Source organism: Flavobacterium sp. FG68 (assembly GCF_057808895.1).
The window spans coordinates 1-57,671 of the sequence record NZ_JBMDIY010000008.1 but is presented as its reverse complement, the minus strand read 5'-3'; the positions used below and the strand labels follow the sequence as shown (position 1 = coordinate 57,671).

At 34.6% G+C, this 57,671-nt stretch carries 45 protein-coding genes, 1 pseudogene and 1 riboswitch; of the genes and pseudogenes, 35 read left to right on the top strand and 11 right to left on the bottom strand.

Annotation, left to right across the window (positions count from 1 at the left end; translation table 11 throughout):
- Window positions 1-258: 258 nt before the first annotated feature.
- The 3 genes from ACODSB_RS07105 to ACODSB_RS07095 all read right to left on the bottom strand — a co-directional run bounded on the left by ACODSB_RS07105 (window position 259) and on the right by ACODSB_RS07095 (window position 2,458).
- The gene (locus tag ACODSB_RS07105) at window positions 259-642 is read right to left on the bottom strand and encodes a DUF5367 family protein (protein ID WP_488936523.1); all 384 of its coding nucleotides are present in this window, start codon (window positions 640-642) and stop codon (window positions 259-261) included.
- A 4-nt stretch (window positions 643-646) separates the two neighbouring features.
- Window positions 647-1,477, bottom strand: coding sequence for a Rossmann-fold NAD(P)-binding domain-containing protein (locus tag ACODSB_RS07100; protein ID WP_488936522.1), 831 nt, complete (start codon window positions 1,475-1,477; stop codon window positions 647-649).
- 72 nt (window positions 1,478-1,549) lie between these two features.
- A complete protein-coding gene (locus tag ACODSB_RS07095; protein ID WP_488936521.1) occupies window positions 1,550-2,458 on the bottom strand; it encodes a helix-turn-helix domain-containing protein in 909 nt (302 codons plus the stop codon).
- Window positions 2,459-2,553: 95 nt separating this feature from the next.
- Here ACODSB_RS07095 and ACODSB_RS07090 point away from each other — a divergent pair, with 95 nt between their 5' ends.
- The 5 genes from ACODSB_RS07090 (at window position 2,554) to ACODSB_RS07070 (ending at window position 7,943) form a co-directional block, all read left to right on the top strand.
- Window positions 2,554-2,979 (top strand): NUDIX domain-containing protein, encoded by a 426-nt coding sequence (locus tag ACODSB_RS07090; protein WP_488936520.1) that lies wholly within the window; start codon window positions 2,554-2,556, stop codon window positions 2,977-2,979.
- Between the two features lie 144 nt (window positions 2,980-3,123).
- Entirely contained in the window at window positions 3,124-3,705 is a 582-nt protein-coding gene (locus ACODSB_RS07085) for a TetR/AcrR family transcriptional regulator (protein WP_053473956.1), read from the top strand.
- Between the two features lie 65 nt (window positions 3,706-3,770).
- The gene (locus tag ACODSB_RS07080) at window positions 3,771-4,961 is read left to right on the top strand and encodes an MFS transporter (protein ID WP_488936519.1); all 1,191 of its coding nucleotides are present in this window, start codon (window positions 3,771-3,773) and stop codon (window positions 4,959-4,961) included.
- Between the two features lie 408 nt (window positions 4,962-5,369).
- Entirely contained in the window at window positions 5,370-7,235 is a 1,866-nt protein-coding gene (locus ACODSB_RS07075) for a T9SS type A sorting domain-containing protein (protein WP_488936518.1), read from the top strand.
- A gap of 72 nt (window positions 7,236-7,307) precedes the next feature.
- Complete coding sequence (locus ACODSB_RS07070) at window positions 7,308-7,943, top strand: carbohydrate-binding family 9-like protein (protein WP_488936517.1); 636 nt, start codon at window positions 7,308-7,310, stop codon at window positions 7,941-7,943.
- A 411-nt stretch (window positions 7,944-8,354) separates the two neighbouring features.
- Here ACODSB_RS07070 and ACODSB_RS07065 read toward each other — a convergent pair whose 3' ends face one another.
- The gene (locus ACODSB_RS07065) at window positions 8,355-9,395 is read right to left on the bottom strand and encodes a LacI family DNA-binding transcriptional regulator (RefSeq protein WP_488936516.1); all 1,041 of its coding nucleotides are present in this window, start codon (window positions 9,393-9,395) and stop codon (window positions 8,355-8,357) included.
- A 320-nt stretch (window positions 9,396-9,715) separates the two neighbouring features.
- Here ACODSB_RS07065 and ACODSB_RS07060 point away from each other — a divergent pair, with 320 nt between their 5' ends.
- The 19 genes from ACODSB_RS07060 to ACODSB_RS06970 all read left to right on the top strand — a co-directional run bounded on the left by ACODSB_RS07060 (window position 9,716) and on the right by ACODSB_RS06970 (window position 35,835).
- Window positions 9,716-10,624, top strand: coding sequence for a sugar phosphate nucleotidyltransferase (locus ACODSB_RS07060; protein ID WP_053473962.1), 909 nt, complete (start codon window positions 9,716-9,718; stop codon window positions 10,622-10,624).
- 1 nt (window position 10,625) lies between these two features.
- On the top strand, window positions 10,626-11,729 hold the full coding sequence (locus ACODSB_RS07055; protein WP_488936515.1) for a phosphotransferase enzyme family protein: 1,104 nt from the start codon (window positions 10,626-10,628) through the stop codon (window positions 11,727-11,729).
- 5 nt (window positions 11,730-11,734) lie between these two features.
- Window positions 11,735-12,661 (top strand): NAD-dependent epimerase/dehydratase family protein, encoded by a 927-nt coding sequence (locus tag ACODSB_RS07050; RefSeq protein WP_488936514.1) that lies wholly within the window; start codon window positions 11,735-11,737, stop codon window positions 12,659-12,661.
- 216 nt (window positions 12,662-12,877) lie between these two features.
- Entirely contained in the window at window positions 12,878-14,251 is a 1,374-nt protein-coding gene (locus ACODSB_RS07045; protein WP_488936513.1) for a sugar MFS transporter, read from the top strand.
- Window positions 14,252-14,606: 355 nt separating this feature from the next.
- Window positions 14,607-16,535, top strand: coding sequence for a glucosamine-6-phosphate deaminase (gene nagB / locus ACODSB_RS07040; protein WP_488936512.1), 1,929 nt, complete (start codon window positions 14,607-14,609; stop codon window positions 16,533-16,535).
- Window positions 16,536-16,761: 226 nt separating this feature from the next.
- Window positions 16,762-18,144 (top strand): phosphoglucosamine mutase, encoded by a 1,383-nt coding sequence (gene glmM, locus ACODSB_RS07035; protein ID WP_488936511.1) that lies wholly within the window; start codon window positions 16,762-16,764, stop codon window positions 18,142-18,144.
- Window positions 18,145-18,767: 623 nt separating this feature from the next.
- On the top strand, window positions 18,768-22,016 hold the full coding sequence (locus tag ACODSB_RS07030) for a SusC/RagA family TonB-linked outer membrane protein (RefSeq protein WP_488936510.1): 3,249 nt from the start codon (window positions 18,768-18,770) through the stop codon (window positions 22,014-22,016).
- Between the two features lie 10 nt (window positions 22,017-22,026).
- Window positions 22,027-23,499 carry a RagB/SusD family nutrient uptake outer membrane protein gene (locus ACODSB_RS07025; protein WP_180858135.1) on the top strand — a complete coding sequence of 491 codons (1,473 nt, stop codon included), beginning with the start codon at window positions 22,027-22,029 and terminating at the stop codon, window positions 23,497-23,499.
- A 65-nt stretch (window positions 23,500-23,564) separates the two neighbouring features.
- Window positions 23,565-24,935: a DUF4832 domain-containing protein gene (locus ACODSB_RS07020; protein WP_488936509.1), complete on the top strand. Its 1,371-nt coding sequence runs from the start codon at window positions 23,565-23,567 to the stop codon at window positions 24,933-24,935.
- A 26-nt stretch (window positions 24,936-24,961) separates the two neighbouring features.
- Window positions 24,962-25,837, top strand: coding sequence for a PKD domain-containing protein (locus ACODSB_RS07015; RefSeq protein ID WP_488936508.1), 876 nt, complete (start codon window positions 24,962-24,964; stop codon window positions 25,835-25,837).
- Between the two features lie 282 nt (window positions 25,838-26,119).
- On the top strand, window positions 26,120-27,217 hold the full coding sequence (locus ACODSB_RS07010) for an acyltransferase family protein (protein WP_488936507.1): 1,098 nt from the start codon (window positions 26,120-26,122) through the stop codon (window positions 27,215-27,217).
- Between the two features lie 56 nt (window positions 27,218-27,273).
- The gene (locus ACODSB_RS07005; protein ID WP_488936506.1) at window positions 27,274-28,644 is read left to right on the top strand and encodes a Gfo/Idh/MocA family protein; all 1,371 of its coding nucleotides are present in this window, start codon (window positions 27,274-27,276) and stop codon (window positions 28,642-28,644) included.
- A 206-nt stretch (window positions 28,645-28,850) separates the two neighbouring features.
- Entirely contained in the window at window positions 28,851-29,453 is a 603-nt protein-coding gene (locus tag ACODSB_RS07000) for a TetR/AcrR family transcriptional regulator (protein ID WP_488936505.1), read from the top strand.
- 64 nt (window positions 29,454-29,517) lie between these two features.
- Window positions 29,518-30,783, top strand: coding sequence for a TolC family protein (locus ACODSB_RS06995; RefSeq protein ID WP_488936504.1), 1,266 nt, complete (start codon window positions 29,518-29,520; stop codon window positions 30,781-30,783).
- Between the two features lie 7 nt (window positions 30,784-30,790).
- Window positions 30,791-31,690 (top strand): HlyD family secretion protein, encoded by a 900-nt coding sequence (locus ACODSB_RS06990; protein ID WP_488936503.1) that lies wholly within the window; start codon window positions 30,791-30,793, stop codon window positions 31,688-31,690.
- A complete protein-coding gene (locus ACODSB_RS06985) occupies window positions 31,690-32,598 on the top strand; it encodes an ABC transporter ATP-binding protein (RefSeq protein WP_488936502.1) in 909 nt (302 codons plus the stop codon). The genes ACODSB_RS06990 and ACODSB_RS06985 overlap by 1 nt, the downstream gene beginning before the upstream one ends.
- A gap of 77 nt (window positions 32,599-32,675) precedes the next feature.
- Complete coding sequence (locus ACODSB_RS06980; RefSeq protein ID WP_180858153.1) at window positions 32,676-33,416, top strand: ABC transporter ATP-binding protein; 741 nt, start codon at window positions 32,676-32,678, stop codon at window positions 33,414-33,416.
- A gap of 197 nt (window positions 33,417-33,613) precedes the next feature.
- Window positions 33,614-34,720, top strand: a complete 1,107-nt coding sequence (locus tag ACODSB_RS06975) for an ABC transporter permease (RefSeq protein ID WP_488936501.1) — start codon at window positions 33,614-33,616, stop codon at window positions 34,718-34,720.
- A complete protein-coding gene (locus ACODSB_RS06970) occupies window positions 34,717-35,835 on the top strand; it encodes an ABC transporter permease (protein WP_488936500.1) in 1,119 nt (372 codons plus the stop codon). The genes ACODSB_RS06975 and ACODSB_RS06970 overlap by 4 nt, the downstream gene beginning before the upstream one ends.
- 56 nt (window positions 35,836-35,891) lie before the next feature.
- Here the strand turns inward: ACODSB_RS06970 and ACODSB_RS06965 are convergent, their stop codons facing one another.
- The 5 genes from ACODSB_RS06965 to ACODSB_RS06945 form a co-directional block, all read right to left on the bottom strand.
- Complete coding sequence (locus tag ACODSB_RS06965; protein WP_488936499.1) at window positions 35,892-36,683, bottom strand: SDR family NAD(P)-dependent oxidoreductase; 792 nt, start codon at window positions 36,681-36,683, stop codon at window positions 35,892-35,894.
- A 48-nt stretch (window positions 36,684-36,731) separates the two neighbouring features.
- Window positions 36,732-37,313: a TetR/AcrR family transcriptional regulator gene (locus tag ACODSB_RS06960; RefSeq protein WP_488936498.1), complete on the bottom strand. Its 582-nt coding sequence runs from the start codon at window positions 37,311-37,313 to the stop codon at window positions 36,732-36,734.
- An 80-nt stretch (window positions 37,314-37,393) separates the two neighbouring features.
- The gene (locus ACODSB_RS06955; protein ID WP_488936497.1) at window positions 37,394-38,308 is read right to left on the bottom strand and encodes a helix-turn-helix domain-containing protein; all 915 of its coding nucleotides are present in this window, start codon (window positions 38,306-38,308) and stop codon (window positions 37,394-37,396) included.
- Window positions 38,309-38,325: 17 nt separating this feature from the next.
- Complete coding sequence (locus ACODSB_RS06950; RefSeq protein ID WP_488936496.1) at window positions 38,326-39,159, bottom strand: SDR family NAD(P)-dependent oxidoreductase; 834 nt, start codon at window positions 39,157-39,159, stop codon at window positions 38,326-38,328.
- Window positions 39,160-39,222: 63 nt separating this feature from the next.
- On the bottom strand, window positions 39,223-40,719 hold the full coding sequence (locus ACODSB_RS06945) for an aminotransferase-like domain-containing protein (RefSeq protein ID WP_488936495.1): 1,497 nt from the start codon (window positions 40,717-40,719) through the stop codon (window positions 39,223-39,225).
- 67 nt (window positions 40,720-40,786) lie between these two features.
- Here ACODSB_RS06945 and ACODSB_RS06940 point away from each other — a divergent pair, with 67 nt between their 5' ends.
- The 11 genes and pseudogenes from ACODSB_RS06940 (at window position 40,787) to ACODSB_RS06890 (ending at window position 55,251) form a co-directional block, all read left to right on the top strand.
- Window positions 40,787-42,652: a TonB-dependent receptor plug domain-containing protein gene (locus tag ACODSB_RS06940; protein WP_488936494.1), complete on the top strand. Its 1,866-nt coding sequence runs from the start codon at window positions 40,787-40,789 to the stop codon at window positions 42,650-42,652.
- 197 nt (window positions 42,653-42,849) lie between these two features.
- Window positions 42,850-43,227 (top strand): hypothetical protein, encoded by a 378-nt coding sequence (locus tag ACODSB_RS06935; RefSeq protein WP_488936493.1) that lies wholly within the window; start codon window positions 42,850-42,852, stop codon window positions 43,225-43,227.
- 122 nt (window positions 43,228-43,349) lie between these two features.
- A pseudogene (locus ACODSB_RS06930) lies at window positions 43,350-43,796 on the top strand (transposase); the annotation flags it as partial.
- 123 nt (window positions 43,797-43,919) lie between these two features.
- Window positions 43,920-44,438: a DUF2490 domain-containing protein gene (locus ACODSB_RS06925; RefSeq protein WP_488936492.1), complete on the top strand. Its 519-nt coding sequence runs from the start codon at window positions 43,920-43,922 to the stop codon at window positions 44,436-44,438.
- A 29-nt stretch (window positions 44,439-44,467) separates the two neighbouring features.
- Window positions 44,468-44,710 (top strand): hypothetical protein, encoded by a 243-nt coding sequence (locus tag ACODSB_RS06920; RefSeq protein ID WP_488936491.1) that lies wholly within the window; start codon window positions 44,468-44,470, stop codon window positions 44,708-44,710.
- Between the two features lie 86 nt (window positions 44,711-44,796).
- Window positions 44,797-44,998: riboswitch (cobalamin riboswitch) on the top strand.
- A gap of 105 nt (window positions 44,999-45,103) precedes the next feature.
- Window positions 45,104-47,152: a TonB-dependent receptor gene (locus tag ACODSB_RS06915; RefSeq protein WP_488936490.1), complete on the top strand. Its 2,049-nt coding sequence runs from the start codon at window positions 45,104-45,106 to the stop codon at window positions 47,150-47,152.
- On the top strand, window positions 47,149-48,294 hold the full coding sequence (locus tag ACODSB_RS06910) for a YncE family protein (RefSeq protein ID WP_488936489.1): 1,146 nt from the start codon (window positions 47,149-47,151) through the stop codon (window positions 48,292-48,294). The genes ACODSB_RS06915 and ACODSB_RS06910 overlap by 4 nt, the downstream gene beginning before the upstream one ends.
- A gap of 52 nt (window positions 48,295-48,346) precedes the next feature.
- Window positions 48,347-49,564 carry a cell surface protein gene (locus ACODSB_RS06905; RefSeq protein ID WP_488936488.1) on the top strand — a complete coding sequence of 406 codons (1,218 nt, stop codon included), beginning with the start codon at window positions 48,347-48,349 and terminating at the stop codon, window positions 49,562-49,564.
- Window positions 49,565-49,588: 24 nt separating this feature from the next.
- Window positions 49,589-51,874 carry a T9SS type A sorting domain-containing protein gene (locus tag ACODSB_RS06900; RefSeq protein ID WP_488936487.1) on the top strand — a complete coding sequence of 762 codons (2,286 nt, stop codon included), beginning with the start codon at window positions 49,589-49,591 and terminating at the stop codon, window positions 51,872-51,874.
- 221 nt (window positions 51,875-52,095) lie between these two features.
- Window positions 52,096-54,786, top strand: coding sequence for a PAS domain-containing sensor histidine kinase (locus ACODSB_RS06895; protein ID WP_488936486.1), 2,691 nt, complete (start codon window positions 52,096-52,098; stop codon window positions 54,784-54,786).
- Window positions 54,787-54,789: 3 nt separating this feature from the next.
- Window positions 54,790-55,251, top strand: a complete 462-nt coding sequence (locus ACODSB_RS06890; protein WP_053474238.1) for a response regulator — start codon at window positions 54,790-54,792, stop codon at window positions 55,249-55,251.
- Between the two features lie 8 nt (window positions 55,252-55,259).
- Here ACODSB_RS06890 and ACODSB_RS06885 read toward each other — a convergent pair whose 3' ends face one another.
- Both ACODSB_RS06885 and ACODSB_RS06880 read right to left on the bottom strand, forming a co-directional pair.
- A complete protein-coding gene (locus ACODSB_RS06885) occupies window positions 55,260-56,171 on the bottom strand; it encodes a helix-turn-helix domain-containing protein (RefSeq protein ID WP_180858190.1) in 912 nt (303 codons plus the stop codon).
- Window positions 56,172-56,263: 92 nt separating this feature from the next.
- Window positions 56,264-57,079 carry an SDR family oxidoreductase gene (locus ACODSB_RS06880; protein ID WP_488936485.1) on the bottom strand — a complete coding sequence of 272 codons (816 nt, stop codon included), beginning with the start codon at window positions 57,077-57,079 and terminating at the stop codon, window positions 56,264-56,266.
- Between the last annotated feature and the right edge of the window lie 592 nt (window positions 57,080-57,671).

Here is a 57,671-nt window from a genome sequence, read left to right as displayed (position 1 = left end):
TTTTAGTGACTTAATTGGTCACTTTTTGATATTCGATTTATCATTCCATAGGAATGTTTCGTAGGTAGAAAAAAATAGTGACCAGCCGCATTTGCGTTCCGTAGGAACGTTTGATAATTCAGATTATAAAATGCTAATCAGACGTTCCTACGGAACGTAATCCATTATAACAATATAATTTTCTACCAATGAAATGTTCCTACAGAACAAGAAAAGATGTAAAATAATAAAGATGCTGTCTCAAAAGTCGAGGCAAAATTAAACCACATTTTTATTTTGCTTTCGCCAAAGAAAAACAGAAACCGCATTTACAAAAGCCAAAATCCATAAAACAGGACTTGTAAAAAAGCTCTGGTAACTTCGTCCGTTTGGAATTTCTACAAAAGGAACCGTAATAATCACATCGAGAAACAAAGCGGTAAGTGACATTATAATTCCGAGTTTTAAACCGCTCATTTTATAATTTTTCAAATAATAAAACTTCGCTGCGCCAATGGCGAAAAACACAATACAAATCGCCACAATAACCGACTGCCAAAAAAAGGAATCTTTTATAACGGGAATTTGTTCTAAAATATAAAAGGAAATACTAACGGCAAACCAAACCAAAATTCCCGAAAAAATGGCTCTTATATATTTCATCTTTTTAATTTTCAGGATTCCAAATTCCGGTTTTGGCTGTTTCTTCCGCGTAAGCGTTAAAGTCTTTCGCTTTTCTGCCCAAAACTTTTTCAATATCAAAAGTCACACTCGAATTTCTTCCGTCTAAAACCTGTTCAAAAAGATAATTTACCAGCCAAATGTGGTCGTCAGGAATTTTATATTCTTTAAGCATTTGCGTATATTCTTCTAAACTCAAACCTTGAAAAGAAATGTTTCTGCCGCTTGCATGGGCAATTTCGTTTACGGCATCTTTAAAAGTCAATAATCTTGGACCGGTTAATTCATACGTTTTTCCGTTGTGATTTTCGTCTAAAAGTGCAGCCGTCACAACATCGGCAATATCATCAGCATCTGTAAAAGGCTCAAGTGCTTCGGCTCTTGGTAAAGCAACAATTCCGTACAAAATTGGATCTAAAAAGAAGCTTTCGCTAAAGTTTTGATTGAACCAGCTGGCGCGGATAATCGTCCAGTTTTTGGCATTTTTCTTCACGATTTCTTCGCAAACCTGTGCTTCTTGTTCGCCTCTTCCAGAAAGTAAAACTATTTTCTGCACGCCAGATTTTGTGGCAAGATTAGTGAAATTTTCTATTGCATCTGCAGCAAAAGGAACGGCTAAATCCGGTTGAAAAGTGATGTAAACCGTGTCAATATCTTTTACAACATTTTCCCAGGTTTCCGGTTTTTCCCAATCAAATGGAATTTTCTCATTTCGTGAACCTAAACGAAGTTCAACTTCAGCATTGTTTTCTAATCTTGCAGCAACTCTGCTTCCTGTTTTTCCGGTAGAACCCAGAACTAAAATTTTGGTTTTCATATCAATATCTTTTTAAATGATTACTGATACAAAGTTGCTTCGATTAAAAAAGAATCATTTGTCGTAAAAGAATTATGATTTGTTTGAAAAGAATTGCTGTTTTACATCATTTGGGCGCATTCCGAATTTTTTATGAAAAGCATTCGAAAACGAACTCAGACTTTCATACCCAACTTCCCAAGCCGATTCCTGAACTGTTTTTTCGCTTTCGCGGAGTAATTCATAGGCTTTATTCAAACGTTCTTCCTGAACATATTTAAAAACCGGAATTCCGAAAAGCTCTTTAAAATTCTTCTTTAATTTATTACTGTTCAAACCCACCATTTGCGATAATTGAGTTATAGAAGGCGGTGTAGAATAATGCGTTGTCACAATTTCCTTAGCCTGAAAAAGTTTGTTTTTATCAATCTCTGATAATTCCGATTTTTTATCAGAAGCCAAAAGCGCATAAAAATGTGCCAAAAGTTCATTGATCTGACTTTTTAAAAACAGGAAACGTGTATTTCCGGTGTATGATGTATTAAAGATTTTCTGAACCGCCAATTGCATTTCGAGCGTCATATAAAAAGAAGGCCCTTTTACAAAATGCTCTTTCGGGTTTAATAACTGTGGCAGGTAATTTTCGAAAATCTCCCTTTCTGCCTGCGGAAGCGAATTCAGGTTTTTCAGTTTTGTAAAAATACTAATGGACTGCAAAGGTTTATCTGGTTCAATTTTATGCGAGAATTCAACTTTTTGATTTCCGAAGAAACAAATGGCCAAACCTGTTGTATTCATTAAATATTTAGTCTGATTATTATGCTTAATTTCAAGCTCAACATTGCCCGAACCATAAAAAGCAAAACCCACGGCATCTCCGTCAATTTCACATTTCTGAACTATAGTTTTTGTAGTATTAGATTGCTCTACTAAAACAATACAATCATGTAATTCTATAATATCGGTTGTCATAATGGAAGCTGAGGTTTGAATAAAAAGCATGAAAAGTTACTATTTATTTTTTAAATAGATATTATTCAACAGCAGGCGATCAATTGCTTATTTTTGTAAAACGACAAGTTGTTAATTAAAACTTTATGAGCGAATTAATTGGATTTAATGTCAGAGTCTATGCGTTTTGTGTAAATGATAACAAAGTTTTAGCGCTGCACGAAAGCTATGCCGGATCACATATTTGCAAACTGCCGGGCGGCGGACTTGAATTTGGTGAGGGAACAATTGATTGTCTGCACAGAGAATTTCAGGAAGAACTAAACTTAAAAATAGAAGTTGTAAAACATATTTACACACAAGAAAATTTTATAGTTTCCAGAATGAAAGATAACAGGCAGATTTTTACGATTTATTATCAGGTTAAGATTCTTAATATGCAAGAATTAGAGGTTCAAATTCCAACTATCGAAAAATTAGAATGGTTTGATATTAATTCAGAAGCTTGTCCGCTCGTTCTTCCTACCGATAAAATTGCTTTTGAAAAATTAAAACTGGATTATTTTCTTTAATAATTGCTTCGTTTTCTCTTTTAAAACAGAAATACAAACCCTTGATTTTACTTGACTTTTAATGATTTATGAAAAATAAATTAAAAAAAGCTTGCAAATTTAGACCGATCGGTCTAAATTTGCAGTGTCAAAATGAAAAAGATTATGAGTAAAGCAGAACGTACAAAACAGTTTATTATTGAAAAATCGGCTGCGATTATCAATAAAAAAGGAATGGCCGGAACTTCTTTAAGCGATATTATGGAAGCGACAAAACTGGCAAAAGGCGGTATTTACGGAAACTTTGAAAGCAAAGAAGAAATTTGTAAAGAATCGTTTTTGTATTTAAGATCGCAGTTAGCGGCCAAATTAGACAATGCAGTTTCGCAGGGAAAAACAGCAAAAGAAAAGCTTTATAAATTATTGGCAGTTTATGAAAATAAAGATAACATGACCGACGGCTGTCCAATTTTAAATTTTGGAATTGAAGCAGATGATACAAACCCGGCTATAAAAGAGCAGGTAAAAAGAGCTATTCTTTCAGCGCATAAAAGATATACGGATATAATTGAATTGGGAGTTGAAAACAAAGAACTTTTGGCAGAAATCAACCCCGAAAAATTTGCTATAATGGCATTTTCGATGATAGAAGGCGCTATTTTATGCCGAAAAGTTTTTGATAACAACAACCAAATGGAAGTTGTTTTAGAAATCTTAAAAAATGAATTTGAAAGATATGTTATCTAACATATTTTTTTTAAAATATTTTAGACCGATTGGTCTATTTTGTAATGAATAAATTAATAATTAGAATGAGAAATTTAAAAGAGGATCACAAAGGATTCAGTACCATATTGGCTTTAGCCTTAATTCCGTTATCAGGATTTGCAACAGATATTTATCTGCCTTCGCTTCCCGCAATGGCAAAAGATTTGAATGTTTCGGCATCGGCCATTCAGCTTACATTAGTATTTTTTATGTTCAGCCTCGGCATAAGCCAAATTTTTATTGGCAGTATATTAGACAGTTTTGGACGTTTTAAAATCAGCATTGCATCGCTTGCCGTGTTCTCAGCAGCCAGTTTTGTTATCGCACTCGTTCCGGATATTTATGTAATCTATGCCATGCGTATCATTCAGGGAATCGCCATTGCCTTTATCGTAATTGCAAAACGTGCTTATTTTGTTGATTTATTTAAAGGCGAAAAATTAAAAAGTTACATTAGTTTGTTTTCTATCATTTGGGCAAGTGCGCCTATTATGGCTCCCTTTTTAGGCGGATACCTGGAACATAGTTTCGGTTGGAAATCTAATTTTTATTTCTTGGGAGGATTATCATTTCTTATGTTACTTTTAGAACTTCGTCATAGCGGAGAAACCATAAAAGAATTCCATCCGTTTAAATTTAAAGCAATTACCAATACGTATTCAAACATGCTGAAATCGGTTGATTTTACTTTAGGATTCGTAATGCTGGGAATTACTTTTGCGATCGTTATTATGTTCAATTTAACCAGTCCGTTTATCATAGAACGTATTTTTGGATATTCGGCAATAACAACGGGTTATAGTGCTTTATTATCTGGATTATCCGTTATGATTGGCGGAATTACGGCAAAATCGATGATCAAAAAACCTTTGGCAAAAAAAGTGGGAACCGCCATAACCATTCAGCTGATTTTGGCTTTACTGATGATTTTTACTTCTTCTTTCGAAAGTAATATTTACACTTTAGTCGCTTTTACAATGGGACTGAATATCTGTGGGGGATTTATATACAATATTGTTCTGGGTTATTGTTTAAGCCGATTCTCTAAAAATGCCGGAGTTGCCAGCGGATTAACCGGCGGAGGAGCTTATATGGTAAGTGCTCTTTTTAGCTATAGTTTTGTGAATATATACGCTGTAAAAAGTCAGTTTTTATTAGGATTAGCAAACATCTCTTTGCTTGCAATTGTGGGTATCGTTTTTATCATTTTCAATAAATACAGATTGAAAAACTAAGCTTCAAAATTACTATAAAAAGATGCCTTTAAAATTGAGTTTTTAAAGGCATCTTTTTTGGTTTTAAAATTTAAACACAATATTATTTGTAGTATAATATTTATTTGTGCTCAAACACATTTAATGTTTTGTCAAAATAAGTCAAAAAACTGTACTAAAAAACTTTCAAAATATTAAAATTTTGTGTTCGAACACATTTTTTCTAATTATTTTCTTGCAAATTACAATACAATATTTACTTTAGTCAGAAATAAGCTTTTTTATGTGATTCAAAAAGAACAAAATAGAACATTAAATTGATGTTTTTAGTTCTAAAATTGAAAGGCAGAAGCGGCTTATTTGAAATAGAAAATATTGCAATATTCTATCTATAATTTTTTTTAGTTGTTAACCCAAAATATCAAAATTATGAAAGTCAAGAAAATTACATTTTTTATTTTAATGTGTTTTGTACAAGGTTTTTCGCAAACCTATGTATCAACAACAGGAAACGACACGACAGGTACGGGAACCGCTGCGCTGCCGTATAAAACCATTGTAAAAGGAGTTCAGGCCGCGCCATCTGGAGGAACAGTTTTAGTGCTTTCCGGAACTTATGCTGTTACAGGACCCATTTTTGTTGGAAAACCTTTAACGATTCAAAAAAGCGGATCTGGCGCTGTAGTAGTAAACGCGTCTGGATGGACAAGTACTGATACGTATGTTTTAGGAATCGTAAATACCAGTAATGTTACCATTGATGGTTTGACGATTTCGAACAAAATTGGAAACGGAAGCAAAGGAATCTGGATCTTAGCCAATTCTGGTGCAACAGCCAATTTGAATAACATTACAATCAAAAATTGTATTGTTAAAAATATCGGCTGGATTAGCAATAATCTTTCGGCGATTCCTGCAAACAGCGGTATTGTTACCAATGCCATAAAAGTCGACGGAGGAAACGGAACATATGCCGTTACAAACGTAAAAATCGAAACTAATGAAGTTGCAAATTGCGCAACAGGCTGGGGAGAAGCTGTAACCGTAACTGGAAACGTAAACGGATTTTCGGTTTCTGGAAATACGGTTTATGACATTGCGAATATTGGAATTGTGGCCGCAGGAAATTATTTATCAACCGGAGCAGCAAGCAATAATCAGGCGCGAAACGGTATCATTGCTTCCAATGAAGTTTTTAATTGTATGAGTGCTGTTGCCAATAGCGCGGGTATTTATGTAGACGGTGCTTTAAATTGTACGGTACAAAGAAATGAAGTTTTCAATTGTGGAGTAGGACTTTCTGTTGGTGCAGAACAAAATACTTCAACCGGAAACGGAGGTCTTTCTACAGGACATATTGTCAACAACAATTCGGTTTATAACAATGTAATCACAGGAGCAATTTTTGGAGGTGTTAACGGATCTGGTTATACTACAAGTGTGGGAAATACCAAAATCTTCAATAATACTTTTTACAAAAACAGAACCGGAGCAACGATTAACGGAGTTACTACAATTCAGGGAACTGCAGTTTCTACATTAGCCGATATTTACGGAGGTGAAGTGCATTTTCAAAACAGTTCGGGAATTACATACAAAAACAATATTATGTATGCGACAACGGGTAAAAAAGCATTTTTAGCTTCTTACGGATACACGATTTCAAGTTTTGTTTCAAACTATAATTTATATTACAGAGAAACAAATACCGATTTTATCATCGATTTAACAGGAACAAGTTTTAACGGAAGTTCAACAACCGGATCGTATAATGCGGCACAGTTTGCCACAGCAACCGGACAAGACGTAAATTCTGTAGTTGGTGTTCCTGGATTTGTAAATGCAGCGGCGTTTAATTTCACACTGGCTTCGGGAGCTTTTGCGACAGATAAAGGAGATCCAACTTATAATTCGACTAATTCGGGAACTCTTGATTTTGATGATGATATTCGAAAAAGAAACGGAAGAATCGATATTGGTTGTTCAGAACTTCAGACTGGATCAACCTCTAAAAAAGCAGCAACTGCAGTAGTTGCTGAAGAACAAATTGCCCCAAGCTTTTCTGTTTTCCCAAATCCGGCTTCAGATGAAATTAATATTAATTTCGGAAAAAGCGTCAATTCAGCCCATATTATTTTATTGGATTTAAACGGAAGAGAACTTTTAAAACAAGATTTCAGTTCTGTTGAATCAGCAAGAATTAATATTTCAAGTTTGAAGATCAATTCGCAATTAATTATCCTTCAAATTAATGCCGATAACGAAATAACACACAATAAAATTTACTTAAAATAATGCCATTGAGGAGCAGAAGAATTTTTTCTTTTGCTCCTTTTTATTTTTTTCAAAATTCCGTACCTTTTTAGAATGAAAAATTACAATGTAAACCGAATCGAGAAAAACATTTTACAAATAAATGGTTTGGGAGATAATCCTTTTTGGAATAAAGCAGAAACATTAACCGATTTTACTTCGCCCTGGAGTGATTTAGAACCTGAAAAAATAGAATTCAGATCTTTATGGGATACCGAAAATATTTATTTCTGCTACAAGGTTTACGACGATAATATTCACATTGACAGACAAGACGATTCTATTGACAGCATTGGAGAATCAGACCGAGTTGAGATTTTCTTTAGAACAGATGAAAACCTAAATCCGTATTATTGTCTGGAAATTGATCCTACACCAAGAATCATGGATTTTATTGCTTCTCCGAAAAAAAGATTTGACTTTGACTGGAATTGGCCGGAAAATACTTTGTCGGTAAAATCAAGTATAAAAAGCGATCATTTTATTGTTGAATTCGCCATAAGCATTCAATCGCTGAAAAACTTTCATTTAATAAAAGACAACGTTATTGAAACCGGGATTTTCAGGGCGAAATACATCAAACAGGAAAATAAATTATTTGAACCAACCTGGATTACGTGGGTAAACCCAAATACGGAAACTCCAAATTTTCACATTGCCAGTTCTTTTGGAACGCTGACTTTAGGTTAGAATTTTGTTTAAACACATAGAGACATAGCTTTTCTGTACGTTTAAAAAAGGCGTTTCACTTGCATTAATGCACATAGCTATGTGTGGAAACTAGTTTCTTTTACATTCTTTTTTACACATTTAAACCTATGTTTCTATGTGTTTAAATCCACCAAAGATTGGCAAATATAGCCCGGGGTTTCAACCGTGGGAAACGAATTATGATAATTTATTGCGCTCTCTTATTGCGTTCCAGTGGTTGAAACCACTGGCTATATTTTATGTAGCGAGCCTAAAGATAAAGACCAAAAGTACTTCCTCGGAATGACAAGATTGCGTAGAAAAGCTATGTTTGTTAATGCAAGTGAAACGCCTTTTTTAAGCGTAACAAAATCTATGTTTCTATGTGTTAAAAAAATACCCGCAAAGAACCTATAAAAAATAATCTTTAGCGTTCTCCGTATTTACAATATCAATTGGAAGTAATTTTTCAGGACTAATCTCTTTCTCAAAAATAAAATGCTCAATTAAACTTGTTGTTCCAAGATAAGCCTGACGTTTCGGGTTTTGATGAATCAAAAAGTCAATGGTTTTATTGTTCAGATATTCTAGATTATTCTCTAATAAATCATAACCCACAAGCGCGATTTTCTTTTCAGGATTTTTGGCAATAATTTTTGCAACCTGATACGCTTTTGAAGTCGTTACAAAAAGACCTTCAATTTTAGGATTCGCATCCAGAAACTCTTTCAGCGTACTTTTAAACTGCGGATGTTTTACTTTAAAAGTTTTAATTTCGAATTTTTTGCTTTCAAGATTTTCAAAATAATCCCTAAAACCTTTCTCTTTTTCCTGCATGTGAATGGCATTTTCGTAATCTTCATCAATATGAACAATTGCGATTGTACCTTTCTTAATCAATAAATCTAATAAACGTGCAGCAATTCTTCCGCTTTGAAATAAATCCTGTCCAACAAAACTTTTTATTGCACTCGATTTAAGCTGATTATTAAAAATACTCGAAATAATACCTTTAGAATTATAGGTTTCAATAGCATCAAGAGCTTCTTTATGGAATAACGGCACAAGCAGAACCGCATCTGGAGAAGAATTTAATACGTTTTGATTCGTTTCTACAAAAGAAGCCGTGCTCGTAGGATCAAACAGGAAAATCTCCACTTTTACGTTAAAAGATTTAAACTCTTTTTTGGCATCGTTTATACCATCAATACAAGGCTGCCAATACGGATCGTTTGCAGAATCAGGAATAAGGACACAAATCGAGTAAATCTGAGTTTTCTTTAAACTTCGTGCCATTAGATTAGGCTGATAATCAATTCTGTCGAGAACTTCATTCACCTTTTTCAGGGCATCTTCAGACACTTTTCCTCTTTTATGCAAAACACGGTCAACAGTCCCTTTTGAAACTCCTGCAAGTTCTGCAATATCCTTAATTGTATAAATCTTATCCATATAGAAACAAATATATATAAAAATCAAATATGAGAAAATATTAAATTACATGTGTTCGAAAACATTTTTATTGTGTTCGAGCACATTTTAACACAATTTTCTTTTTTTATAAAATATTAATATATACTTTAGCCGAATATTAATCACATTACGCATCATATTAACGATATAATTGTCAGATTAATATTTATTTTTCAATTTATAAGAGAAATTTTCAATATCTAAAAATTGCAAAATAATCGCTTTGTCAGAATCATTTTGAAAAGCCGAAAAACGACCAAAAACCTTAAAAATAATAACCAACTAATAATACTATTTAAATGAGCAAAAGTAAACCTACTCTCGTGATCCTGGCGGCAGGTATTGGAAGTCGATATGGAGGATTAAAACAGTTAGATACATTTACGCCCGAAGGAGATACCATTATGGATTTTTCGATATATGATGCATTGCAGGCAGGTTTTGGAAAATTTGTATTTATTATAAGTAAAAACATCGAAGAAGAGTGTAAAGAGATATTCAATAAAAAATTAGAAGGAAAAGCTGAGGTAGGATATGTTTTTCAGGAAATTGAAAATGTACCGCCGCAATACTTAAATCCCGAAAGAAAAAAGCCGTGGGGAACGGGACACGCACTTTTAATGGCAAAAGATGAAGTAACCGAAAATTTCGCCATCATAAACGCCGATGATTTTTACGGAAAAGAAGCTTTTGAAATCATGGCAAAAGCCTTGACTGAATTAGATAAAGAATCATACAATTTTAATATGATGGCATATCTTTTAAAAAATACCGTTTCAGATCATGGCTTTGTTTCCAGAGGTGAATGTCAGGTTGATGAAAATAATTACTTGACGGATGTTACAGAACGTACGCATATCGAAAAAATAGACGGGAAATTAATGCGTAAAGACGATAACGGAGCATTTATTCCTATTGATGAAAATACAATCGTTTCTATGAATTTTTGGGGCTTTACACCAAAATGTTTTGAATTTGGAGGTGCACTTTTTGAGCAATTCCTAAAAGAAAACGAACACGATTTAAAAGCCGAGTTTTTTATTACATCTGTCGTAAATGAGATTTTAAAATCAGATAATGCGTCTGTCGAAGTACTTCAGTCCAATGCAAAATGGTTTGGAGTAACCTATAAAGAGGATAAAGAAATAGTAAAAAAAGAAATTGAAAAGTTAAGAGCGCAAAAAGTTTATCCAACAAATCTTTGGTAATATGACAGCCGAACAACTAAAATTTATATTCGAACAGTTTGACCATATCGAGGTTTTTAAAACCTTCGAAGAACTGTCTTCCGGTCATATTAATGACACGTATTTACTAACGACTCAAAGTGGTAAACAATTTATTTTACAGCGTATTAACGAAGGTGTTTTTAAAGATGTTCCGGGATTAATTGCCAATAAAGTAAGCGTTAGTAAACATTTACAGAAAAAATTAAAAAATTTATCTGAAGCTGAATTAAAGCGCAGGGTTTTAACTTTTATCGGAACAAAAAAAGGCATTTTTTATTATCAGGACAAAGATGGAAATTTCTGGAATGTAATGGTTTATATAGAAGGAAGTTTAACTTTTGAAACCGTAAACAATGAAGAAATTGCTTATGAAGGCGGAAAACTTTTCGGAGAATTTTTAAATCTTACCAGCGATTTTGATGCCAGAAAATTGACAGAAGTAATTCCGAATTTTCATAACATGGCGTTTCGTTATTCGCAGTTTGATACTGCTTTAAAAGAAGCTTCAGAACAAAGAATTGAGCAGGCAAAAATCTTAATTCAAAATGTTCAGGATTTAAAAGAAGAAATGCACATTCTTCAAAATCTAAAAGACGCTAAAAAAATAAAACTTAGAGTTACGCACAACGATACAAAAATCTCCAACGCACTTTTTGACCAAAATAAAAAAGGACTTTGTGTGATTGATACAGATACCGTTATGCCGGGAATTATTCATTATGATTTTGGAGACGCAATAAGAACAATCTGCAACACAGCAGCCGAAGACGAACAAAATCTTGATTTGGTAAACTTCAATTTAGAGTTTTATAAAGCGTATGTAAAAGGCTTTTTAGAAAAGACAAATTCATCGCTTTCGACATTGGAAATAAGATATTTACCGCTTGGAGCCAAAACAATGACTTTTATAATGGCGCTTCGTTTTTTAACCGATTTTCTAAATGATGATGTGTATTATAAAACAGAATATCCCGAACATAATTTAGATCGTTCCAAAAATCAATTTAAGTTAATTGAAAGCCTTACCGAACAATTCAGGGAAATGGAAGATTATAATTTGAATTTCATTGGATCATTAAAATAAAAAAGATGAAAAAATATGTTATTACCGGAGGTGCCGGTTTTATAGGAAGCCATATTGCAGAACATTTATCGAATCAAGGACAACAAGTTTTGATACTTGATAGTCTTAGAACGGGATTCGAACATAACCTAAACGGATTAAATGTTGAATTTGTAAAAGGCGACATTCGCGACGAAAATTTGGTTAATGAAGTAATAAACGGAGCAAGTGGTGTTTTTCATTTGGCAGCTTTAGTGAGCGTTCCCGAATCTCTTTTAAAAATTAAAGAATGTATTGAAATCAATACGATTGGAACCATTAATATTCTTGAAGCTGCAAAAAATAATATAGATTGCAAAGTCGTATTATCAACATCGGCAGCGAATTATGGAAACAATCCCGTTTTACCAAAAGTAGAAACCATGTTTCCTGAACCCATGACGCCTTACGCAATTACGAAATTGGATGGCGAATATTACTTAAAAATGTATTTAGACCAATATCAGGTTCCAACGGCTTCTTTAAGATATTTCAATGTTTTTGGCCCGCGTCAAAATCCAGAATCGGCTTATGCGGCGGCAGTTCCAATTTTTATCAATAAAGCACTTCAAAACGAACCGATAACCATTTATGGAGACGGATCGCAAACCAGAGATTTTATTTATGTTAAAGATGTTGTAAAAGCTAATATTCTCGCTTCGCAAAAAGGAAGCGAAACTTATAATGTTGCTTTAGGACACAGTACTTCGGTTTTAGAATTAGCCGAAAAAATTATAAAAATCACCAATTCTAAATCGCAGATTAAATTTTTAGACGAAAGACCCGGCGATATCAAACACTCCAAAGCCAATCCTGAAAAATTCAATCAGTTAGGTTTTAAACCAGAATACACAATTGATCAGGCATTAGAAGAAACTATTCTTTTTTACCATCAGGAATTAGTAAGCAAATAATTTTTAGACCGAAATATAATTAACCAATAGCAATGCAATATTTAAACACATAGAAACATAGGTTTAAATGTGTATAAAAAAGAATACTAAAGAAACAAGTTCCACACATTGCTATGTTTATTTGAATAAGTGAATGTCTTTTTTAAACCGCCCAAATCTATGTTTCTATGTGTTAAAAATTACTAACAAAGAACAAACCAAACAAAAACCAAAAATATGTCACAAATCGATCTTACCTTAAAAAAAGAGCAAAACAGCACTTTGATTCCAATGGTTATTTTAACCTCTTTGTTTTTTATTTTTGGATTCGTAACCTGGTTAAACGGGCCGCTGATTCCATTTTTTAAATTAGCGTGTGAACTAACCGAATCACAATCGTATTTTGTGACGTTTGCCTTTTATATTGCCTATTTTGTAATGGCTATTCCGTCTTCATTTTTAATCGAAAAAGTAGGTTACAAAAACGGAATTTCATTAGGATTAGGCGTGATTGCTGTTGGGGCACTTTTATTTTATCCCGCGGCAGCATCAAGAACTTTTGGATTTTTCCTAATCGCATTATTTGTAATGGGAACCGGCTTAGCCGTTTTGCAAACAGCAGCAAATCCGTATGTCGTCGTAATTGGTCCGCGCGAAAGTGCCGCAGCCAGAATCAGCGTTTTAGGAATTGCCAATAAACTGGCAGGTTTTCTGGCTCCGTTATTATTGACTTCTTTGGTTTTATCTAATATTGGAGATTATTCTGCCGATAAAATTGCCGTTATGACTTCCGTTCAAAAAGAAAGTGCTTTAGATGCGTTGGCTTTGCAATTACAAACTCCGTATATTTATATGGCAGTGATTATGGTGGTTTTGGCCGTTTTGGTGAAATTTTCTCCGCTTCCGGAAATCAATTTAGACGATGAAGGACAAGTAGAACATTTAAGCATTTTCAAACAAATAAAACAAGCATTCAAGCATCCGCAACTGGTTTTTGGCGTAATTACTTTAATGGTTTACATCGCCGCAGAAGTTCTGGCCGGAGATTCCATCGGCGGATTCGGAAAACAATTGGGAGTTTATGGCGAAAGCGGTTCTTTTTACCTAAAACTGACTTCTTTCACAATGACTTTTATGGTTATAGGATATATTCTGGGAATTACATTGATTCCAAAGTACGTTTCGCAGGTTTCCGCCTTAAAAGTATCCGGATTTTTAGGACTTATTTTGGTTGCATTAATCGTAATACTTTCTCCAAAAATTATGGTTCAGTTACCGGGAATTCCACAATTGCCTGTAATAATTATTTTGGTTGCCTTATTAGGTTTAGCAAATGCACTTTGCTGGCCGGCGATTTGGCCAATGGCGCTTCAGGATTTAGGCGGATATACAAAAATTGGCGGCGCAATTCTAATTATGGGAATTATTGGCGGTGCCGTTTTCCCGTTATTTTATGGACTTCTTGCCGATACAATCAACACCTCAAATACAGCTGCAGGAATTACCGAAACAGCAAAAAGTGGCAATCAATTAGCGTATTTAATATTATTACCAGCCTATTTAATGATTGTGTTTTTTGCTTTCAAAGGGCATAAATACAGGAAATGGTAAATAACCCAAAGTAGGGTCATTGCGAGAAACGAAGCAACCGCACTAAAAAACTCGACAAAGATGAGTAAGTAGAACTTCGACAAAGTTTCACCACAACGTTTGTCATTTCGAGGAACGAGAAATCGCACACGTAATTCGACAAAGATTGACGACTTACTTTGCAGAGTTTCTAGTGCGATCTCTCCTTCGTCTAGATGACAAGATTGCGTAGAACTTAAAATAAATAAAAACATTTCATTTCAACATAAAAAGGCGCTCAAATACCCAAATTTGAAGTGCTCCAGCTCAACTCATGCCTTTTTTAACCAAAAGACATTCAAAAAATTAAATCAAAAACATATTAAAAATATCCACAATGTTAAAAAGTAAAATAGACAAAGCAACCGGTTTTGAAAAACGCTTCGAAAACATCAACACCGTTGTTTTTGAAAATTCAGGTGAAGCTTCAAAAGCCGTTGCACAGGAAATTGCAGCTTTAATTCAATCGAAACAAAAAGAAAACAAACCTTGTATTTTAGGTTTAGCAACAGGTTCTTCTCCAAAAGGACTTTATGCAGAACTGGTAAGACTTCACAAAGAAGAAGGATTGAGTTTTAAAAATGTAATTAGTTTCAACTTGGATGAATATTACCCAATGGAACCTAACTCAATCAACAGCTACGTTCGTTTTATGAAAGAACTTTTGTTTGATCACGTTGATATTTTACCTGAAAACGCGCATGTTCCAGACGGACTTTTAACAAAAGAACAAATTGCAGATTACTGCCACGAATACGAAGCTAAAATTGAAGCTTTAGGCGGAATCGATTTGCAGATTCTGGGAATTGGAGGAAACGGACATATTGGTTTTAACGAATCGGGTTCACTTCAAAACTCAAAAACAAGATTAGTGGCACTGGATCATATTACAAGAGTTGTCGCAAGTAAAGATTTCTTCGGATTAAACAATACGCCAAGAACAGCCATTACACTTGGAGTTAAAAAAATCATGGAAGCCAAAAGAGTTATTTTACTGGCTTGGGGAGAAGGAAAAGCAAACATCGTAAAAAGATCTGTTGAAGATGAAGTTACAAACCGAGTTCCGGCTTCATTTTTACAGGAACATGACGACGCAGTTTTTATTTTAGATAAAGAAGCTTCTTCAAAATTAACAAGAATCAACAAACCGTGGCTGGTAGAAAAAATCGTTTGGACAGATAAACTAACCAGAAAAGCAGTTTTAGGTTTAGCACTTGATCTTAAAAAACCAATTTTAATGCTTACCGATGCCGATTATATCGAAAACGGAATGAGCGATTTATTGGCAGATTCTGGTCCGGCATACGACATCAATATTAAAATCTTCAATAAACTTCAAAATACTATTACGGGCTGGCCGGGAGGAAAACCAAATGCGGAAGATACCAATCGTCCTGAAAGAGCTGAACCAGCAAAAAAACGTGTTTTGATTTTTAGTCCGCATCCTGATGATGATATCATTAGTATGGGAGGAACATTTATGCGTCTGCAGGAGCAGGGACATGAAGTTCATGTGGCGTACCAGACTTCTGGAAATATCGCTGTCGCGGATGATGAAGCGTTACGTTTTGCAAGATTCGTAATTGATTACAATGAAAAATTTAACATTAAAAGCGAAGAAGCAGATAACATTTATAAAAAAGCACAAACGTTTTTAGAGAATAAAAAGAACAGTGAAATTGATATTCCCGAAGTAAGATACATCAAAGGTTTAATCAGAAAAGGTGAGGCAAGAGCGACAAGCCATTTTGTAGGTTTGACTGATGATCAGATTTATTTTATGGAACTTCCGTTCTATGAAACCGGAACTATTGAAAAGAAACCAATTGGACAAGAAGATATTCAATTGACAATGGATTTGATTGAAAAAATCAAACCGCATCAAATCTATGCTGCAGGAGATTTAGCAGATCCGCACGGAACGCATAAAGTTTGTCTGGATGCGATTTTTGAAGCTGTAAAAGCTTTAAAACCAAAACCATTCATGAATGATTGCTGGTTGTGGTTATACAGAGGAGCTTGGCAGGAATGGGGAATCGACGAAGTTGAAATGGCAGTGCCGATGAGCCCAGACCAGGTTTTAGCAAAACGCCACGGAATCTTCAAACACCAATCTCAAAAAGACGGTGTTGTTTTCCAGGGAACAGATTCAAGAGAGTTCTGGCAGAGAGCCGAAGACAGAAACCGAGAAACCGCACAAGTCTACCAACAAATGGGACTTTCAAGCTACGCAGCAATGGAGGCTTTTGTGAGATGGCACTTTTAAGTTGCTAAGGTTCTGAGATGCTAAGATTCTAAGTTTAATAAAATGAGATTAGTTTTTGCCACAGATTAAAAGGATTTTCACAGATTTTATTATTCTGTTTTTTCACAAATTAAATTCGTGATAATTCGTGCAATTGCTTCGCCTGTTCGCTATCGCTCGAGTCGTGGCAAAAAAATCATTTTAATCCTTTTAATCTGTGGCTAAAAACTAAAATAATAAATAAAAAATGGCTTTAATAAAATCAATTTCAGGAATAAGAGGTACAATTGGCGGGGTTGTCAATGAAAATTTGACTCCGGTAAATGCGGTCAAATTTGCTGCAGCTTACGGAATGTGGCTTAAAAGTGAAAACTCAAATCAATCATTAACCGTAATTATAGGGAGAGACGCCCGAATTTCGGGAGAAATGATTAGTAATCTGGTTTCGAATACGCTTACGGGTTTAGGAATTAATGTGGTTGATATTGGTTTATCAACAACGCCAACTGTTGAGGTTGCCGTAACATTAGATAAAGTAGATGGCGGAATCATCATCACGGCAAGTCATAATCCAAAACAATGGAACGCTCTAAAATTATTAAACAATAAAGGAGAATTTTTAAATGCCGAGGCAGGAGAAAAAATCCTGAAAATCGCAGAAGATGAAAATTTTCTTTTTGCAGAAGTTGATGATTTAGGCAAATATGAAAAGAAAGAAGGTTACATCGAAAAACACATTGACGAAGTTTTAAAATTAGCTTTAGTTGATGTTGAAGCAATCAAAAGCGCCAACTTCAAAGTAGTTGTTGATGCTGTTAATTCTACGGGCGGAATTGCAATTCCGAGTTTACTGGAAAAATTAGGAGTTGAATGCATCAAATTATATTGTGAACCAAACGGACATTTTCCGCATAATCCGGAGCCTTTAAAAGAACATTTGACAGATATTTCAGAATTGGTCGTAACAGAAAAAGCTGATTTCGGAATAGTGGTTGATCCAGATGTAGATCGCCTGGCGATTATTTGCGAAGATGGTTCGATGTTTGGCGAAGAATACACTTTAGTCGCTTGCGCCGATTATGTTTTAGGAAAAACAAAAGGCGATACGGTTTCTAATTTATCATCTTCAAGAGCATTACGAGACATTACTTTAAAGCATGGCGGAAAATATCAGGCAAGTGCCGTTGGAGAAGTAAATGTTGTGGAATTAATGAAAAGTGCAAATGCCATTATTGGAGGAGAAGGCAACGGTGGAATTATTTATCCGTCATCACATTACGGGAGAGATTCATTAGTTGGAACGGCGTTGTTTTTATCGCATTTGGCAAAGGAAAAAGTTTCATGTAAAACGCTTCGCGAAAGTTATCCGGATTATTATATGAGCAAAAGTAAAATTGAGTTAACACCGGAAATTAATGTCGATGAAATTTTGGAAAAAATCACTCAAAAATTCAAAAATGAAAACCCAAATTGTATTGATGGAGTTAAAATAGATTTTGACGAAGAATGGGTGCATTTGAGAAAATCAAATACAGAACCAATCATTAGAATTTATACCGAAAGTAAGTCACAGAAAAATGCAGATGAACTGGCAGAAAAATTCATCTCTGTCATTAAAGAATTACTGTGAAATAATAGTTCAAAAATTGATTTTGGCTTAAATAAAAATTTTATTCTAAATCGAATATAGTGCTGATTTTAAAATAATAAAAAAATCATTTAACTGCGATTTTTAATTAAATGGATATCAAAATAAATGATTTGGTTTTCGATTGATAATAAAATTTTTTAGACAATTTTTTAAATTCTTACAAGATAAATATTTGAAAATGATAAGAATTTAATAATACTTTTTCTAAAAAATGTGCTCGAAAACACTTTTTTTATGTGCACGAACACATTTTTTCGATTTTGCCATTGTTTATTAAAAAATATTATTTAGTTTAGCCATAGTTAAGTCAAAAAACAGCTTTTTTTTATCCATTTTTTTAAGCTTAAAAATCAATTTTAAAACTCAAAAAAGGACTTCCTAAAAAATAAATAAGCAGCTGATTATTAAAAGAAAAAAAATAAAATAAGAATATCAATTAAGAAAAATAACCAAACGAAAACAAAAACAAAAAACAGACAAAAATTATGAATTCAAAAAAAACATAACCGACCCATTTCGCTTTGTGTTTGAAAAAGCCTTAACCAATTTTTACTCACGCAAAGTTTGCTTTTCACATTAACCATTAAACTAACCAGAATAATATGAAAAAAAGTAACAAGTTACTATACAGTAACTATCAAGAAATAAAATTTAATTTAAAGACATTACTCACGGTCTTATTTCTGATAGTTTCTGTTTTTAAAGTAAGCGCGGTTTCTTCTACAGAAGATGGGAAGAAATCAGAAATTATAAATAAAGAGTCAGAAGCAGATATAACAATTAAAGGTACTGTCTTAGATGAATTAGGACAGCCAATGATTGGTGTTACCATTTTGCCGAAAGGATCATCAAGAGGAACAACCACTGATTTTGACGGAAGTTATACAATAGTAGTTCCTGCCGCTACAGAAGCGCTTTTGTTTTCGTATGTAGGTTACGAAACGAAAGAAGTGGCAATTGCCGGACAAACCACAATTAAAGTCTCATTAGTACCATCGTCAAAAAGTTTAAATGAGGTTATTATTGTAGGTTACGGAACACAGAAAAAGAAAAATGTATTAGGAGCAATGTCTTCTGTAAAAGGAGAAACGCTTACTTTATCTTCAGCGCCTTCAGTCTTAACAGCACTTCAGGGAAAAGTGGCGGGTTTGCAAATCGTACAAAACAGCGCCCAGCCAGGTGGTGGATTTAATATCCAGATTCGTGGTGCGGGTTCTATTAATGCAAGCAACGATCCTTTAGTTGTTATTGATGGATTTCCGGTTACAAATTTACAACAGCCGGGAACAGGAAACCGTTATGATGGTGGTACGCAGAGTATCTTAAACTCATTTAACCCAAATGATATCGAATCTATAGAGGTTTTAAAAGATGCCAGTGCTTCTGCAATTTATGGTGCAAGAGCTGCAAATGGTGTCATTATGATTACGACCAAAAAAGGAAAAGAAGGAGATGTAAGAGTTGATTATTCTGGTTCTTATTCGTATCAAAAATACAATGATAGTTATGAGGTGCTGGATTTGCAGGAATGGATGCAGCTAAGAAATGACGCTGCCAGAGAAAACTGGGAATTTATTAATAAAGTATATCCATATTCTCCAAAAACATTGGAAGAAGCAAATGCTGCTCCTGTTAACGGAATTCCGTTTAAAAGATTCTACTCTGACGAGCAGATTAGAAATGCCGGAAAAGGAACAGACTGGCTTGGACTAGTGACCAGAGACGGAATGGTTCAGCAAAATAACCTTTCTATACGAGGCGGAACAAAATCGACTAAATATTTTTTATCAGGAAACTTATTCAATCAGGAAGGGATTGTTAAAAATTCAGGATTAAAAAGAAGTACGGTTCATTTTAGTATTGATCAAAAACTAACTGATTATGTGACTTTTGGAATGAACATGACTAAAAGCCGAATCAAAAATCAAAACTCACAATTAGGCGGTGATCAATTTGAAAATTCAGGAATTATAAGATCTGCTATACAGCAAAGTCCAAATATTGAAGCAATTGATGAATTTGGTAATTATCCAATTAACCCGGATAATGCTTTAGAACCAAATCCATACTCATTGTTAACAATTACAGACGAAGGAGTAATAGACAGAACACTGACCAATTTTTATGCAGAAATAAAACCATTAAAAGGTCTTACTGCAAGAGTTCAGGCAGGTTTTGATCAGGGCGAGACAAGCAGAGGTAATTATTTGCCAAGAACGACATTGTATGGGCAATTAGAAAATGGTAAAGCAACTTTCAATACACAAAAAAAGAATGATGATTTATTAGATGTTATATTAACCTATAATACAAAAATTGGAGACGACAACTCTTTTACTTTTATGGCAGGTTATTCTCAGTCAACCTACAGAAATGAAAGAGCATCCTTAGGAAACAGTAATTTTATCACAGATGCTTTTTTATGGCATAATATGAATGCGGGAGCAGGAACAAAATTAACTACATCATCAAAAAATGAAGATAGTTACCGTTCGTATTTTTCAAGAGTAAACTACTCTTATAAAGACAAATACCTGTTAACTTCTACCATCCGTCGTGACGGAGTAAGTTTCTTTGCAGCAAATAAAAAATATGCTTTGTTTCCATCAATTTCGGTGGGTTGGGATGTGTCGCAAGAACCATTCATGAAAGGTATTACAGATTATGTATCACAACTTAAACTGCGATTTGGCTATGGTTCCGTAGGTAATTCTGCCGGACTTTCTAAAGGGGCATTTTATGCACAGCCAGCTTATTTAAACTCAGATGAATCAATTTGGACTGGAGTATTTGCCAGCAGATTAGAAAATCCTGATTTGAAATGGGAAACAACGACAGAAAAGAATTTTGGTGTTGATTTTGAATTATTAAACAGAAGAATTTCAGGTTCGGTAGAGGTATATGAAAGAGTAGTTTCTGATTTATTAATGGAAAAACCTATTAATAGTTATCATGAAATCAATACCGTTTGGGCAAATATAGGCAGTACACAAACTAAAGGTGTTGAGGTTACTTTAACCTCGAAAAATATCGATACTCAGGATTTTAAATGGAATACAACTTTTACATATTCACAATATAAAACGAATTGGAAAGAAAGAGCTCCAGACTGGAAACCTTCAGTATATATGAGTTACAATGATCCGGTACGTGCACAATACAGCCAGATTGCAGATGGTATTATGCAGATTGGAGAAGTAGTTCCGGCACAGCCAGATTTATATCCGGGACAAATTAAAATAAAAGATCTTAACGGTTTCGTTAGAGATGCATCAGGAAATCCGGTTACAGATGAAAAAGGAGTGTTTTTAAGAACTGGAGCACCAGACGGAAAAATTGACGAAGCTGATACTGTTTTACTGGGCTCGGCAGATCCTGATTTTTCTGCGGGTTTAAGCAATACAATTATCTGGAAAAACTTTCAATTGAATTTTGTATTTAATGGAATGTTTGGACGAAAAATTGTGGATCAAACCGATTTTACTTATGGTGTAACTGCAGTAGGAGTAGCACAAAATGGAAGAAATGCATTAAGAAGTGTTTACGACAGATGGACACCGGATAATCCAACAAACACACGTCCGGGTTCACACTTTGGATATACACAATATGGTTCAGGTGATTTCTTTATGCAGAATGCTTCGTTTGTTCGTTTACAAAGCGTATCGCTAAGCTATAATTTTCCGCAAAGATGGTTTGGTAAATACATGCAGGGAGCTGCCATTAGACTTGATGGACAAAACCTTTTTACTATTACAAAATATGATGGTATAGATCCTGAAACAGATGGTTATGCAGCAGCATATCCAAATGTAAAAACATACACAGTAGGAATTGATCTTAAGTTTTAATCAAAAAGACATGAAAAATTTAAAAAATTATACAATAGTTTTACTATTACTAGTTTTCTCAGGATGTAATGAAGATATTGAGTCTATCAATTACGATGAGATTAATCCGAGTATATTTCCTAAATCGGAGGCTGATGTTCAGGCAATAGTAGCTTCTGCATACTATCCGTTAAGAGGTTCTTACGGAAACGGTATTCATTCTACTTCAGAAAACGGATTAATGTTTATACTTGATGCCACGACAGAAATTCTTCAGGGACCTTATGGTGTACAGCAGGAAGCATCATTACACAGCTACAAAGCCAGTTCTACATCTTTTACAAGATTTTATGATGTGTTTTACAACAAAATAAGCAGTATGACTTTGAGTATAGACAGAATACAAAATGCCAATGTAAACGAGCTGGTTAAGAAAAATGCTATTGCCGAAATTAAATGTGCAAGAGGATTATTAGCCTATGAACTTTTTGATTTATATGGACCGCTTGTTGTAGCGCCTCTTGAGATTCTTAAAAGTCCTTTGAACGAAGTGCCTTTGGCCAGACTTTCAAATGCAGAAATGGTAAGCTTTATTGAAAAAGACCTTAAAGAAGCCGCAGCAGATTTAAAAGCTCCGGGCGACACACCATACGGAAGATTCAGCAACGGAATGGCAAGAATGGTTCTGATAAGATTATATCTGCATGAAAAAAGATGGGCAGATGTTGAAGAACAAGCTAATGCAATCATGGCAATGAACTACTACGGATTAGACGCAGATTATGTTGGATTATGGGATGTTAAACCTCCTGTTAACAGCAAAGAAGTAATTTGGGCAGTTCCGGCAGATTATGCAGGAACAAGTGAAAACCAATGGCAGTTAATGGTATTGCCGGCTAATTACCCTGAACGCGGTGGTTATGGAACTATCCAAAGTTCATGGAAATTTTATGATTCTTTTGAAGCAACAGACATACGTAAAACGGCACTTATTGCCGAGTTTACAGGAACAGATGGTGTAACGTACAACAGAGCAAATCCTGCGAACTATATGCAGTTAGGGCCAATTCCATTGAAAATTCATCCGGATGCAGCCAGAACAACCGCTTTAACAACAGTAGATATTGTGGTATATCGTTATGCAGATGTAATATTATCAAAAGCAGAAGCATTGGTAAACAAAACCGGAACGCCAACACAAGAAGCAATTGATTTGGTAAACATCGTGAGAAAAAGAGCTAAAATCAGTGAAATTCAATTAGCTAATTATAATACACTTGCCAAATTCAATGATATGATTCTTTTAGAAAGATCACACGAATACTGGTGCGAAAACGGGCAATATCGTTCAGACTTAATCAGACACGGAAAATTTACAGAACATGCTCTTGACTTAAACGGTGCAGCAAGTCAAAGTGCTCCATACAAAGCGTTGTTCCCATTTTCTTTAGACAGAATAAGTGAAGGAAAAGGTAAATTTATTCAGAACCCTGGATATAATTAATTAGAAGACGGCTATCACAATTGGTGAAGGAATAAAATAAATCAGATAATTTAATTATACAAAAAATGAAAAATTTACTAATGTTAATCTGCCTTTTTCTTAATGTCGCGTCAAGCTGTCAAAGCGATGGCGGTGACAAAAACGAAGGAGGCGAACAAGTAAACGGAGTTGAAAAAGTAACTTACACCGCTTCAAACGAAGTTTTTACCAATCCGGAGCGTGGATTTATGCATTCGTGGCAGGTAAATTCAGAAGGAGCAGCAATGACAGCAGCCTCTTTAAATAATCTGAAAAAAGAAAATGTAAGCCTTATTCTGCGTTTGTATTATTTGGAAAAGTTTAAAACTTCGGCTTTAAGCCAAACACAATTAGATCTTATCAAAACCGATTTTACACGTTTGAGAGAATCAGGTTTAAAATGTGTTTTACGTTTTGCGTATACAGATGCACAAGATGGTTCAGATGCTTCTGTGGCAGTTATCTCTGGACATTTAGATCAGTTGAAACCAATTTTGGAAGAAAACAAAGATGTAATTGCTTTTGTTCAGGCAGGATTTGTTGGAGCTTGGGGAGAATGGTATTATACTACAAACCAGCTTACAACGCCGGCAAACAAAAAACTGATTATAGACAAACTTTTAGCCTCTTTTCCAAAAGAAGTAAAAATTCAGTTAAGAACTCCAAAAATCAAACAAGACTATGTTGCAACTACAATTGCAATGGACGCGAACGTTGGTTACGGAACTTCAAATACAGCTCGTTTAGGATTTCATAATGACTGTTTCATGGCAAGTGTAGACGATTACGGAACATACATAGATATCACTTCCGAAAAAACATACATAAGCAACGAAGCACTTTATGTACCAACAGGAGGAGAAACTTGTCCGCCCGTAGATGTGCCAATCGCAAGCTGCAGCATTGCCGAAAAAGAAATGACAATGTTAAAATGGACGTATTTAAACCTAGATTATTACGGTCCGGTTTTACAGGAATGGAGAAACAACAACTGCTTTACAGATTTTGAAAGAAAACTGGGTTACAGACTTTCATTAGCATCGTCAAGCCTAAAAAAAGAAGCAACTTTAAATGGAACTCTAGAGTTTGAAGCATTGCTGAATAATGGTGGTTTTGCTCCGGTTTACAATCCAAAAAATGCTTATTTAATTTTAAGAGCAGCTTCTGGCGGAACGGTTTATAAGAAAAAATTAAACTTCGATGTTAGAAAAGTAGTGCCAAGAGTAACGTACGATTTAAAAGAATCGGTGAGCTTATCCGGAATTCCGGCAGGAACTTATGAATTGTTATTAAAAATAGAAGACAGTTCAACAAAACTAGTTGACAGACCAGATTATTGTATTCGTTTTGCGAATACAGGAGTTTGGGAAGCAGCAACTGGATTCAATAAATTATCACAAACGGTTATCATTAAATAGTTATTAAAACATTTAAATTAAAAACCATGAAAAAAATAAAACTAACCAAATACATAACATTGCTTGTTGCTTTGTTATTGCTAACGGCTTGTTCGAGCGATAATGCTTCGTCAGACGATTCGGCAACAAAACCAACCGCAGATTTCTCATTTACAAATGACGGAAGCACGTTTACCTTTACCAATCTTTCTACAAACGGTACAAAGTACAGATGGGATTTTGGAGATTTATATTATACATCTGGAGAAAAAGATCCGGTTTATACCTATAAAATTGGAGGAGAAATCAGAGTTTCTTTGACCGTAACTAACGATAAAGGAGAAGAAGCTTTTATTACAAAAACCATTACTGCGCCAAGAATTATAATTATCGACATTAAAATCGACGGAAAATTTACAGATTGGGATGATGTTGCCGTAACAGATCAAAATACATCAGGAAACGGTTCAATCCAAAAAATTAAAATCTGGGCTGGAGGTCCAAATGTTAATGTGTATTTAGAAGGAAACAAAAAAATGCTGATGGAACTGGTTGATATGTACATAAATACCGATGGAAATACCCAAACAGGATTTTTACACAGCAATTGGGCACAAGGTTCAGGAGCCGAATTTTTATTCGAAGGTCCGGTAGTAACTAACGGCTGGGGGCAATTCTACAACCACACCGATCCAAACGGAGGCTGGGGATGGGCTGGAATTGCAGGTTCTGGAGCAAATTTAAAAGCGTCACCAATTGTGAGTTTAAATGACACCACAAATGCGATGGAATTCAGCATCCCAAAATCACAGTTAGGAACATTAGGAAGTTCAATAGGTATTGCCATTACCGAAATGAATGGAGGATGGGGATTAGTTGCCAACTTCCCGGAAGCGCCTAAGTTCTCTACATTACAATTGTAGTTTGTCATCGATAGCCGGTCAAAATGTGCCATTTGGCGAAGAGTTTTTTGGAGATTAATTTTTTAAACCAAATGGCATAAGCTATCGAGTAAATATAAATTAGCTCTGTTGAGCGCAATTTTTTTAACACATAGAAACATAGATTTTAAGGCTTAACCAGAGATCTAAATAAAATCAGGATTTTTCGCATAGTTCTATGTTTGTTTAAACAAGTGAAACGCCTTTACCCATTAAAAAAAGACTATGTTCCTATGTGTTAAAACAATTTTTAAAAAGAAGTAAATGACTAAAACAATTGCCAATAACCGATTAATGTCTGTAGACGTACTGCGAGGATTTGATCTTTTGATGATTATAGTGGCAGACCGATTTTTCTATAATTTGAATACAGCGGCAAATACCAGTTTAACAAAAACACTGGCCGACCAGTTCGAACATCCTGAATGGATTGGTTTTCATTTGTATGATGTCATAATGCCCTTATTTTTATTTGTTGTAGGCGTTGTAATTCCGTTTTCTTTAGGAAACAGAAGCAAAGAAACGTATTCAGATTTTAAATTATACAGACACATTTTAAAACGATTTGTAGTACTGTTTATATTAGGATGGATCGTGCAGGGAAATCTTCTTGAACTGAATATTTCAAAGTTTCACATCTTTAGTAATACACTTCAGGCTATTGCAGTTGGATATTTATTTTCATGTATTGCCTATTTAAATTTGTCAAGAAAAGGAAGATACATCTTCTTTGTAGTTTGTCTCGTTTTGTATGCCGTATTATTAGCAATTCCGAGTTATTTTGGTCACAATTTCGAATTATTACCAGAAAAAAATCTTCCCATATTTATCGATCAGCAGGTTTTCGGGCAGTTTTATGATCAAACACAGTATTCCTGGCTTTTAACAGGTTTAGGATTTACAGCCACAACATTATCAGGATTGTTTGCCGGAGAATTGCTTTTATCTTCTCTTTCAAGAAAAAAAATAGCACAATATCTTTTATTAATCGGAGTAACCGCAATTATCCTTTCATTAATAATTGGTATCTGGCATCCCATCATCAAAAAAATATGGACAAGTTCATTTGTAATTTTTTCATCAGGAATCAGCTTTGTTTTATTAGCATTATTCTATTGGCTTGTCGACGTTCAGGGTTATACAAAATGGGCTTATCCGTTTAGAGTAATTGGTTTAAACGCCATCGCCGCTTATGTTGGATCGCATGTTTTTAATTTCTCTTTAATCGCCAAACAAATTTTCTTTGGTTTTGAGCAATTTACAGGAGCATATTATGACGCCTTTTGCGATTTAGCCGGATTCGGAATTCTTTATTTCATACTTTGGTACATGCATAAAAACAAAACCTATATAAAAGTGTAATAAACAAAATGTTACAAATAAAACGTTCAAACAAAAATATCACTAAAATAAAAAAAATGAAAAGTTTAAGATTTTTACTAATAGCATTTTTGCTATTCAAAGTCTGCGACACATCCGCGCAGCTTATTAAAACAAAAGCACCAAAAAGAGACAAAGGACAAACAGATGTTTTGCGTTTAGCCACACTGGCAATTCCGCACGTTCGTGTAGCAGTTATTGGTCTGGGAATGCGCGGTACGGGTGCCGTAGGACGTATTCCGCATGTTCCCGGAGTAGAAATTGTAGCCTTATGCGATATGCTCGAAGAAAGAACAAAAGCAGCAAACGATACTTTGGCTAAACTTGGAGCCCCAAAAGCACAGGAATTTTTTGGAGAAGATGCCTGGAAAAAAGTAACAAAATTAGACAACGTTGATTTAGTTTATATTGTAACCGATTGGAAACACCACGCAAATATTGCCGTGCAAGCCATGAAAGATGGAAAGCATGTAGCTGTAGAAGTTCCCGGAGCTTTAACCATGAACGAAATCTGGGATATAATTGATACTTCAGAAAAAACACGTAAACACTGTATGATGCTGGAAAACTGTGTGTATGATTTCTTCGAATTAACAACATTAAACATGGCACAACAAGGCGTATTCGGAGAAATTCTTCATGCAGAAGGTTCTTATATTCACGGACTTCAGCCATATTGGGGAAATTACTGGAACAACTGGAGAATGGATTACAACCGTAAACACAGAGGTGATATTTACCCAACTCACGGAATGGGTCCGGCTTGTTTGGCATTAAATATTCATAGAGGTGATAAAATGAATTTTCTCGTTTCTATGGATACAAAAGCAGTTGGAAATCCGGCTTTTATAAAAGAAAAAACAGGCGAAGTTGTTACAGATTTCAGAAATGGAGATCACACCATGACGATGATTCGTACCGAAATGGGAAAAACAATTCAGATTCAGCATGATGTTACAAGTCCAAGACCTTATAGCAGAATGTATCAATTATCCGGAACGAAAGGATTTGCTAATAAATATCCGGTAGAAGGTTATGCAATCGATGCAAAAGAAGTTGGAGCAGAAATTTCTAAAAACTATCAAAATCTTAATGCCGAAGAATATGTTTCGGAAGATGTGAAAAAGATTTTAATGGAAAAATATAAAAACCCAATCGTAAAAGATATCGAAGAACTGGCTAAAAAAGTCGGCGGCCACGGCGGAATGGATTTTATTATGGATTACAGAATGTTTTATTGTCTGCAAAAAGGACTTCCGCTGGATATGGATGTTTACGATTTAGCCGAATGGTCTTGTTTAAGTCCATTAACAGAAATCTCTTTAGACCATAATTCAGCTCCGGTAGAAATCCCGGATTTTACCCGCGGAAGCTGGAAAAAACTAAATACAGTTGAATTTTCGAAATAAACTAAAATACTTTTTAGTGAGCATTTAGTTTTTATTGTTAATATTTGTTAGTTATCTACAATGCCTGTAAATCCACAATTTGCAGGCATTTTTTGTATAAATGATTCAATGACTTATTATTAGGTTAAAAATATTTTTTAATCATTTGATTAAATCTATTGTTTAATTAAAAAACATTTATATATTTGCCAAACATTTACAAAATTATGACCCCAAAAAACAAAGACGCAAGTACCGAAGAAAAGATAAAAGAAGCAGCAAGAATAGTATTTACCCAAAAGGGATATTCTGCCACGCGTACTCGTGATATTGCCGAAGAAGCAGGAATTAATCTGGCGCTTTTAAATTATTATTTCAGAAGTAAAGAAAAACTTTTTGAATTGGTAATGTCAGAGAAAGTGGCAAAATTATTTGGTGTAATTGCACCCATAGTGAATGGTGATACAACTTCAATAGAAGAAAAAGTAACGTTGATAGCCGATAATTATATCACGATGTTACTTCAAAATCCAGGTTTGCCTTTATTTGTTTTAAGCGAAATAAGAAATAATCCCGAACATTTTGGGAATAAAGTACAAGCTGGAAAATTATTGACCGAATCCATTTTTGTAAAACAATTGAAAGAAAGAAAACCGGATATTAATCCGCTGCATTTTATGATCAATCTATTATCAATGTGTATTTTTCCTTTTATAGCAAAACCGGTTTTAGAATCAGCCGGAGTTATGACACCAAGTCAAATGAATGATTTTGCAGAAGAAAGAAAAACATTGATTGTACAATGGTTTAAAGCTATGATGAACTCCTAGCTATTTTTTTGGACTAAATTTAATCAAATGATTAAAACGAAATATTAAAATTAAATAATTGAATATGAAAAGGTTATTAGTAGTTATGCTGGTTTTTGTGCCCGTATTTCATTTTTATGCACAGCAAAATGACAAGTTATTACGACTGCAGGATTGTTACACATTAGCAGAAGAAAATTATCCGTTATCTAAAAAACGAGATTTAATTGCCAAAAGCGGCGAATTCACAATCGATAATATTGCCAAAGGATATTATCCCAAATTCGACATTTTTGGTCAGGCAACCTATCAGTCAGATGTCACAAAGCTGCCAGTTAGTCTTCCGGGCGTTGAGGTTCCCATTTTAAATAAAGATCAGTATCGTGCTTACGCAGAAGTAAATCAACTGCTTTATGACGGAGGAAATTTAAAACAGCAGAAAGAAGTTGCAGCAAAACAAACCAAAGTTTCAGAACAGCAGCTTCAGGTTGATTTGTATGCTGTAAAACAAAAAGTGACCGAACTTTATTTTGGAATTTTAGTTTTTGATGAGCAGCTGCATCAAAACGATTTACTGAAAAATGATATTAATATCGGAATCAAAACCGTTCAGGCGCAATTAAATAACGGAACAGCATACAGAAGCAGTTTAGATTTGCTTAAAGCAGAGTATCTAAAAGCCGACCAAACCGCAATTGGAATTCGCAACTACAAAAAAGCCTATTTAGATATGCTGGGTCTTTTTATCAATTCAGAATTATCTCCAAACACAAAATTAGAAACGCCTGAAAATATTGTCAATTCAATTGAAATAAATCGCCCTGAATTACAGCTTTTTAAATACAGAAATGAAAGTCTGGAATTAGGTAAAAAAGCAGTTGATATTGCAAATCTTCCTAAGTTCAATTTCTTCGTGCAGGGCGGTTACGGAAATCCTGGACTTAATATGCTCGAAGTGGGCTGGAAATCCTATTACATTGGCGGAGTACGATTAAACTGGTCTTTAACGGGACTTTATACAGATAAAAAACAAAAACAAATTATCGACATTAATAAACAGCAGCTCGAAGTCGACAAAGAAGTTTTTCTTTTCAATACCAATCAATCCATAAAACAGCAAAGTGCAGAAATAACAAAACTCGAAGAATATCTGGTTTCTGATAATGAAATTATAACACTGAGAAACAATGTCAAAAAAGCCGCATTGGCACAATTAGACAATGGCGTAATTGATTCTAGCGATTATCTGCGAGAAGTAAACGAAGAAAACGCAGCAACGCAAAACAAAATTATTCATGAAACAGATTTGCTTTTAGCAAAATACAGACAAAAATTAATAACCGGTAATTAAGCATAAAATGAAAAAAATAGCATTTATATTAATAGCAGCAACAGCAATATCATGTTCTGATAATAAGAACGAATTTGATGCAACAGGAACTTTTGAAGCAGTAGAAACTATTATTCCGGCAGAAGCAAGCGGTATAATCAAAGAATTAAAAGTTGAAGAAGGGAATATTTTAAAAGAAAACCAAGTCGTAGGTTTTATTGATACCATACAGCTTTCGCTGAAAAAAGATCAGCTTTTGGCACAAATTAAAGCAACGCAAAGTAAAAAACCAGATATTAATTCGCAGTTAGATGTTTACAGAGAAGAATTAAAACAAGCAAAATTAGATCAGCAGCGTATGCAGAATCTGGTAAAAGCCGATGCCGCAACGAGAAAACAACTAGATGACGCAACGACAAAAGTTTCGGTTATTCAAAAACAAATTACTGCTTTACAAACGCAGCTTAATATTAGCACAACAGGAATTGACGATGAAACCCAAACCTTAAAAGTTCAGATAAGTCAAATTCAGGATCAGCTGGCTAAATCGAAAATTGTCAATAAAACCAACGGAACAGTTTTGACAAAATATGCTGAAGTAGGAGAGATGGCGACCATTGGTAAACCGCTTTATAAAATCGCCGATTTATCAACAATCAACTTAAGAGTTTATATTACCGGAGATCAATTGCCGGGCGTAAAATTAAACGACAATGTAAAAGTTTTTGTAGACGATACAAACAAAACTTATAAAGAATACAGCGGTGTGGTTGAATGGATTAGCGATAAAGCGGAGTTTACGCCAAAAACAATTCAAACAAAAGACGAACGCGCCAATTTGGTTTACGCCGTTAAAGTAAGAGTTAAAAATGATGGTTATTTGAAAATTGGAATGTATGGCGAAATTAAACTCAAACTTTCAAAATAATGGAATCCGTTGTTGTAAAAAATATTGTCAAAACCTACGGAAAAGAAAAAAAAGTTGCCGTAAATGATGTTTCATTTTCAGTAAACAAAGGTGAGCTTTTTGGATTAATTGGCCCGGACGGCGCAGGAAAAACCAGTATTTTCAGAATACTGACTACGGTTTTACTGGCAGATAGCGGTTCGGCTTCGATTGATGGATTGGATGTGGTAAAAGATTTTAAATCTATCAGAAATACAATTGGTTATATGCCGGGGAAATTTTCTTTGTATCAGGATTTAACGGTTGAAGAAAACCTGAATTTTTTCGCCACATTATTCGGAACTACAATTAAGGAAAATTACAATTTGATCAAAGATATTTATGTTCAGATTGAACCTTTTAAAACCCGAAGAGCAGGAAAATTATCCGGAGGAATGAAACAAAAACTGGCCTTATGCTGTGCCTTAATTCATAAACCCAATGTTTTGTTTCTGGACGAACCTACAACCGGAGTTGATCCTGTTTCCAGAAAGGAATTTTGGGAAATGCTCCAAAAACTGAAAAAACAGGATATTACGATTATTGTTTCGACACCATACATGGATGAAGCCAATCTTTGCGATCGAATTGCATTGATTCAGGACGGAAAAATTCTTTCAATCGACAGTCCGAAAAATATAATCCAGAATTATCCAGATGCACTTTTTGCCGTAAAAGCAGCTAATATGTATGAGCTTTTGAAAGCTTTGGCAATATATCCAAATCGGTTAATGAGTTATGCTTTTGGAGAATTTGCTCATTTTTCTTTCAAAGAAAACCCAGACAAAGCAGATTTATTACAGTTTTTGGAAACAAAAGGAATTAAAAATATAGAAATAAAAGAAGCTGCCGTTACGATTGAAGACAGTTTTATTAAGCTCTTAAGTTAAAATATTGCCAGGCTTAGAACTTTGTCAAAGTTTCAAACTTTGACAAAGTTTACACCAATGGTTTAAAACCAATTTTTATGAACGAGAAAGTAATTTCGTGCAAAGCATTAACCAAACGATTTGGAGATTTTACTGCCGTAGATGCCATCACTTTTGAAGTGGAAAAAGGAGAAATTTTCGGATTTCTCGGCGCAAATGGTGCAGGTAAAACAACAGCCATGAGAATGCTTTGCGGTTTATCGAACCCAACATCCGGCGAAGCAAAAATTGCAGGTTTTGATATTTATAAAGAAACCGAGAAAATAAAGAAAAGTATAGGATATATGAGCCAGAAGTTCTCGTTGTACGATGATTTGACGGTTCAGGAAAACATTACCTTTTTTGCCGGAATTTATGGTTTAAGTGATAAAGCGATCAAAGAAAACAGTGCCGCACTTTTGAAACAATTAGGAATGGAAGATCAGGCAGACAAAAGAGTAAGTTCACTTCCGTTAGGATGGAAACAAAAACTGGCTTTTTCAACCGCAATTATTCATAAACCAGAAATTGTATTTCTGGACGAACCAACAGGCGGTGTCGATCCAGTAACGCGCCGACAATTTTGGGATTTGATTTACGAAGCATCGGGAAACGGAATTACCATTTTTGTAACCACACATTATATGGACGAAGCCGAATATTGTAACCGGGTTTCGATAATGGTCGACGGAAAAGTAGAAGCACTCGATACGCCAACAAACCTAAAAAAACAATTTAGCGTAACCACAATGGATGAGGTATTTTATCATCTTGCCAGAGAAGCCAAACGCGGAGAATAGCTATTCGTCCTGCAAGGTTTTCAAAACCTTGTAGGTATTAAGAATAGACCATATTCTAAATGAATTCCATCCTGCAAGGTTTCCAAAACCTTGTAGGTCTAAGTATAATGTGCACCAAATAATAGCATACCTACAAGGTTTTGAAAACCTTGCAGGAGAAGATAAAGTTCGAAAAAAAAAAGAAAAATAATCCGAATATGAAACAATTTCTAACATTTGTAAAAAAAGAATTTTTGCACGTACTGCGTGACAAGAAAACACTGCTGATTCTCTTTGGAATGCCGGTAGTGCAGATTCTTATTTTTGGTTTTGCTTTAACCAATGAAGTAAAAAACTCCCAAATAGTGGTCGTTGATTATGCCAAAGATATTGCTTCACAAGAAATCATTACTAAAATAGAAGCAAGCCGTTATTTTGAAATTAGAAAAAGCCTTACCGGAAGCAAAGAATTGGAAGCCGCCTTTAGAACCGGTGAAATAAAAATGGCAGTGATATTTCCGGAAGGATTTAATAACCAGCTTTTACATCAAAATAAAGCACAGATTCAAGTTTTGGCAGATGCATCAGATCCAAATAATGCGACAACTTTAACCAATTATGTTACGTCGATTATAAACGATTATCAGGCAGATTTGAATAAGGAAAATGCAGTGCCGTTGCAAATAAAACCAGAAGTAAAAATGCTATACAATCCGCAGTTAAAAGGCGCGCCAAATTTTGTTCCCGGCGTTATGGCTTTGGTTTTAATGTTAGTCTGCGTAATGATGACGGCAATTGCTATTGTAAAAGAAAAAGAAACCGGAACCATGGAAATTCTTTTGGTTTCACCATTTAAACCTTTAATGGTTATACTTTCAAAAGCAGTTCCGTATCTTTTACTTTCAATGGTAAATGTAGTTTCGATATTATTATTGAGCGTATTTGTGCTCGATTTACCCATTGCAGGAAACATACTTTTACTTTTTGCAGAAAGCACCTTGTTTATCATAACTTGTTTGACTTTAGGAATATTTATTTCGGTTAAAACAGATTCGCAGCAAACCGCCATGTTGATTTCATTACTCGGAATGCTTTTGCCAACCTTACTTTTCAGCGGATTTATGTTTCCTATCGAAAATATGCCTTTGCCTTTGCAATGGTTTTCGAATGTTGTGCCTTCAAAATGGTATTACATTATTGTAAAAGGAATCATGATAAAAGGATTAGGATTTTCCTATGTATGGAAAGAAACTTTAATCCTGTTCGGAATCACCATTTTCTTATTGATTGTAAGTCTTAAAAGCTTTAAAATACGTTTATCATGAGAATCATCAAATTTTTACTCATCAAAGAGTTCAAACAAATATTTCGTAATCGCGCCATTTTAGCCGTGATTATGGTAATGCCCGTTATGCAGCTTATTATTTTGCCGCTTGCCGCCAATTATGAAATCAAAAATATCAATCTGGCTGTGGTGGACAACGACCGATCTGATTATTCAAGAGATTTAATTAATCAGGTTGTAGCTTCGGGTTATTTCAAACTGAGAACGTATAACGATTCGTATAAACAAGCGTTCACACAATTAGAAGAAGACAATGCCGATTTAATTCTGGAAATTCCACATGGATTTGAAGAAGATCTTATTAAAGAAAATAAGCAGCAGCTTTTTATTGGAGTAAACGCCATTAACGGAACAAAAGCCGGATTAGGTGCCGGTTATATCAGCGATATTATTAGAGAATACAATAACGGATTGCGGAAAAAACTAAATGTTCCCACAAGTTTTAATGCTATGCCGATAATCGAAATTACATCATCAAACTGGTATAATCCGCATTTAAATTACCAATTGTATATGGTTCCGGGAATTCTCGCTATTTTGGTAACACTTGTTGGCGGATTTCTTTCGGCGTTAAATATTGTAAAAGAAAAAGAAGCCGGAACAATCGAACAGATTAATGTTTCTCCGGTCAAAAAATACCATTTTATTTTAGGGAAATTAATTCCGTTCTGGATTCTCGGCAATGTAGTTTTTACATTGGGATTATTAGTCGGCTGGATTTTTTACGGAATAATTCCAGTCGGAAATCTTTTGGTTTTATACGCTTTTATCGCCGTTTATTTACTCGCCATTTTAGGTTTCGGATTATTGGTTTCCACCATCTGCGACACACAGCAGCAAGCCATGCTTATCATGTTCTTTTTTGTAATGATTTTTGTTTTAATGGGCGGTTTGTTTACACCAATTGACAGTATGCCGGATTGGGCAAAAACCGTTTCAAAATTCAACCCCATAAGTTATTTTATTGATGTAATGAGAATGGTTGTCATAAAAGGAAGCGATTTTAGAGATATTCAAAAACACATTTTGGTGATTATAGGTTTTGCTATTGTTTTGAATACTGCCGCCGTTTTAAATTATCGAAAAACATCTTAAATAAATTAAAAACTAAAGCCTTGATTTTTAATAGTCAAGGCTTTAGAATATTTTGGTTAAACGGTTTTTAAAACGCCGCCATCAGCGCGTAAACAAGAACCATTTGTTGCAATCGAAAGCGGACTTGAAAGATAAGTCGTAAGACAAGCAATTTCGTCTGGATTAATAAAACGCTGCAATAAAGAATCCGGATTTATCTGTTGAATAATAGCATTTTTCATTTGTTCGACTTCTATATTTTGCAAAGAAGCAATATGTTCAATCGTAGCCGCAACGCCGTCAGAATATGTTGGACCTCCTAAAATGGTATTTACCGTAACTTCTGTTCCTTTTGTTAATTTAGACAAACCATTGCTTACAGCCATCATAGATGCTTTTGTCATTCCGTAATGAATCATGTTTCCGGGAATATTCACTCCAGATTCACTGCTGATAAAAATAATCCGTCCCGATTTTTTCTCCAGCATCTTCGGTAAAAGTTTTTGTGAAAGAAGAATACCGCTCATCACATTAATATCAAAAATTTTGTACCAATCTTCCTCTTGAATATCTTCAAAAGCCTTTAATTCAAAAATGCCGACATTATTAATTAAGATATCAATATTGTCTAATTTGCTTAATAAATTTGAAACTTCTTCTTTATTGCTAAAATCAGCTTTTATTCCAGAAACAATTGCATCAGGAAATTCAGCTTTTAATTTTTGTACAGCAAGATTTGTTTTTTCTTCATTTCGTCCGTTAATGATAACTTCTGCTTTTTCATTTAATAACTGCTTTGCAATTGCAAAACCAATTCCCTGAGTTGAACCGCTTATAAAAGCCTTTTTTCCTTCTAATTTTAAATTCATTTTTATTGTTTTATTTTGTAACGATTGATACATAAATAGTCAAAAAAATTAGCTGAGAACAGCTAATTGCATTTCGATTTGATTTTTCAAGACATTTCTGTCAGGATACATTCGGCGCAGCGTATTCAATCCGCACCAAAAAGTGATCAAATATTTCCCTAATATTTCGGGAGCCGTTTTTGTTTGTAAAGTTCCATTTGCCTGTTCAAGCTTTATTGCCTGCGTAAACATTTCTTCCACTTCTTTTAAAATCTGCACGGCATTGGCTTCCAGTTTTTCATCAATAAAAGTCATTTCAACAACCGTATTAGCAATAATACAGCCTTTAAGATGCTCATTTTCATCCGCGGAAGCGATACTTCTAAAAAAATCCTTAATCAATTCTAAAGGAGAATCACTTTTGTTTAATTCACTTTTAAAAGCATCAAAAGCTAATCGGCGTTCTTCAATGGCTTTTTGAAAAACCTCTTTTTTACCGCCTTTAAACGTATTATAAAAACTTCCGGCTCCGGCTCCGGTTGCTTTTTGCAAATCGCTCAGTGAAGTGGCACTGTATCCTTTTTGCCAAAAAACTTCCTGAGCTTTCTTTATAATATTAGCGTCTTCGTAAATTGTCGGTCTTCCTCGCATCGCAGATTTATTTTGTAATGATCGGTACAAAATTATATAAAAAATAAGTTGGATTCAAAATTTTGAATGATTTTTTAAAATCAGTTAAGAGATTTTTTGAATTGAAGCGGCGTTAAATTGGTTTTCTTTTTAAAGAGTTTGCTAAACGACTGCGAATATTCGAAACCTAATGAAAAGGCGATTTCGTTTACACTTAAACTCGTTGTTGAAAGCAGTTGTTTTGACTTTTCAATAATATGATTCTGAATGTATTGCTGCGTATTTAAACCCGTAATATTTCGAAGTAAATCACTTAAATAACTGGCAGAAATATTTAATTCCTGCGATAAATACTGCACTGTAGGAAGTCCTTTTTCAATAGGATTTTCTTTCTCAAAATAATCAAATAATAATTCCTCTAATCTGCTTAATAGATCGTGTGCAGCAGTTTTTCGGGTAATAAACTGCCTGCCGTAAAATCGGTTAATATAATTAAGAATCAAGTCAAGATGCGCCACAATCAAATCCTGGCTGTAATGATCAATATTGTTCTTCAGTTCGTCCTGCATTTGCTTTAAAAGCCCTGAAATAATTACATCTTCCTTATCAGAAAGATGTAATGCCTCTGCAATGGAGTAGGAAAAAAATCCGTAATTATTAATCATTTTTCCTAAAGGATAATTTCGGATTAAATCAGTTTTAAAAACCAGCATAAAACCCGTAACAGGATTATCATTGGTCTGTGTAACCGAAAATATCTGATCTGGCTTTGTGAGCGTTATCATTCCTTCATCAAAATCATAATCACGCTGACCGTATTTAAATTTTCCGTTAACGCCTTTTTTCAAAGTAATACAGTAAAAATCATTCGAAAAATGTTCCCAGATATCGCTGTGTTTGTAACTCAGTAAAGCAAAATCAATCACGCTGACCAAAGGATGATCCGGTTTAGGAAGCGCAAATAACTGATGCAGTTCTGAAATACTTTTGATTTTATGTGGAACCGATTTTTTCATCTAAACAAATTTACAAATTAATCGAAATTAGTCGCAAACGAAAGATGTTTCCATGATTCCATTTCTTCGGCTTCGGTTTTTCGATGCTCGATAATTGAATTATAACTGTCATTTCCTAAAGGAAGATGCACGGGCGGATTTTGTAATTCGGTAACATCAATTAATATTCTAGCCAGTTTTTTTGGGTCGCCGGGCTGGTTTCCGTCAAAACTTTTCAGCATATTTACGTGCTTTTCTACATTGTAAACTGGAATTTTATTTTTGGCCTGCGCCAAAGTGCTGTCGCTCATAAAACTCGTTCTAAACATTCCCGGCGCAATTGCAGTAACTTTGATATTGAATTGTTTTGCTTCTTGTGCCAAAGCTTCAGAAAGTCCCATAATAGCAAATTTAGCAGCATTATAACTTCCCGTATTCGCATAACCAATATAGCCCATATTAGAAGCAATATTCAAAATATGCCCCGATTTTTGCTGACGCAGAAATGGCATCACATTTCGAATCACATTTACAGTTCCAAATAAATTGACATCGATTGTTTTGCGGAATTCTTCGTCGTTTATTTCTTCCATACTTCCCACTAAATAATAACCCGCATTGTTCAGGACAACATCAATTTTTCCGAAAGTATCAATTGTAGTTTGAATCGCGTTTTTTACTGCTGCATCATTTGTAATATCAACATGAAGCGGAAGGAAGTTTTCATTTTGATTCCCAATTTGATCGATTAACTCTTTTAAATTTCGGGATGTTGCGGCTACTTTATCACCATTTTTTAAGACTGTATTTACGGCTTCAAGTCCCATTCCTTTTGATGCTCCGGTTATAAACCATACTTTTTGACTGCTCATAATTTTTTATATTTAATTATAAAGCAAAATTCAAAAAACTATAAGTTTAAAAAGTGTTCAAATTCAGGACTTTTGTGTTTCAATCGCTTCAATCGACTGGCACAAAATAGAAACAGCCTGTTCCATTTCTTCTTTTTCTAAATGCCCGAAACCTAATCTTGTCGCAGTTACATCTTTTGTTTGGTATAAAATAGTTTTGGGCAGAAACAAATCATTTTTGGCACATTCTTTTTGCAGCGTAATCAAATTGAATTTATCAAGCCATTCAATCCAAACCGCCAAACCACGCGCAGGAACTTTAAATTTAATTTTGCCTTTCAGTTTTTCATTCAATAAGGAAACGAAATAATCCCGGCGTTCTTTGTAGATCTTTTTATTTTTCTTGGAAAGTCGATGTACTTCTCCTTCGTTAATCCATTCGGTTAAAACCTGTTCTTTTAAAACGTCAATTCCGGGTTCCAGAATGTTTTGGTGTTTTTCTAATTCAGAAATAAATTCCGGCGGAGCGGCGACAAAACCATAACTAAATCCAGACGGAAGCGATCTTCCAAACGAACCAATATAAACCACTTTTTGATTCGAATCAAAAGCCGCTAAAGGCAAAATAGGATTATTATCATAATGAAAATCAAAATCGTAATCATCTTCCAGGATCACAAAACCGTATTGATTAGCGAGTTCCAGTAATTCCTTTCTTCTTTTGGCACTTAAAGAAATAGTCGTTGGATAATTATAATTGGAAGTCAGGTATAAAACCCTGATTTTGGTTTCTTCACAAATCTCCTTCAAACGATTCGTATCAATTCCGTCCTGATCAACTGGAATCGTAATAATCTGCGCTCTGGTATTCGTCAAAGTCATGTTCGAAATATAATATCCGGGAGAAGCCACAACCACTTTATCGCCGGGAGAAATCAAAACTTTTGTAACGAGGTACAAACTAATTTCGTGACTGCTCGTTGTGAGTAAGTTTGAAGTCGCAATTCGCAATCCGCGAGTAAGATTTAAATAATTTGAGAAATGTGTTTTAAAATTTAAATGCGACCTAATTTGAATCTGTTCGTATGTTTTGGATGTTTTCTGTCTTTTTAACTTTGAAACATAAAGTCTAGCCAAAATATCATTTTGAACCAGTCTTAAATCCGGCATTCCGTCATTAAATTGATACGGAAGATTACTGGTTTCGGTTGGGTTTTCAAGAATGGTCGAACGTTTGAATTCAAAACCAATATTGATTTCCTGCGTTTTATTTTCCTTTGGAACTATAAATTCGGTGTTACTTTTTTCTTTGTGCTGAGAAAGGATAAAAGTTCCTTTATTAGGGAGTGTTTCAATCCAGCCCTGAGATTCTAAATCCTGAAAAGCCTTTATTAAAGTGTTTCTGTTTACGGCTAAAAGTTTACATAAAATGCGTGTTCCCGGAAGTTTTGTTCCTTCTGGAAGAAATCCCGTTTGTATCGCTTTTATAAATTCAAAAACGATCTGCAGGTAAATTGCGGTGCTTTCTTCTGGCTTAAGCTGAATAAAGCTTTTAAAAGGAATTTGAACCGGACCACTCATAATTACAAAACTGGTATACTTTATTAGTACGGCAAGGTACTACTTTTGCAAAAAAATTAAAACCAGAATGAAAAAAATCTATTTTGCTGTTACAGCATTAATATGTACCAACTTTTATGCCCAGACAAAAAAGGATTCGATTATAGAAATTGATGAGGTAATTATTCATGAAAACCGATTAAGCACGCCAATTTCAAAACAAAACAGAAACGTTTATGTTATTAGCAACGAAACGATTAAGAAATTACCGGGAAGAACGCTTCAGGAAGTTTTGCAATATGCAAACGGGGTTGATATAAGACAAAGAGGACCTTTTGGAGGACAGGCCGATATAAGTGTAGACGGAGGAAGTTTTGAGCAGACTGTTGTTTTGTTAAATGGTGCGAAAATAATTGACTCTCAAACGGCTCACAATATGCTTAATCTGCCGCTTCCGGTTGAAGCAATTGAAAGAATCGAAATTTTACGTGGTCCTGCTGCGAGAATCTTCGGAATCAATAGCTTAACGGGAGCAATTAATATTATTACTAAAAAGCCAACAAAATCAGGAGTTTTACTAAGTACTTATGCAGGTTCTAATTTTGAGAAAGATTCTGATGATACTGGAGATACATTTTTTGGAACCGGAGTTCAAGTTGGCGCTGTTTTAGGAAAAGAAAAGCAACAGCATTCGATTTTTGCATCGCACGATAAAAGCAACGGATATCGCTATAATACAGGATTTGAAAACAATAAAATCTTGTATCAGGGAAATGTTCAGGTGAATGATTCTAACGAAATTTTAGGTTCGTTTGGTTATGTAAAAAACGGATTTGGAGCTAACGGATTTTACGCTGCACCGGGCGATAAAAATTCTACAGAAATAGTGCAGACAACTTTTGCTAATATTCAGTCGAAACATTCTATTACGGAAAACTGGAAAATTATGCCAAGATTTACCTACAGATACAATTATGATGATTACAGATATTTAGGAAATAATAATTTAAACGCAGGAAGAAGTCAGCATTATACCAATTCTATTGCGGCAGAATTAAATTCTTCTATCAAAACGGAAAAAGGTGAAATTGGTTTTGGTGCCGAATTCAGAAATGAAGATATTCATTCGTCAAACATTGGCGATCACGATCGTGAAAATGTTGGGATTTATGCAGAATACAAAACGTATTTGTTTGAAAAACTGAACGTGAATTTAGGAACTTATCTTAATTATAATTCAGATTATAAATGGCAGATTTATCCAGGGCTTGATGCAAGTTACGAGTTGACAAACGAGTTTAAGGTTATTGCTAATGTGGGGACTAGTCAAAGGATTCCTTCGTTTACAGACTTGTACTTGAATCAGCGTCCGGGAAATATTGGAAATCCAGATTTGGAATCAGAAAATGCTTTTCAAAGTGAATTCGGCTTTAAATTCAACAGAAAATCTTTAAACTTAAACGTGAATTATTTTTACAGAGAAATAAGCAATTATATTGACTGGACCAGAATGGTGACAACGGTGCCGTGGCAAAGTCAAAACTACGGTGATTTAATTACTAACGGAATCAATATGCGTGGATCATACAGTTTTAATTTTTCTGATGATTCAAAAATGAATTTCACTTTAGGCTATTCTTACTTAGATTCTAAATTTAAAGATACCCGCGACGAACCGTATTCTAAATATTTGATTTCGTCTTTAAAACATCAGGTAACCAATACGATAGATTTTCAGCATAAAGATTTCTCCGTTTTACTGGCAACTCGTTTTAACGAAAGAGTTACCGGAGCTTCTTACTGGATTAATGACGCCAGAATTAGTCAGTCTATTAAAAAGTTTACCATTTTTATTGATGCACAAAACATTTTCAATACTACTTATTATGAAATTGGAGCGTTTCCTTTGCCGGCAAGATGGTTCAGTTTAGGTGCAAAATTTGTTACTTTTTAAATACAAAGGTTAGTTATAAAAAGGGGAAAGGTATTCGATATCTTTCCCTTTTTTTTGATCATTTTTCTTTTAGAAAAAAGTAAGAAAAAAAATAAAAAAAGGTATGTATTGCGGATAATTAAATAAAATCAGATCTATAAATTTGTGTCAAGTACCACAAGAAATAACATTTTAGAATCCTATTAAACCCAAAACATATGTCTGATTTTTTAAAACAATTTGGAGAAGATCTTAAAAAGAACGTACCTGGTTTTATCGCAGTTTCTGTAGCAGAAATCAAAAGCGGAATGTCCTATTATTCACAATCAGCTTTTAGCGATTTTGACCCTGAATTAGCATCTGCCTATAATCTTGAAGTCGTTAAAGCAGAAATGAACGCCATAAGAGCTTTAAAATTACAAGGTCAGGTTGTTGATAACGTTATGATTACGCTTACTTCTCAAATTCATATTATTGATGTTTCTGATAACGGAGAGTATTTTATTTATTTAGCAGTAGACTCGACCAAAGCAAGTTTGGGTATGACAAAATCTATATTGAATAAGTATAAAAAAGAAATAGCCCACAAACTGTAATTGTATTTTTTATAATTTTAAAAGAGGATTTTCTAATTTGAATTTCCTCTTTTTTATGGAAAATCGTTTTTTGTAAGCAAAGATTTATTTTATATTTAGTTTCTGAAAAGAGATTTTTTTTAATGGAATTACGGCAATATTTCGAAAAATACAATGACGAAGAAACCTGCATTGAGGAATTTAAAAACAAACGACTGGAAAACGGTTTGGTTTGTAAAAAGTGCGGGCATAATTCCCATTCTTTCAGAACAGTCGATTTAAAATTTCAATGTAAAAAATGCAAAAACAGAATCAGTCTTCGATCCGGAACCGTGATGGAAAACTCCAATTTACCCTTTAGATACTGGATGATTTGTATTGAATTAATGACACTTTCTAAAAAGAAATTCTCCATTTTACAATTGCAATATCTTTTAGGACACAAACGCTACGAACCTATTTGGCTGATGGTTCAGAAAATCCGTTTGGTGATGCATAAACGAGACGAAAAATATATGTTACGTGCTTATTCTGAGTTTGATTCTGAATTTCTAAGGGAAATTGAAAAACTTACTTTTTCAAAAAAGAAATAAAGTAAAACTTGGTTTCATATTATAATCTGCAACATTAAATCCTTTAAGCATAACGCACAGCCTTTTTATCTTTGTTATACTCCTGTTTAGGCTTTATTTTAAATAAGTAAACTAAGATTTATGAGTACGATTAAAAAAGGTTTTCTATTATTATTTTGTGCAGTTTTTATACAAATTGCTAAAGCGCAGGATGCTCCATATTCTATTGGTTTTATTCCGGCATCTATTGAAGAAGGGGATATTGCTTTCCCAATTTATGAAAAATGGCATTTGAGCGGACAGGCCGATTTTCAATTGGTGACACAAGGTGCATATACCAATGGAAATCCTTTTGCTTATACACAGCGTGTTGTAGTTAGGCCGTGGCTTATTTATTCAGGATTTAAAAATATAAAACTGTGGCTGGGTTATGCTCACAATCAAAAATATGCCGTAGAAGAAGCCGGAAATTATGAAACCTTAGAAAACAGGCTTATTGTAATGGGAACTTTTTCTCAGGATATGCCAAAAGGATCCATTTTTGAACAAGTGCGTTTTGAAACCAAATTTTTTGACGATAGAAACGGAGTTCATCAAACAATTCCGCGATTAAGAGAAATCATTTTCTGCGTCAAACTAAAGAAAAACCTATATTTTTAGCACCAAACATTGGATATTATACAGAATTAATGCTAAAGTTTGCCTCAAAAGATTATGCCGAAGAGCATTTTGATATTTTTAGATTATCAGTTTACTACACGGCAGGTATAACGCCCAATATCCATTTTCTGGCAGGCATCATTGGTCAGATGCAGCTGCGTGCCAACGGAAATCAGTTTGATGTGTATTACGGGCCAATGGTTTCTGTAAAATACAGTATCACACCTAAAGAAAGAGAAACTTTTGACAGCGTCGACGGCGGTGCTGATTAATTTAATTTAGTTCTCGAAAAGACTTCTTAATTTTTTAAATAAACTTATTTTACCAATTCCTGCATCATTTTTTTCAGGATAGTTCTATCTTTGCGCCAGATTTTGGTCTGTTTTTTCAAATTTAATGAAAAAACAGTTAAAAGGGAATCAGGTGTAAATCCTGAACAGACCCGCTACTGTAAGTTCTATATAAGTCTTTAAACACTACTATTGCCATTGTCCCGTGTGGATGAGAAGGCTGTTTAAGATGGAACAAGTCAGGAGACCTGCCACAATCATATAGTTTAAGACTTTCGTGGAATAAAGTTGACAACAAGAATTGACCTGTTATTTACATAACAGGATTATCTCTTTTTGCTATTACATCCCGAAGTTTATTTAATTAAATTGGTGATGTATTATAGAAAAAAAATACTCTTATTTACTTTTATACTTTTTGCTCCGTTTGTACTTCATTCGCAAGTAGAGACAGATAGTCTGCGGGTTTTAAAAGAAGTAATCTTAAAAGGAAAACCCTATCAGGAAGTTATTCCGGTGCAGACACTTTCGGGTAAATTACTTGAAAATTTAGCGAGCCATAATGTTGCCGATGCACTTCGGTATTTTGCCGGAAGCCAAATAAAAGATTACGGCGGACTTGGCGGTCTTAAAACCGTTGATGTTCGTAACATGGGAACACATCACGTAGGTGTTTTTTATGATGGAATACAATTAGGAAATGCACAAAACGGCGTTACCGATTTAGGGAAATATTCTCTTGACGACATGGAATCCCTAACGATGTATAACGGACAGAAAAGCGAAATATTCCAATCGGCAAAAGACTTTGCGGCGGCTTCTACAATTTATTTAAGAACAAAACGTCCGGTTTTTATTGGCTATAAAAAAACAAATCTCTTAGTACGTTTCAAGACAATGTCAATCAATTATTTTGATCCGTCTTTTAGATGGGAACAAAAATTAAGCGACAAAGTCAGCATGAGTTTTAGTTCTGAATACATAAAATCGAACGGAGAATATAAATTCAGATACAAAAGAAACAATCTCGACGGAACGGTTGCTTACGATACCACAGCCACGAGACATAATAGTGATATTGAAGCTTTACGAGTAGAATCTGGTCTTTATGGGAAAATAAATAAAGGTTCGTGGGATGCTAAAGTTTATTATTACGATTCAGACAGAGGAGCGCCGGGAGCGATTGTAGAAAACAAATTTTCAGACGGTTTCAGGCAATACGACAAGAATTTTTTCACTCAGGCATTTTTGGTAAAAGACTTTACCGAAAAATATAAATTTCAGGCAAGGGCAAAATTCGCTTACGATTATACACATTACGTTGCCAGAGATACCACAAACATATTAGGCGAAACCGTAACCGAAGGCTCGCAGTCAGACGATAGTTATTATCAGCAGGAATATTATATCTCCGCAGTCAATATGTATAGCATTTTATCAAATTGGGATGTTTCGCTTTCTACAGATTTTCAATACAACAAATTAAACGCTACAAGAAGAGGAATCCAGACTCAATTTTCATTTCCGCAGCGATATACTACATTAGTTTCTTTAGCAAGTACTTACAGAATTGGCGGTTTTAAAGCTTTAGGAAGCGTTATTGGAACCAATGTTCAGGAAGAAGTTCGCTACAATGCAAAAGCTCCCGATAAAACAGAATTTACTCCGGCATTATTTTTAGGCTATACACCATTTAAAAGTTACGATTTTAACCTGAGAGCGTTTGCAAAACGAATTTTCAGAATGCCTACTTTCAACGATTTGTATTATACCATGATTGGTTCAAGCACTTTGCAACCAGAATATATGAATCAATACGATATTGGATTCACGTATAATTTTCCTCAGAATAAAGGCTTTTTCGACAAATTCTCTTTTCAGTTAGACGGTTATTACACCAATACAAAAGATAAAATAATCGCCGCGCCAACCGGAAATCTTTTCCGCTGGATGATGACGAATATCGGACAGGTGAAAGGAAAAGGAATAGAATCTGTTTTGAATATGGGAACTCATTTTGGAAAAGTAAATCTTGCTGCAAATCTTACTTACACCTATTCTGAAAGTAAAGATTATACCAAATTCGGCGGTCTTGAATTATCCTCTTACGGAGACCAAATTCCGTATACACCGTGGCACAGCGGTTCAGGAATCTTAAATGCTGATTATGAAACCTGGAATTTCAACTACAGTTTTATTTATGTTGGGAAACGCTATAACGGAAATGTCAATAACATAAAAATTAATGAAGTTCAACCGTGGTATACTCATGATTTAGCCGTTCAAAAATCATTTGCATTTCAGAATTACAAATTAAAGGGCGCAGTAGAACTCAACAATGTTCTCAACCAAAATTATGAAGTGATATACAATTATCCAATGCCGGGCCGCACAGTGAAATTTATAATAAGTATTGAGCTATGAAAAAGATAACCGCAAAAATAATTCTCAGTTTATGGATCATTCTGGCTTTTGCTTCCTGCAGAGAAGATGAAACCATTTTTCCATCAACAGATAAAAGTGTTGCTGCGCCAAGAAGTGACGGCAATATCGAAGGTTTTTATCTTTTGAACGAAGGAAATATGGGAATGAACCGCGCCAGTATTGACGTTTTTAATTACAGAACCGGAAACTACACCACCGATATTTATTCGGAACGAAACCCAACAGTTGTAAAAGAATTAGGCGATGTTGGAAACGATATTAAAATTTATGGCAATAAAGTTTATGCCGTAATCAATTGTTCCAACAAAGTTGAGGTCATAGAAAAATGGACAGCAAAACGCATCAAAAAAATAGATATTCCCAACTGCCGCTATGTGACTTTTTATAAAGACAAAGCTTATGTAAGTTCTTATTCTGGTCCGGTAGCGATTGATCCAAATGCAGAAATTGGTTTTGTTGCCGAAATCGATACCATATCATTAGAAATAAAAAGAAAAGTAACCGTTGGCTATCAACCCGAACAAATGGTGGTTCATAACGGAAAATTGTATGTAGCGAATTCCGGAGGTTACAGAGTTCCGAATTACGATAGAACTGTTTCTGTAATTGATTTGGAAACTTTCAAAGAAATCAAAAAAATAGATGTCGGAATCAATTTGTACAGCATGCAGATTGACAGCCGAGGCGATATTTATGTGAGTTCCAGAGGGGATTATTACAACACGCCTTCGAATCTTTTTGTCATTGATACCAAAACCGATGAGAAAAAAATGCAGTTAGATATTCCGGTTTCAGATACTTGTCTGGTCGACGATTTACTTTATTTCTACAGCGTATCGTGGAGTTACTTAACCAACAGCAATAAAATTATTTACGGAATCCTCGATACGAAAACCAAACAAATAATCACGGATAGAATTATTACCGACGGAACTGAAAAGCAAATTATGATCCCGTACGGACTTCAGGTAAATCCCGAAACAAAAGAAATTTATATAACCGATGCCCAGAATTATGTCGTAACAGGTTACATCTATTGTTTTACGCCAGAAGGCAAATTGAAGTGGAAAACAACGGCTGGAAATATTCCGGCGCATATCACTTTTATCACTAAGAAGTGAGAAGCAAAAAGCAAAAAGTTAGAAGTAAAAAGTAAAAAAACTAATATTATAAATGAAAACAATTCCTTTTAAAATTTTAAAAACCACATTGCTGTCAATTCTCTTTTTGGGATTTATTGCTTGTGAAACCGATAAGGAAGAAGACAATGTTGAAATTCCCGCAGAAGTACTAAAAGAATCTTATTCAATTGACCGATTTAAAGTGCTGAATATTGCGCCAAATCTGCCAGCCAATTCAAAACTAACGTGGATTGCAAATGAAGATTCTCTGATTTCTCAGAATTTACAATTGGATTTTATTAGTCCGTATTTAAAAAATTACAAACTGACTTTAAAAGTAGAAGTTAACGGAGCGGTAAAAACATTCACGTCAACTATCAATGTTGTGCAAGAAACAAAAGCGTACAGTAAATACATCTCGAATGTATTTGATTTTCGTCCGGCAGCTGGTCAGTTTACGAATACAATTCCGGAATATGTAACGGGAAATACACAAAGTAATCTTATTAGTACAGCAAAAAAAGCTCTTGTTGGTTCAAGTACAACAATGATTTCATTAGGCGGTTTTGGCGGATATGTTGTTTTTGGATTTGATCATACAATCCCAAATATGGCCGGACGCGATTTTAAAGTTTTAGGAAATGCATTTTGGGGAAATCAGGCGAATGAAGCACGTTTTGGATCTTGCGAAGCGGGAATTATTTCTGTGGCTTACGACAAAAATAAAAACGGAAAACCCGATGAAGATGAATGGTACGAAATAGCAGGAAGTGAATATTTTAAAAACACAACTTTAAAGAATTACAGCATTACTTATTTTAAACCAGATCCAAATAAAACTCCAATGGTGGTTGAGGGGAATGAATCCTGGCAACTTGATTCTGAATATATTAAATGGCAGGATAATTTGGGGAATTCCGGCTATAAATCTAAAAACATATTTCACGAACAAAGTTATTATCCGCTTTGGATTTCTGAGGCTTCTTATACGCTGAAAGGAACAAAAATAGCAGACAATTTTTACGATCAAAGCGGGGCAGGAAATTACTGGGTAGGGAAATCTTTTGATTTTGGCTATGCCGATAATGCTCCCAATAACGACGAAGCCTCAAATATTGACATTGCCTGGGCCGTAGATAAAAACGGAAATTATGTAAAACTTCCCGGAATAGATTTTATCAAAATACATACAGCAATCAATCAGGAAGCGGGCTGGTTGGGAGAAGTTTCTACAGAAGTAGCAGGGGCTTACGACTTATATCTAAACTAACAAATTTTTTAAATCAACTATAATATGAAGAAAAATTACTTTTTAATAGTACTATTATTTATCGCATTCTTTACCAATGCACAGGTAACGGTGCAAGGTGTTCCGCGAAATGATATTCAGCAAAAATCATCGGTTAAAAAACTGACGAGTAAAAAAAAGGCTAGCGCGGCAGATTTTGATCAAATTAAATATTGGGTTGGAACAGGCGCAAATCAAGCAGCTTTTGTGGTACAATGGAACGACGGGAAAAATGCCGATGCCTTAGTTTGGGGTTTTAGATGGGATGGAAATGCAACGGGAGAAGATATGCTGAAAGCAATCGCAAAAGCAGATCGCCGTTTTTTCTCTCTTTTATATCAGGGAACTCAGTTTGGATCTGCAATTGGCGGACTTGGTTTTGATTTGAACGGAGCCAATACAAACGGACTTTATAAAGATAAAAATGTAACTTATCCTTATTATCCGGTAAACGGAATTGTAAATACGACAGAATACGATTTTGATTTATATACGCCTATTGATGCTGCAGATCACTGGCAGTCTGGCTGGACAAGTAACGGATATTGGTCGTATTGGGTAAAAAATCCAACGGATACTGAATTTGGTTATTCTGGTTTAGGAGCAAGCAGCCGTGTTTTAGAAAACGGTTCGTGGGATGTTTGGAATTATAATCCGGGATTTAATTCGTTTGATATTGCGTCAACTTTTACTGCGGTAACGCCATACGTTGCGACAACAGATTTTACTGCGGGTTATTTTTTAGTAAACGAAGAATGGTTTGGTCATACGAATGGATCTGTAAATTTTGTGAATGCTGACGGAAACGTTAGTTATCGTGTTTACAGTGCGACAAACAGTAGTCAGGCGTTTGGAGCAACAACGCAGTATGGAACAATTTACGGAGATAAGTTTTACTTTATTTCAAAACAAGCTTCAGATGGAGGAGACAGTCAATATACTCCGGGCGGAAGATTAGTTGTTGCCAATGCAAAAACGATGAAAAAAATCGCCGGATTTAATGATATTGGCGGAGGCGATGGACGTTCGTTTGTTGGTGTTGATGAAAAGACAGGTTATATAGGTGCTTCAAACGGAGTTTTTCTTTTTGATATTGCCAATCTAAAAGTGGGAAGCCTAGTAACAGGAACAGGTGGCGGAAGTCAGTATTCCGGACAAATAGGAAACATGATTCGTACTTCTCATTATGTATTTGCTGTAAAACAAAATGCAGGAATTTTGGTTATTGATCCAGCGACAAATAGTGTAAAAACTACTATTACCGGAGCATTTCATTCTGTAGTTCAGGCCAAAGACGGAAGTGTTTGGGGAATCCAAAATCAGAAATTAATCAATATTAATGAAACGACTTTTACCGTAACTGAATATGCTATTCCAACGACAAAATATCTAGGATCTTGGGGAGCATGGAACGCAGGAAGTTTTACCTACAGCAATCAGCAGAATGCTTTGTATTGGATAAATTCTATTAATAGTTTTAATTCAGGAACACAAATTGTAAAGTTTGATGTTGCCACAAAAACGTTCAATGAGAATTTTGCAGTAATTCCGGGACAAACAGGAACTTTTAAACAAATTCCTTATGGCGCAGCATTGCGTATTGATCCGATTTCTGATAAATTAATTCTGAACACAACAGAAAGCGGATTTGGAGCGCATTACCAAAAAAACTGGATTCATACTTTTGATAACAAAGGAGTTTTAACAAACACTAAAATTTTAGATGATTATTACTGGTTTCCAGCCATGACTGTTTTTCCGGATAATGCTTCGCCAGTAATTAGTGCGGCTTTGCCTTCAGAAGTTTCAGTAAAAAATGCAACCGTAATTGATTTAAAAAATATTGTTTCGGATGCCGATAATTTATCTCTTGCCATTGCAAAATCGGTAAAATCAAATAGTGATGCACAAATTGTTACAGCGGTAATAAATGAAAAAGACGAGTTGGTTTTAACACCAAAAAAGACTGGAAATGCGACAGTTGTAATCAGTTTTAATTCGAATGGTAAATTTGTTGAAAAATCAATTACTGTTAAAGCATCAATTAATTTAGGAACAGAGGAATTTACAAAAGTAAAACTGGCAGTTTATCCTAATCCGGTTGCAGAAATCCTGAATATTCAAACAGAAGATGAAGTATTAGGTGTGAATGTTTATGACATTTCAGGAAAAGCAATCAATGCTGAGGTTAATAATAAACAAATTAACGTAAGTTCTTTAATAAAAGGATTATACATTATAAATATTGTAACTGATAAAGCTAGTTATGTACAAAAGTTTATTAAAAATTAATCTTTGAATAAAACAAAAACGAACCCCTTTATGAATTCAATAAAGGGGTTTTTTAATTAAAATCATTTTGATGCTTATAATGCAGATTAAAAAAATACAGCATTTAGTGTGAAATTATAAAGCGGAATGAATCATAAATAATTACTTTATTTATGCCATAAAATTAATTATATTAGCATTAGCATAGCAATAAAAAATATTCATTACACTAAAATGCTGCGATGGAATTAACAGAAAATAATGATTTTTTTGAAACTGTTTTTAATTCTGCTGCAAACGGAATCGCAGTTATAAAGTCTTTGTATAACGATAAAGGCGAAATAGAAGACTTTTCTATACTACTTTTTAATACTTATACCAAAAAATGGATTGGCGATATCGAATACAAAAACAAACGTTTCAGCGTTGTTTTTCCCACGATAAAAAAAAATGGTATTCTGGAAAGATTTATTGAAGCGGCTCAAACCGGAGTAACAGCTAATTTTGAAAGCTGGTATGATGGAGAGGGAATACAGCTTTGGTTTCGGTTTACGGCTGTAAAACAAGATGAATTACTCATTGTAACTACAGAAGATATAACCGAAAGAAAAAAAACAGAAATTACACTCAACAATGCCTTAACAGCTGCAGAAAAACAAAAAAGACTTTACGACTCCATCACAAGTACAACTCCGGATTTGGTCTATGTATTTGATTTATCATACAAGTTTACATATGCCAATAAAGCCTTGCTTACCATGTGGGGAAAATCAGCAGAAGATGCCATTGGAAAAGGTTTAAGAGAAAATGGATATGAAGAATGGCATGCTGCAATGCATGAAAGAGAAATTGACGAAGTTGTTGCTTCTAAAAAATCTATTAGGGGAACAGTTTCTTTTCCGCATGCAGAACTGGGCAAAAGAGTTTACGATTATATTTTTGCCCCGGTTTTAAATGAAAAAGGAGAAGTAGAAGCTATTGCAGGTACGACGCGTGATATTACTGAAATAAAACTGGCAGAGGAACAGCAGTTTTTATCCCGAAAAAAAATAGAAGAAAGCGAAGCCCGATTAAAATCTATGATCGATCAAACGCCGTCTCCAACTTTGGTGTTAATGGGTGACAATTTGGTAATCGAGCAGATTAACAAACATATGCTCACCCTGATTGGTCGCGACGAGGAAATAATAGGCATGCCGCTGATTGAAGTTTTGCCCGAATTAAAAGGGCAGTACGTTTGGACTCAGGTTCAAAATGTTTATAATAGAGGAATTTCTTTTGACCAGAGTGAAGTCCTGGTTCAGCATAACCGTACAGGTATAATGGTCGATTATTACTATAATCTGGCCTATCGCCCTTTAGTGGAAGATGGAAAAATAACCGGTATGACTCAGGTAGCGGTTGATGTTACACAGCAGGTAGTGGCCCGAAAAAAGATGGAGGAAAGTGAAACCCGTTTCCGCGCTTTGGTTAATGCTTCATCTGATATGGTGTACAGCATGAATGCAGACTGGACAATAATGCGAACCATGGAAGGAAGCAGATTTTTATCTGATGTTGAAGAACCAACTATAAATTGGTTTGATAAATACATTCATCCAGATGATAAGCAAAAAGTGCTGAGCCATATTAAGGAATCGATAGCAAACAAAAGTGTTTTTGAATTAGAATACAGAGTTTTAAACGCAGATGGATCATTAGGATGGACTTTTTCAAGGGCAATCCCAATATTAGACCATGAAAATAATATAATTGAATGGTTTGGTGCAGCAAGTGATATTACTTCGCAAAAAGAGGTAGAGCAGATTATTAAGGAAAGCGAAGAAAAATTCAGACTTCTTGCAGATTTGGTACCGCAAATTATCTGGACCGGACAACCGGATGGTTTTGTCGATTATTATAATAAACGCTGGTATGAATATACCGGTTTTGAAGAAAATGAATTTGGAGATACAAGCTGGACTCCTTTCCTGCATCCGGATGATGTTGATCTGGTATTGGGATATTGGTATCAAAGCGTTCAAAAAGGTACTGCATATCAAATTGAACTGCGATTAAAAAATGGAGATACAGGAGAATTCAGATGGTTTTTAAGTAAAGCAGTACCTATAAAAGATGGATCGGGAGCTATTGTCAAATGGTTTGGTACCTGCACCGATATTCATGAAAAAAAAACGATTACTGAAAAACTGGAAGTTCTGGTTGAAAACAGAACGAAAGAATTAAAACGTTCCAACGAAGATTTACAACAGTTTGCACATGTGGCTTCTCATGATTTAAAAGAACCGGTAAGAAAAATTAAAACATTTACAAGCAGGCTGGAAGATCATCTTGATGGAAAGTTAGACGAATCTGCAAGCAGGTTTATAGAGAGAATTCACGTTGCGACAGATCGTATGTACAATATGATTGATGGCGTTTTGGCATATTCTAAAATCAATGCCGATTTGCAGAAACCAACTTTGGTTGATCTCAATAAGGTTATAAAAAATATTGAAATTGATTTAGAAATCATTTTGCAAAAAACAGGCGGGAAAATTCATTATCACGATCTCCCAACAATTGAAGGAGCTTTGGTACTTCTTTATCAGCTTTTTTATAATCTTATTAATAATTCTATTAAGTTTGCCAAAAATGAAACGCCGCCTGAAATTAAATTATCATCAAAAATAGTTACTCAGGAGGATAAAAGTTTTGCTGTAATTACAGTGGAAGATAACGGAATTGGCTTTGAATCTGCACAGGCAGAGCGGATATTTGAAACTTTTACGCGTCTCAATTCTAAAGATAGTTACGAAGGAACCGGCTTAGGATTATCACTTTGTAAAAAAATAGCAGAACGGCATGGAGGAAATATTGTTGCAGAAGGTAATACAAAAGGTGCCGCTTTTATTATAACACTCCCTTTAAAACAAAATGAAAATGATATTTAGATTATGGAAAAGAAAATAATTTTATTGGCTGATGATGATATCGATGATACAGAAATGTTTTGTGAGGCATTAGAAGATGTAAATGAAAATGTTGTATGTCATTGTGCCGTTAATGGTGTAGAAATATTTGAAATATTAAAGACAATTGATGAAAAACCGGAACTTATTTTTCTGGATCTCAATATGCCGATTATGAATGGCTGGAACTGTTTGGAATTATTAAAAAAAGATCCGGCGTATCAGGATATACCCGTAATTATGATTTCGACATCGTCGCATAAAAAGGATATGGAAGCAGCTGCAAGTTTAGGGTCGATTTGCTATTTTGTCAAGCCAAATAATTTTAATGATTTAAAAGAAATATTAAGGGTGATTACCTCTAATTTAGGATCCGGCTTAAAGGATGCAATTGTTAATTCACTCAGCAAAGGTTCCAAACATATTTTTACCTGCAGCGATAATTGATTACGAATTTAATTCAGACTTCTAAATTCTATTGGTGTTTTTCCTGTTTTTTGCTTGAACAGTTTATTGAAATACTGCGGATATTCAAACCCTAATGAATAAGCGATTTCGCTGACCGATTTATCACTGTTTAATAAAACGTTTTTGGCTTCTTCAATTAAATAAAAATGAATATGGTCCTGAGTATTTTTGCCCGTTTCTTTTTTTAGCAGATCACTTAAATAACTTGGTGAAAGATGTACTTGTTCTGCCAGAAATTTTACAGTTGGTAATCCTTTTTCGGTATTGCTTTTTGCATTAAAATATCCGGTCAGTATTTTTTCGATTTCAGTAACTACAGAATTATTCGAACTTTTTCGGGTAATAAACTGTCTTCCGTAAAAACGGGAACAATAATTCAACAGCAGTTCAATTGTCGAAACGATAATATCCTGACTGTGTATATCGATATTTTCTTTTAATTCTCCTTCAATTTTAAGCACACAATCGTATAAAATTTGTTTTTCTTTCTCTGACATATGAAGTGCTTCAGACATGTCGTATGAAAAAAAACTATAATCCTTTAATTTATTATTTAAAGAAGTTGCCCTGATGAGGTCTGGATGAAAAAATAATCCCCAGCCCATCATAGCTGGTGAAACCTCAATATCCTCGTCCATTTCGAGAACTTGATTTGGAGCCACACAAATCAAACTTCCATCTTGAAAATCAATGATTTTTCGTCCGTATTTGATATTATTTCTATTGTAGTTTTTGAATATCAATCCGTAGAAATCTGGAGAAATTTTAGTGTCTTCCGTAATCTGCTCTTTTACCTGACTAAAATCTACCACGGCAATAAGAGGGTGCAGAATAGGAGTTTCCAGATGAAAAAAACGGAACAAATCTGAAATCGTTTGTAAATGTATAAATGCGCTCATAACAGGATCATTAATGTAAAGATACCAATTTTTAAAAGACCTATTAGAATCACCACGTTCTGATGATTCTAATAGGTTTATCAGTTTAAAATTTAAAGTCCGAATTGTGCTTTCATTCCGCCAATAAATGTTTCATCATCAAATTGCTTACGGTTTTCAATAATGACTTTTGCATCTTCTCCGGCGTGATATCTTAGTTTATCCGTTCCATCGGTAGCCGCTTCGTAAATTACTTCGGCCACTAAACTTGCAGGCGAAGCAGTATCAAATAAAGCCGGCAGTGCTTCTATTACTTTTCCAACCATGCTTTGATATTCGGTAAAATTTTCGTCGTTGCTAAAGTCAAACGAGCGTCCGGCAAAATCAGTTGCAATAGCACCCGGTTCAATAATTTTGACTTTTCCTCCAAATTGTTCCACTTCAAAACTTAAGGATTCAGAAATGCCTTCAACAGCAAATTTAGTTCCGTGATATAAAGCACCAAGTGGAAAAGTCATTTTACCTCCAATTGAAGAAATATTGATGATAATTCCATTTTTATTTTCACGAAAGTGAGGTAATAATGCTTTTGTAACATCAAGAAGCCCAATAACATTCGTATCAAACTGACGTACAATTTTTTCTCTTAAAAAAGATTCTAAAGTTCCATAAGCGCCATATCCGGCATTATTTAATAATACATCAATTTTACCAAATTTAGAGATCCCGGCTTTTACCGCATTCTCGATAGATTGTAAGTTCAATACATCAAGGTTAGTAACAAAAACATTCTGTAATGCTTTTAATTCTGTTTCATTTTCAGGATTACGCATTGTCGCGATAACATTCCATCCTTTTGATTGAAATAATTTTGCAGTTTCTTTTCCAATTCCGCTGCTTGCTCCTGTAATTAAAATTGTTTTGTCCATTTTTTTAGCTATTAAATTAATAGTGTAAAGGTCTAAACAGGAGCATGTTTACGAATAATACTAATTCGGGCAATTTGTATTCTTTTTACGGATTTTGGAAATACTGTTCATTCCATAGGAATGTTTCGTAGGTAGATAAAAAATAAAAAGTCAGCCGCATTTACGTTCCTACGGAACGTAAACGATGATAACAATATATTTTTTCTACCAATAAAATGTTCCTACGGAACAAAGAGATATAACTTGTTGTTTTTTGATATCCCGTTATCATTCCATAGGAATGTTTCGTTGGTAGATAAAATAAAGGTCAGCCACATTTACGTTCCGTAGGAACGTTTGATATGCCCGATTATTAAAAAACGATGTCAAAATCAAACGTTCCTACGGGACGTAACGATTATAACAATATAATTTTTCTACCGACGATATGTTCCTACGGAACAAAGAGATATGACTTATTATTTTTTGATATCCCGTTATCATTCCATAGGAATGTTTCGTTGGTAGCAAAAATAAAAGTCAGCCACATTTACGTTGCGTAGGAACGTTTGATATGCCCGATTATTAAAAAACGATGTCAAAATCAAACGTT

Coding starts and splice junctions, on each gene's coding strand:
- ACODSB_RS06965 (WP_488936499.1), bottom strand. CDS start 36,683: ATGAATTTAAAATTAGAAGGAAAAAAGGCTTTTATAAGCGGTTCAACT.
- ACODSB_RS06985 (WP_488936502.1), top strand. CDS start 31,690: ATGGAATCCGTTGTTGTAAAAAATATTGTCAAAACCTACGGAAAAGAA.
- ACODSB_RS07075 (WP_488936518.1), top strand. CDS start 5,370: ATGAAAGTCAAGAAAATTACATTTTTTATTTTAATGTGTTTTGTACAA.
- ACODSB_RS06950 (WP_488936496.1), bottom strand. CDS start 39,159: ATGAGCAGTCAAAAAGTATGGTTTATAACCGGAGCATCAAAAGGAATG.
- nagB (WP_488936512.1), top strand. CDS start 14,607: ATGTTAAAAAGTAAAATAGACAAAGCAACCGGTTTTGAAAAACGCTTC.
- ACODSB_RS06900 (WP_488936487.1), top strand. CDS start 49,589: ATGAAGAAAAATTACTTTTTAATAGTACTATTATTTATCGCATTCTTT.
- ACODSB_RS06995 (WP_488936504.1), top strand. CDS start 29,518: ATGAAAAGGTTATTAGTAGTTATGCTGGTTTTTGTGCCCGTATTTCAT.
- ACODSB_RS06970 (WP_488936500.1), top strand. CDS start 34,717: ATGAGAATCATCAAATTTTTACTCATCAAAGAGTTCAAACAAATATTT.
- ACODSB_RS06910 (WP_488936489.1), top strand. CDS start 47,149: ATGAAAAAGATAACCGCAAAAATAATTCTCAGTTTATGGATCATTCTG.
- ACODSB_RS07090 (WP_488936520.1), top strand. CDS start 2,554: ATGAGCGAATTAATTGGATTTAATGTCAGAGTCTATGCGTTTTGTGTA.
- ACODSB_RS06975 (WP_488936501.1), top strand. CDS start 33,614: ATGAAACAATTTCTAACATTTGTAAAAAAAGAATTTTTGCACGTACTG.
- ACODSB_RS06990 (WP_488936503.1), top strand. CDS start 30,791: ATGAAAAAAATAGCATTTATATTAATAGCAGCAACAGCAATATCATGT.
- ACODSB_RS06890 (WP_053474238.1), top strand. CDS start 54,790: ATGGAAAAGAAAATAATTTTATTGGCTGATGATGATATCGATGATACA.
- ACODSB_RS06880 (WP_488936485.1), bottom strand. CDS start 57,079: ATGGACAAAACAATTTTAATTACAGGAGCAAGCAGCGGAATTGGAAAA.
- ACODSB_RS06915 (WP_488936490.1), top strand. CDS start 45,104: ATGTATTATAGAAAAAAAATACTCTTATTTACTTTTATACTTTTTGCT.
- ACODSB_RS06885 (WP_180858190.1), bottom strand. CDS start 56,171: ATGAGCGCATTTATACATTTACAAACGATTTCAGATTTGTTCCGTTTT.
- ACODSB_RS06945 (WP_488936495.1), bottom strand. CDS start 40,719: ATGAGTGGTCCGGTTCAAATTCCTTTTAAAAGCTTTATTCAGCTTAAG.
- ACODSB_RS06940 (WP_488936494.1), top strand. CDS start 40,787: ATGAAAAAAATCTATTTTGCTGTTACAGCATTAATATGTACCAACTTT.
- ACODSB_RS07050 (WP_488936514.1), top strand. CDS start 11,735: ATGAAAAAATATGTTATTACCGGAGGTGCCGGTTTTATAGGAAGCCAT.
- ACODSB_RS07030 (WP_488936510.1), top strand. CDS start 18,768: ATGAAAAAAAGTAACAAGTTACTATACAGTAACTATCAAGAAATAAAA.
- ACODSB_RS07020 (WP_488936509.1), top strand. CDS start 23,565: ATGAAAAATTTACTAATGTTAATCTGCCTTTTTCTTAATGTCGCGTCA.
- ACODSB_RS07080 (WP_488936519.1), top strand. CDS start 3,771: ATGAGAAATTTAAAAGAGGATCACAAAGGATTCAGTACCATATTGGCT.
- glmM (WP_488936511.1), top strand. CDS start 16,762: ATGGCTTTAATAAAATCAATTTCAGGAATAAGAGGTACAATTGGCGGG.
- ACODSB_RS07105 (WP_488936523.1), bottom strand. CDS start 642: ATGAAATATATAAGAGCCATTTTTTCGGGAATTTTGGTTTGGTTTGCC.
- ACODSB_RS07070 (WP_488936517.1), top strand. CDS start 7,308: ATGAAAAATTACAATGTAAACCGAATCGAGAAAAACATTTTACAAATA.
- ACODSB_RS06955 (WP_488936497.1), bottom strand. CDS start 38,308: ATGAAAAAATCGGTTCCACATAAAATCAAAAGTATTTCAGAACTGCAT.
- ACODSB_RS07100 (WP_488936522.1), bottom strand. CDS start 1,477: ATGAAAACCAAAATTTTAGTTCTGGGTTCTACCGGAAAAACAGGAAGC.
- ACODSB_RS07055 (WP_488936515.1), top strand. CDS start 10,626: ATGACAGCCGAACAACTAAAATTTATATTCGAACAGTTTGACCATATC.
- ACODSB_RS07025 (WP_180858135.1), top strand. CDS start 22,027: ATGAAAAATTTAAAAAATTATACAATAGTTTTACTATTACTAGTTTTC.
- ACODSB_RS06895 (WP_488936486.1), top strand. CDS start 52,096: ATGGAATTAACAGAAAATAATGATTTTTTTGAAACTGTTTTTAATTCT.
- ACODSB_RS07045 (WP_488936513.1), top strand. CDS start 12,878: ATGTCACAAATCGATCTTACCTTAAAAAAAGAGCAAAACAGCACTTTG.
- ACODSB_RS07060 (WP_053473962.1), top strand. CDS start 9,716: ATGAGCAAAAGTAAACCTACTCTCGTGATCCTGGCGGCAGGTATTGGA.
- ACODSB_RS06905 (WP_488936488.1), top strand. CDS start 48,347: ATGAAAACAATTCCTTTTAAAATTTTAAAAACCACATTGCTGTCAATT.
- ACODSB_RS07085 (WP_053473956.1), top strand. CDS start 3,124: ATGAGTAAAGCAGAACGTACAAAACAGTTTATTATTGAAAAATCGGCT.
- ACODSB_RS06925 (WP_488936492.1), top strand. CDS start 43,920: ATGAGTACGATTAAAAAAGGTTTTCTATTATTATTTTGTGCAGTTTTT.
- ACODSB_RS06935 (WP_488936493.1), top strand. CDS start 42,850: ATGTCTGATTTTTTAAAACAATTTGGAGAAGATCTTAAAAAGAACGTA.
- ACODSB_RS06920 (WP_488936491.1), top strand. CDS start 44,468: ATGCTAAAGTTTGCCTCAAAAGATTATGCCGAAGAGCATTTTGATATT.
- ACODSB_RS07005 (WP_488936506.1), top strand. CDS start 27,274: ATGAAAAGTTTAAGATTTTTACTAATAGCATTTTTGCTATTCAAAGTC.
- ACODSB_RS07010 (WP_488936507.1), top strand. CDS start 26,120: ATGACTAAAACAATTGCCAATAACCGATTAATGTCTGTAGACGTACTG.
- ACODSB_RS07015 (WP_488936508.1), top strand. CDS start 24,962: ATGAAAAAAATAAAACTAACCAAATACATAACATTGCTTGTTGCTTTG.
- ACODSB_RS07000 (WP_488936505.1), top strand. CDS start 28,851: ATGACCCCAAAAAACAAAGACGCAAGTACCGAAGAAAAGATAAAAGAA.
- ACODSB_RS07095 (WP_488936521.1), bottom strand. CDS start 2,458: ATGCTTTTTATTCAAACCTCAGCTTCCATTATGACAACCGATATTATA.
- ACODSB_RS07065 (WP_488936516.1), bottom strand. CDS start 9,395: ATGGATAAGATTTATACAATTAAGGATATTGCAGAACTTGCAGGAGTT.
- ACODSB_RS06960 (WP_488936498.1), bottom strand. CDS start 37,313: ATGCGAGGAAGACCGACAATTTACGAAGACGCTAATATTATAAAGAAA.
- ACODSB_RS06980 (WP_180858153.1), top strand. CDS start 32,676: ATGAACGAGAAAGTAATTTCGTGCAAAGCATTAACCAAACGATTTGGA.